This window comes from Methylobacterium sp. E-041 (assembly GCF_022829665.1).
In the GTDB taxonomy this organism is placed as follows: Bacteria; Pseudomonadota; Alphaproteobacteria; order Rhizobiales; family Beijerinckiaceae; genus Methylobacterium.
Genome location: NZ_JAKSYQ010000299.1, coordinates 115,344 through 169,608 on the forward strand (window position 1 = coordinate 115,344; position 54,265 = coordinate 169,608).

56 protein-coding genes (2 of these 56 only partly in view) are annotated in these 54,265 nt (G+C 72.2%); 23 read left to right on the forward strand and 33 right to left on the reverse strand.

The window, feature by feature from the left end:
- The 6 genes from pstS to phoB form a co-directional block, all read left to right on the forward strand.
- Positions 1-43, forward strand: partial view of a phosphate ABC transporter substrate-binding protein PstS gene (gene pstS / locus MKK70_RS28590; protein ID WP_147728115.1) — the 3' end only. 998 nt of this gene lie to the left of the window's left edge; only the last 43 of its 1,041 coding nucleotides appear in the window; its start codon lies off the left edge, out of view; the stop codon is at positions 41-43.
- A gap of 191 nt (positions 44-234) precedes the next feature.
- Complete coding sequence (gene pstC, locus MKK70_RS28595) at positions 235-1,215, forward strand: phosphate ABC transporter permease subunit PstC (RefSeq protein WP_243933175.1); 981 nt, start codon at positions 235-237, stop codon at positions 1,213-1,215.
- Between the two features lie 10 nt (positions 1,216-1,225).
- Positions 1,226-2,116 (forward strand): phosphate ABC transporter permease PstA, encoded by an 891-nt coding sequence (pstA, locus tag MKK70_RS28600; protein WP_147843377.1) that lies wholly within the window; start codon positions 1,226-1,228, stop codon positions 2,114-2,116.
- A 31-nt stretch (positions 2,117-2,147) separates the two neighbouring features.
- Entirely contained in the window at positions 2,148-2,966 is an 819-nt protein-coding gene (pstB, locus tag MKK70_RS28605; RefSeq protein WP_243951374.1) for a phosphate ABC transporter ATP-binding protein PstB, read from the forward strand.
- A 32-nt stretch (positions 2,967-2,998) separates the two neighbouring features.
- The gene (gene phoU / locus MKK70_RS28610; protein WP_243951375.1) at positions 2,999-3,712 is read left to right on the forward strand and encodes a phosphate signaling complex protein PhoU; all 714 of its coding nucleotides are present in this window, start codon (positions 2,999-3,001) and stop codon (positions 3,710-3,712) included.
- Between the two features lie 181 nt (positions 3,713-3,893).
- The gene (phoB, locus tag MKK70_RS28615; protein WP_147728560.1) at positions 3,894-4,595 is read left to right on the forward strand and encodes a phosphate regulon transcriptional regulator PhoB; all 702 of its coding nucleotides are present in this window, start codon (positions 3,894-3,896) and stop codon (positions 4,593-4,595) included.
- Positions 4,596-4,803: 208 nt separating this feature from the next.
- Here phoB and MKK70_RS28620 read toward each other — a convergent pair whose 3' ends face one another.
- From MKK70_RS28620 to MKK70_RS28635, 4 genes are all read right to left on the reverse strand, one after another.
- Positions 4,804-6,963, reverse strand: a complete 2,160-nt coding sequence (locus MKK70_RS28620) for a protein-disulfide reductase DsbD family protein (protein ID WP_243951378.1) — start codon at positions 6,961-6,963, stop codon at positions 4,804-4,806.
- Between the two features lie 215 nt (positions 6,964-7,178).
- The gene (locus MKK70_RS28625; protein WP_243951380.1) at positions 7,179-8,996 is read right to left on the reverse strand and encodes an aminopeptidase P family protein; all 1,818 of its coding nucleotides are present in this window, start codon (positions 8,994-8,996) and stop codon (positions 7,179-7,181) included.
- Between the two features lie 63 nt (positions 8,997-9,059).
- A complete protein-coding gene (locus MKK70_RS28630) occupies positions 9,060-9,245 on the reverse strand; it encodes an Rmf/CrpP family protein (RefSeq protein ID WP_147729957.1) in 186 nt (61 codons plus the stop codon).
- Positions 9,246-9,275: 30 nt separating this feature from the next.
- A complete protein-coding gene (locus tag MKK70_RS28635; protein ID WP_243933187.1) occupies positions 9,276-10,226 on the reverse strand; it encodes a 50S ribosomal protein L11 methyltransferase in 951 nt (316 codons plus the stop codon).
- 239 nt (positions 10,227-10,465) lie between these two features.
- Here MKK70_RS28635 and MKK70_RS28640 point away from each other — a divergent pair, with 239 nt between their 5' ends.
- Both MKK70_RS28640 and modB read left to right on the forward strand, forming a co-directional pair.
- A complete protein-coding gene (locus MKK70_RS28640) occupies positions 10,466-10,669 on the forward strand; it encodes a hypothetical protein (protein ID WP_147729157.1) in 204 nt (67 codons plus the stop codon).
- 87 nt (positions 10,670-10,756) lie between these two features.
- Positions 10,757-11,449, forward strand: coding sequence for a molybdate ABC transporter permease subunit (gene modB, locus MKK70_RS28645; RefSeq protein ID WP_243951382.1), 693 nt, complete (start codon positions 10,757-10,759; stop codon positions 11,447-11,449).
- A gap of 71 nt (positions 11,450-11,520) precedes the next feature.
- On the opposite strand, the gene MKK70_RS28650 is transcribed toward modB, so the two are convergent.
- Positions 11,521-12,177: a glutathione S-transferase gene (locus tag MKK70_RS28650; RefSeq protein ID WP_243951384.1), complete on the reverse strand. Its 657-nt coding sequence runs from the start codon at positions 12,175-12,177 to the stop codon at positions 11,521-11,523.
- A gap of 62 nt (positions 12,178-12,239) precedes the next feature.
- On the opposite strand from MKK70_RS28650, the gene modC reads away from it, so the two are divergent.
- The gene (gene modC, locus MKK70_RS28655; protein WP_243951386.1) at positions 12,240-13,340 is read left to right on the forward strand and encodes a molybdenum ABC transporter ATP-binding protein; all 1,101 of its coding nucleotides are present in this window, start codon (positions 12,240-12,242) and stop codon (positions 13,338-13,340) included.
- A gap of 251 nt (positions 13,341-13,591) precedes the next feature.
- Positions 13,592-15,334, forward strand: coding sequence for a putative bifunctional diguanylate cyclase/phosphodiesterase (locus MKK70_RS28660; RefSeq protein WP_243951388.1), 1,743 nt, complete (start codon positions 13,592-13,594; stop codon positions 15,332-15,334).
- A gap of 185 nt (positions 15,335-15,519) precedes the next feature.
- Here the strand turns inward: MKK70_RS28660 and nudC are convergent, their stop codons facing one another.
- From nudC to MKK70_RS28685, 5 genes are all read right to left on the reverse strand, one after another.
- Positions 15,520-16,431, reverse strand: a complete 912-nt coding sequence (gene nudC, locus MKK70_RS28665) for an NAD(+) diphosphatase (protein ID WP_147728438.1) — start codon at positions 16,429-16,431, stop codon at positions 15,520-15,522.
- Between the two features lie 7 nt (positions 16,432-16,438).
- Positions 16,439-16,852 carry an HIT domain-containing protein gene (locus MKK70_RS28670; RefSeq protein WP_147728437.1) on the reverse strand — a complete coding sequence of 138 codons (414 nt, stop codon included), beginning with the start codon at positions 16,850-16,852 and terminating at the stop codon, positions 16,439-16,441.
- 96 nt (positions 16,853-16,948) lie between these two features.
- Complete coding sequence (locus MKK70_RS28675) at positions 16,949-17,515, reverse strand: hypothetical protein (protein ID WP_147844110.1); 567 nt, start codon at positions 17,513-17,515, stop codon at positions 16,949-16,951.
- Between the two features lie 122 nt (positions 17,516-17,637).
- Positions 17,638-18,501 (reverse strand): universal stress protein, encoded by an 864-nt coding sequence (locus MKK70_RS28680; RefSeq protein WP_147728435.1) that lies wholly within the window; start codon positions 18,499-18,501, stop codon positions 17,638-17,640.
- 83 nt (positions 18,502-18,584) lie between these two features.
- On the reverse strand, positions 18,585-19,715 hold the full coding sequence (locus MKK70_RS28685; RefSeq protein WP_279603839.1) for an acyltransferase family protein: 1,131 nt from the start codon (positions 19,713-19,715) through the stop codon (positions 18,585-18,587).
- A gap of 233 nt (positions 19,716-19,948) precedes the next feature.
- Here MKK70_RS28685 and MKK70_RS28690 point away from each other — a divergent pair, with 233 nt between their 5' ends.
- Positions 19,949-20,674 carry a DUF4142 domain-containing protein gene (locus MKK70_RS28690; protein ID WP_243951390.1) on the forward strand — a complete coding sequence of 242 codons (726 nt, stop codon included), beginning with the start codon at positions 19,949-19,951 and terminating at the stop codon, positions 20,672-20,674.
- A gap of 183 nt (positions 20,675-20,857) precedes the next feature.
- On the opposite strand, the gene MKK70_RS28695 is transcribed toward MKK70_RS28690, so the two are convergent.
- From MKK70_RS28695 to MKK70_RS28705, 3 genes are all read right to left on the reverse strand, one after another.
- Positions 20,858-21,523, reverse strand: coding sequence for a carbonic anhydrase (locus MKK70_RS28695; protein WP_243951392.1), 666 nt, complete (start codon positions 21,521-21,523; stop codon positions 20,858-20,860).
- A gap of 64 nt (positions 21,524-21,587) precedes the next feature.
- A complete protein-coding gene (locus MKK70_RS28700) occupies positions 21,588-22,112 on the reverse strand; it encodes an NUDIX hydrolase (protein WP_243933203.1) in 525 nt (174 codons plus the stop codon).
- Positions 22,113-22,123: 11 nt separating this feature from the next.
- Positions 22,124-22,906 (reverse strand): DUF429 domain-containing protein, encoded by a 783-nt coding sequence (locus tag MKK70_RS28705; RefSeq protein WP_243951393.1) that lies wholly within the window; start codon positions 22,904-22,906, stop codon positions 22,124-22,126.
- 84 nt (positions 22,907-22,990) lie between these two features.
- Between MKK70_RS28705 and MKK70_RS28710 the strand changes: the two genes are divergently transcribed.
- Both MKK70_RS28710 and dut read left to right on the forward strand, forming a co-directional pair.
- Positions 22,991-23,878, forward strand: coding sequence for an HpcH/HpaI aldolase/citrate lyase family protein (locus tag MKK70_RS28710; protein WP_243951395.1), 888 nt, complete (start codon positions 22,991-22,993; stop codon positions 23,876-23,878).
- Positions 23,875-24,348, forward strand: a complete 474-nt coding sequence (gene dut, locus MKK70_RS28715; protein WP_243951397.1) for a dUTP diphosphatase — start codon at positions 23,875-23,877, stop codon at positions 24,346-24,348. Before MKK70_RS28710 ends, dut begins: the two co-directional genes overlap by 4 nt.
- An 86-nt stretch (positions 24,349-24,434) precedes the next feature.
- Here dut and MKK70_RS28720 read toward each other — a convergent pair whose 3' ends face one another.
- From MKK70_RS28720 to MKK70_RS28745, 6 genes are all read right to left on the reverse strand, one after another.
- Positions 24,435-26,300 (reverse strand): glycoside hydrolase family 15 protein, encoded by a 1,866-nt coding sequence (locus tag MKK70_RS28720; RefSeq protein WP_243951399.1) that lies wholly within the window; start codon positions 26,298-26,300, stop codon positions 24,435-24,437.
- Between the two features lie 83 nt (positions 26,301-26,383).
- Positions 26,384-27,364, reverse strand: a complete 981-nt coding sequence (denD, locus tag MKK70_RS28725) for a D-erythronate dehydrogenase (RefSeq protein ID WP_243951401.1) — start codon at positions 27,362-27,364, stop codon at positions 26,384-26,386.
- A 212-nt stretch (positions 27,365-27,576) separates the two neighbouring features.
- On the reverse strand, positions 27,577-28,845 hold the full coding sequence (gene otnK / locus MKK70_RS28730) for a 3-oxo-tetronate kinase (protein ID WP_243951501.1): 1,269 nt from the start codon (positions 28,843-28,845) through the stop codon (positions 27,577-27,579).
- A gap of 2 nt (positions 28,846-28,847) precedes the next feature.
- Complete coding sequence (gene otnI, locus MKK70_RS28735) at positions 28,848-29,642, reverse strand: 2-oxo-tetronate isomerase (RefSeq protein WP_243933220.1); 795 nt, start codon at positions 29,640-29,642, stop codon at positions 28,848-28,850.
- 12 nt (positions 29,643-29,654) lie between these two features.
- Complete coding sequence (ltnD, locus tag MKK70_RS28740) at positions 29,655-30,572, reverse strand: L-threonate dehydrogenase (protein ID WP_243951403.1); 918 nt, start codon at positions 30,570-30,572, stop codon at positions 29,655-29,657.
- A gap of 40 nt (positions 30,573-30,612) precedes the next feature.
- On the reverse strand, positions 30,613-31,929 hold the full coding sequence (locus MKK70_RS28745; RefSeq protein WP_243951405.1) for an MFS transporter: 1,317 nt from the start codon (positions 31,927-31,929) through the stop codon (positions 30,613-30,615).
- A gap of 168 nt (positions 31,930-32,097) precedes the next feature.
- Here MKK70_RS28745 and MKK70_RS28750 point away from each other — a divergent pair, with 168 nt between their 5' ends.
- Both MKK70_RS28750 and MKK70_RS28755 read left to right on the forward strand, forming a co-directional pair.
- The gene (locus tag MKK70_RS28750) at positions 32,098-33,105 is read left to right on the forward strand and encodes a LacI family DNA-binding transcriptional regulator (protein WP_243951407.1); all 1,008 of its coding nucleotides are present in this window, start codon (positions 32,098-32,100) and stop codon (positions 33,103-33,105) included.
- 24 nt (positions 33,106-33,129) lie between these two features.
- Positions 33,130-33,804, forward strand: a complete 675-nt coding sequence (locus tag MKK70_RS28755; protein WP_147728300.1) for an aldolase — start codon at positions 33,130-33,132, stop codon at positions 33,802-33,804.
- A 35-nt stretch (positions 33,805-33,839) separates the two neighbouring features.
- Here MKK70_RS28755 and MKK70_RS28760 read toward each other — a convergent pair whose 3' ends face one another.
- The 5 genes from MKK70_RS28760 to MKK70_RS28780 all read right to left on the reverse strand — a co-directional run bounded on the left by MKK70_RS28760 (position 33,840) and on the right by MKK70_RS28780 (position 38,860).
- Complete coding sequence (locus MKK70_RS28760; RefSeq protein WP_243951409.1) at positions 33,840-34,190, reverse strand: DUF6883 domain-containing protein; 351 nt, start codon at positions 34,188-34,190, stop codon at positions 33,840-33,842.
- Entirely contained in the window at positions 34,187-34,435 is a 249-nt protein-coding gene (locus MKK70_RS28765) for a DUF4926 domain-containing protein (RefSeq protein WP_147728298.1), read from the reverse strand. Before MKK70_RS28765 ends, MKK70_RS28760 begins: the two co-directional genes overlap by 4 nt.
- A 74-nt stretch (positions 34,436-34,509) precedes the next feature.
- Positions 34,510-35,223, reverse strand: a complete 714-nt coding sequence (gene pdeM, locus MKK70_RS28770) for a ligase-associated DNA damage response endonuclease PdeM (protein WP_147859558.1) — start codon at positions 35,221-35,223, stop codon at positions 34,510-34,512.
- 32 nt (positions 35,224-35,255) lie between these two features.
- Complete coding sequence (locus tag MKK70_RS28775; RefSeq protein WP_243951503.1) at positions 35,256-37,907, reverse strand: ligase-associated DNA damage response DEXH box helicase; 2,652 nt, start codon at positions 37,905-37,907, stop codon at positions 35,256-35,258.
- Positions 37,904-38,860 carry an alpha/beta hydrolase gene (locus tag MKK70_RS28780; RefSeq protein ID WP_147859546.1) on the reverse strand — a complete coding sequence of 319 codons (957 nt, stop codon included), beginning with the start codon at positions 38,858-38,860 and terminating at the stop codon, positions 37,904-37,906. Before MKK70_RS28780 ends, MKK70_RS28775 begins: the two co-directional genes overlap by 4 nt.
- Positions 38,861-39,086: 226 nt before the next feature.
- On the opposite strand from MKK70_RS28780, the gene MKK70_RS28785 reads away from it, so the two are divergent.
- Complete coding sequence (locus MKK70_RS28785; RefSeq protein WP_147844799.1) at positions 39,087-39,431, forward strand: DUF6460 domain-containing protein; 345 nt, start codon at positions 39,087-39,089, stop codon at positions 39,429-39,431.
- A gap of 83 nt (positions 39,432-39,514) precedes the next feature.
- Positions 39,515-40,792, forward strand: a complete 1,278-nt coding sequence (locus tag MKK70_RS28790) for an MATE family efflux transporter (protein WP_243951504.1) — start codon at positions 39,515-39,517, stop codon at positions 40,790-40,792.
- Between the two features lie 10 nt (positions 40,793-40,802).
- On the opposite strand, the gene MKK70_RS28795 is transcribed toward MKK70_RS28790, so the two are convergent.
- Positions 40,803-41,132 (reverse strand): hypothetical protein, encoded by a 330-nt coding sequence (locus tag MKK70_RS28795; protein WP_243933247.1) that lies wholly within the window; start codon positions 41,130-41,132, stop codon positions 40,803-40,805.
- A 198-nt stretch (positions 41,133-41,330) separates the two neighbouring features.
- Here MKK70_RS28795 and MKK70_RS28800 point away from each other — a divergent pair, with 198 nt between their 5' ends.
- Both MKK70_RS28800 and MKK70_RS28805 read left to right on the forward strand, forming a co-directional pair.
- Complete coding sequence (locus tag MKK70_RS28800; RefSeq protein ID WP_147729473.1) at positions 41,331-42,215, forward strand: HpcH/HpaI aldolase/citrate lyase family protein; 885 nt, start codon at positions 41,331-41,333, stop codon at positions 42,213-42,215.
- 118 nt (positions 42,216-42,333) lie between these two features.
- Entirely contained in the window at positions 42,334-42,729 is a 396-nt protein-coding gene (locus tag MKK70_RS28805; protein ID WP_243951411.1) for a hypothetical protein, read from the forward strand.
- Positions 42,730-42,961: 232 nt separating this feature from the next.
- On the opposite strand, the gene MKK70_RS28810 is transcribed toward MKK70_RS28805, so the two are convergent.
- The 3 genes from MKK70_RS28810 to MKK70_RS28820 are packed head-to-tail and all read right to left on the reverse strand — an operon-like array spanning position 42,962 to position 46,403.
- Positions 42,962-43,732, reverse strand: a complete 771-nt coding sequence (locus MKK70_RS28810; RefSeq protein WP_243951413.1) for a class I SAM-dependent methyltransferase — start codon at positions 43,730-43,732, stop codon at positions 42,962-42,964.
- Between the two features lie 59 nt (positions 43,733-43,791).
- On the reverse strand, positions 43,792-44,097 hold the full coding sequence (locus MKK70_RS28815) for a hypothetical protein (RefSeq protein ID WP_147860222.1): 306 nt from the start codon (positions 44,095-44,097) through the stop codon (positions 43,792-43,794).
- Positions 44,094-46,403, reverse strand: coding sequence for an FdhF/YdeP family oxidoreductase (locus MKK70_RS28820; RefSeq protein WP_243951415.1), 2,310 nt, complete (start codon positions 46,401-46,403; stop codon positions 44,094-44,096). Before MKK70_RS28820 ends, MKK70_RS28815 begins: the two co-directional genes overlap by 4 nt.
- A gap of 161 nt (positions 46,404-46,564) precedes the next feature.
- Here MKK70_RS28820 and MKK70_RS28825 point away from each other — a divergent pair, with 161 nt between their 5' ends.
- Complete coding sequence (locus tag MKK70_RS28825; RefSeq protein WP_147843450.1) at positions 46,565-46,846, forward strand: hypothetical protein; 282 nt, start codon at positions 46,565-46,567, stop codon at positions 46,844-46,846.
- An 81-nt stretch (positions 46,847-46,927) separates the two neighbouring features.
- On the opposite strand, the gene MKK70_RS28830 is transcribed toward MKK70_RS28825, so the two are convergent.
- Positions 46,928-48,016 carry a quinone-dependent dihydroorotate dehydrogenase gene (locus tag MKK70_RS28830; RefSeq protein ID WP_243951417.1) on the reverse strand — a complete coding sequence of 363 codons (1,089 nt, stop codon included), beginning with the start codon at positions 48,014-48,016 and terminating at the stop codon, positions 46,928-46,930.
- Complete coding sequence (locus tag MKK70_RS28835) at positions 48,013-48,360, reverse strand: DUF952 domain-containing protein (RefSeq protein WP_243951419.1); 348 nt, start codon at positions 48,358-48,360, stop codon at positions 48,013-48,015. The genes MKK70_RS28830 and MKK70_RS28835 overlap by 4 nt, the downstream gene beginning before the upstream one ends.
- A 189-nt stretch (positions 48,361-48,549) precedes the next feature.
- On the opposite strand from MKK70_RS28835, the gene MKK70_RS28840 reads away from it, so the two are divergent.
- The 3 genes from MKK70_RS28840 to MKK70_RS28850 all read left to right on the forward strand — a co-directional run bounded on the left by MKK70_RS28840 (position 48,550) and on the right by MKK70_RS28850 (position 51,721).
- Positions 48,550-49,182, forward strand: a complete 633-nt coding sequence (locus tag MKK70_RS28840) for a helix-turn-helix transcriptional regulator (protein ID WP_147727904.1) — start codon at positions 48,550-48,552, stop codon at positions 49,180-49,182.
- 336 nt (positions 49,183-49,518) lie between these two features.
- Complete coding sequence (locus tag MKK70_RS28845; RefSeq protein WP_243933930.1) at positions 49,519-50,610, forward strand: ATP-binding protein; 1,092 nt, start codon at positions 49,519-49,521, stop codon at positions 50,608-50,610.
- Positions 50,611-50,752: 142 nt separating this feature from the next.
- Positions 50,753-51,721, forward strand: a complete 969-nt coding sequence (locus MKK70_RS28850) for a TIM44-like domain-containing protein (RefSeq protein WP_147860223.1) — start codon at positions 50,753-50,755, stop codon at positions 51,719-51,721.
- 34 nt (positions 51,722-51,755) lie between these two features.
- On the opposite strand, the gene rsmA is transcribed toward MKK70_RS28850, so the two are convergent.
- From rsmA to MKK70_RS28865, 3 genes are all read right to left on the reverse strand, one after another.
- Positions 51,756-52,619 carry a 16S rRNA (adenine(1518)-N(6)/adenine(1519)-N(6))-dimethyltransferase RsmA gene (gene rsmA, locus MKK70_RS28855; protein ID WP_243951421.1) on the reverse strand — a complete coding sequence of 288 codons (864 nt, stop codon included), beginning with the start codon at positions 52,617-52,619 and terminating at the stop codon, positions 51,756-51,758.
- A gap of 106 nt (positions 52,620-52,725) precedes the next feature.
- Entirely contained in the window at positions 52,726-53,844 is a 1,119-nt protein-coding gene (pdxA, locus tag MKK70_RS28860) for a 4-hydroxythreonine-4-phosphate dehydrogenase PdxA (RefSeq protein WP_243951423.1), read from the reverse strand.
- Positions 53,845-53,919: 75 nt separating this feature from the next.
- On the reverse strand, positions 53,920-54,265 hold the final stretch of the coding sequence (locus tag MKK70_RS28865; protein ID WP_243951425.1) for an LPS-assembly protein LptD. The gene runs 2,255 nt beyond the window's last position; the window shows 346 of its 2,601 coding nt (coding positions 2,256-2,601); its start codon lies off the right edge, out of view; the stop codon is at positions 53,920-53,922.

The following is a 54,265-nucleotide window of genomic DNA, read 5'->3' on the forward strand; positions in this document are numbered from 1 at the left end:
GCAGGTGAAGGGCAAGGACGGAAAGCCCGTCCTCGGCATGTGAGGCCGAACCCGCGGGGCCGCACGCGGCCCCGCGGCCGATCGCGACGAGCGGGCGGCCCGCGCGAAGCGCGAGGGCTGCCCGTTCCCCGAGCGGGCGCAGCGTCCTCGCCGGATCTCGCCCGCGCGTCCGGCCCCGCCCTCGCGCCCGGCCGTTCGGCGCGCTACCACGCCAGCCGGTGAAAAGAACCGCGGATGACCGCCTTGACTGAACAGATCGCCGTGACGCGCGCCGCCTCGGGCGCGCGCCTGCGCAAGGGGCCGAGCAAGGGCCTCGACGCCCTGTTCCGCGCCGCCGCCTACGGTTCGGCCCTGCTGGTGCTGCTGGTGCTCGCCGGCATCCTCGGCTCGATCCTCTACGGCGGCTGGCCCGCCTTCCGCGAGTTCGGCTTCGGCTTCCTCACCTCGAGCGCCTGGAACATCGGCACCGAGCAGTACGGCGCCCTGGTCGCCGTCACCGGAACGCTCGCCTCCGCGGTGCTCGCCCTGGTGATCGGCGTGCCGATCTCGCTCGGCATCGCGATCTACCTGACGCAGCTCTGCCCCGGCTGGGCGCGCAAGCCCGTCGGCATGACGATCGAACTGCTCGCCGCCGTGCCCAGCATCATCTACGGCATGTGGGGCCTGTTCATCTTCGCGCCGCTCTTCGCCCGATTCGTGCAGATGCCGGTGTCGAACCTGGTCGAGGGCATGCCGATCGTCGGCACGCTGCTCTACGCCCGCGTGCCCTCAGGCGTCGGCGTGCTCACCGCCGGCATCATCCTGGCGATCATGATCGTGCCGTTCGTGGCCTCAATCGCCCGCGACATGCTCGACCAGATCCCGACGATCCTGCGCGAGAGTGCCTACGGCATCGGCTGCACCACCTGGGAGGTGGTCCGCCACGTGCTGCTGCCGCAGGCCTCGGTCTCGATCATCGGCGCGATCATGCTCGGCCTCGGGCGCGCCCTCGGCGAGACCATGGCGGTGACCTTCGTGGTCGGCAACGCCAACCGCCTCTCGGCCTCGGTGTTCGATCCCGGCTCGACCATCGCCTCGCGCATCGCCAACGAGTTCAACGAGGCCGACGGCCTGCAGCTGAACTCCCTGATGGCGCTCGGCTGCATCCTGTTCGCGATCACCTTTGTCGTCCTGATCATCGCCCGCTTCCTGACGCGCCGCGTCAAGGTCGCCTGAGGGACCCGCCATGGACGCTCCCAACACGATCCGTCCGGCGCCGGCCCTGAAGCCGGCCCGCATCCGCGGCAGCCGCCGGGTCGCCGACCGCACGCTGCGGATCGCCTGCCTGGCGGCCACCGTGCTCGGCGCCTTCGTCCTCGGCTCGATCCTGCTGATGCTCATCGTCGAGGGGGCGCGCGGGTTCTCGCCGCTGCTGTTCACCCAGCCGACCCCCGGCCCCGGCTCGGAAGGCGGCGGCATCGCCAACGCCATCCTCGGCAGCCTCGTGCTCACCGGCATCGGCATCCTCATCGCCACGCCGATCGGGCTGATGGCCGGCACCTACCTCGCCGAGTACGGCCGCGGCTCGAAGCTCGCCGAGGTGATCCGCTTCCTCAACGACATCCTGCTCTCGGCTCCCTCGATCCTGATCGGCCTGTTCGTCTACACCCTGATGGTGCGGCCGATGGGGACCTATTCCGGCTGGGCCGGCGGCGTCGCGCTGGCGATCATCGCGACCCCTGTGATCGTGCGCACCACCGAGGACATGCTGCGCCTCGTCCCCGGCACGCTGCGCGAGGCCGGCGTCGCGCTCGGCGCCCCGATGTCGACGGTGATCCGCAGCGTGACCTGGCGGGCGGCCTCGGCCGGCATCGTCACCGGCATCATCCTCGCGCTGGCCCGCATCGCCGGCGAGACCGCGCCGCTCCTGTTCACGGCGCTCAACAACAACTCGTGGTTCAGCCCGGACCTGATGGGCGGCGTCGCGAACCTGCCGGTGATGATCTACCAGTTCGCCCTCTCGCCCTACCCGAACTGGCAGCAGCTCGCCTGGGCCGGCGCGCTCCTGATCACCATGACGATCCTGCTGCTCTCGGTCGTCGCCCGCTTCGTCATCAAGCCGCAGCGCGCCCGCTGATCCGCCGCCGGCATCCACGAGGAACACGACGATGAACGCCGCTCCCGCGATCAACGCCACCCGGTTCGACGGCCGCAACCCGGCCGACGAGCACGCGCCGATCCGCATCAGCGCCCAGGCCCTGAACTTCTACTACGGCCAGTTCCACAGCCTGAAGAACATCAACCTCGACTTCCATGACCGGCAGGTGACCGCGCTGATCGGCCCCTCGGGCTGCGGGAAGTCGACCCTGCTGCGCACCTTCAACCGGATCTACAGCCTGTACCCGGAGCAGCGCGCCGAGGGGCAGGTGCTGCTCGACGGCCAGAACATCCTCGATTCCGGCGTGGACCTGAACGAGCTGCGCTCGCGCATCGGCATGGTGTTCCAGAAGCCGACGCCGTTCCCGATGTCGATCTACGACAACGTCGCCTTCGGCCTGCGGCTCTACGAGAAGCTGCCGAAGTCCGAGCTCGACGACCGCGTCGAATCGGCCCTGCGCAAGTCCGCGCTGTGGGACGAGGTGAAGGACAAGCTCAAGCAGTCCGGCATGGGCCTCTCCGGCGGCCAGCAGCAGCGCCTGTGCATCGCCCGCACGGTGGCCCAGAGCCCGGAGGTGATCCTGTTCGACGAGCCGACCTCGGCCCTCGACCCGATCTCGACCGGCCGCATCGAGGAGCTGATCGAGCAGCTGCGCAGCGAGTTCACGATCGTCATCGTGACGCACAACATGCAGCAGGCGGCCCGCATCTCGCAGTTCACCGCCTTCATGTATCTCGGCGAGGTCATCGAGGTCGGCCCGACCAACCGCATCTTCATGAACCCGACGGTGCGCCAGACCCAGGACTACATCACCGGCCGCTTCGGCTGAGCCGCACCCGGATCGTTCGAGGACCCACGCCCATGCCCGGCCACATCGTCACGTCCTACGACACCGACCTCGAAGACCTGCGCCGCTCGATCTCCGAGATGGGCGGCGTCGCCGAGAAGATGATGACCGAGGCGACCGACGCGCTCGTCCGCCGCGACACCCAGCTCGCCCAGGCGGTGATCGTCGCCGACAAGCGCCTCGACACGCTGCAGCGCGAGATCGAGGAGCGCGCGGTGCTGCTCATCGCCCGGCGCCAGCCGATGGCGATCGACCTGCGCGAGACGATCTCGGCGATCCGCGTCTCGGGCGACCTCGAGCGCATCGGCGACCTCGCCAAGAACATCGCCAAGCGCGTCGTCGCGATCAGCGACCAGGCCCAGGCCCAGAAGATCGTGCTCGGCGTGCAGCACATGAGCGACCTCGTCCAGGAGCAGCTCAAGGACGTGCTCGACGCCTATGCCAGCCGCGACGTCAACGCGGCCCACAACGTGTGGGAGCGGGACGGCGAGATCGACGCGCTCTACAACTCGCTGTTCCGCGAGCTGCTGACCTACATGATGGAAGACCCGCGCAACATCTCGTTCTGCACGCATCTTCTGTTCTGCGCCAAGAACGTCGAGCGCATCGGCGACCACACCACCAACATCGCCGAGACGATCCACTACCTGTCCACCGGCGAGAACCTCGCTGGCGACCGCCCGAAGAACGACGCCTCGAACTACGCGACGGTGGCACCGAGCGCCTGAGGGCTGCCGTCTCTTCCCTCCTCCTGTGCGGGGGGAGGGTGGGCCTCGCGTGAGCGGGGGTCGGGAGAGGGGAGCGACCGCTCCGGATACGGCGCTCCCCTCTCCCGACCCGCTTCAGGGGGGGAGGGAGGACCGTGGCGATGGATGAGAAAGTCGGGCGGTCCGCCCGGGAGTGCCCTGCATGCGTACGCGGATCCTGATCGTCGAGGACGAGGAGGCGCTGACCACCCTCCTGCGCTACAACCTCGAAGCCGAGGGCTTCGAGGTCGATTCCGCCGCCCGCGGCGACGAGGCCGAGCTGCGCCTGCAAGAGCAGGTGCCCGACCTGATCCTGCTGGACTGGATGCTGCCGGGGCTCTCCGGAATCGAGCTGTGCCGCCGGGTGCGGGCGCGGCGCGAGACGGTGTCCCTGCCGGTCATCATGCTCACCGCCCGCGGCGAGGAGGGCGACCGCATCCGCGGCCTCGGGACGGGGGCCGACGACTACATCGTCAAGCCGTTCTCCGTGCCGGAACTGCTGGCGCGCGTCCGCGCGCTGCTGCGGCGCGCCAAGCCCAGCCACGTCGCGAACCTGCTGGAAGCCGGCGACATCGAGCTCGACCGCGACAGCCATCGCCTGCGCCGGGCCGGCGGGGAGATCCACCTCGGGCCGACCGAGTTCAAGCTGCTCGAGTTCCTGATGCAGAGCCCCGGCCGGGTCTATTCCCGCGAGCAGCTCCTCGACGGCGTATGGGGCCACGACGTCTACATCGACGAGCGCACCGTCGACGTGCATGTCGGCCGCCTGCGCAAGGCCCTGAACCGCGCCGGCGAGACCGACCCGATCCGCACCGTCCGCGGCTCGGGGTACGCCTTCGACGAGACGTTCTCGGGCGAGGATTGAGTTCGGCTTTCGGTGGACGGCTCAAGCGATCGCAACGATCCGCGACCTGCCGTGGGTCCCTTCTCCCATGGGGAGAAGGACAGGATGAGGGGCGTGAGTCATCCGGGTCGGTCACGCCCCTCACCCCAACCCTTTCCCCATGGGAGAGGGAGCCGTCGCGCACACTGAAGTGATTTCAGTCCTACGAAAATTATATTTTTACCAAGCTTCAGGGGACCTTCGTCCCCCCGCCGTCGAGCCCCGCGCTGCGGCCCGTCGCCTTCACGGCGTCCAGCGCGCTCAGCATCGTCCCCTCGGTGAGGATCTGCGGCAGAACCGTCGGCTCTCCGGCACCCGCGTAGAGCAGGTAGAGCGGCACGCCGCTCCGGCCGTGGCGCTCGAGCAGGCGGGTGATCTCCGGGTTCTGGTTGGTCCAGTCGCCCCTGAGATACGTGACGTCGCGCGCGCGCATCGCCGCGCCGACCGCCGCCGTCCCGAGCGAGGTGCGCTCGTTGACCTGGCAGGTGATGCACCACGCCGCCGTCATGTCGACGAAGACCGGCCGGCCGCTCGCCAGCAGCGCGTCGAGGCGGGCCTGCGTGAACGGCTCGATCCCCTCGGCCCGGGCCTGAGCCCCCGGTGCGACGCGGTCGTGATCGAGGGTGAGGGCGAGCCCCGCCACGCCGGCGACGGCGAGCACCGCGAGGCCGCGGGCGAGCTGCGCCCGGACCGGCCGCGCGTCGCGGCCGAGCTCCCACGTCCAGGCGGCGAAGCCCATCAGCACCAGCCCGATCAGCGCCGCGAGCAGGCCCTGCGGCCCGACCTGCTGCGCCAGCACCCAGACCAGCCATGCGACCGTGGCGTAGATCGGGAAGGCGAGGGCCTGCTTCAGCACGTCCATCCAGGCGCCGGGCCGGGGCAGGGCGCGCAGCGCCGGCGGCCACAGGGTGAGCGCCAGGAAGGGCAGGGCGAGGCCAAGGCCGAGGCTCGCGAACACGACGAGGCCGGCAGCGGTCGACTGCGTCAGCGCGAAGCCCACGGCCGAGCCCATGAACGGGGCGGTGCACGGCGTCGCCACGACCGTCGCGAGCACGCCGGTGAAGAACGAGCCCTGGAGCCCGGCCCGCCGGGTCAGCCCGTCGCCGAGCCCGGACAGCCGCCCGCCGAGGTGAAGCATGCCCGACAGGCTCAGGCCCATGGCGAAGAGCAGGTAGGCCAGCGCCGCCACCACGGTCGGCGATTGCAGCTGGAAGCCCCAGCCGATCCCGGCGCCGCCCGCCTTCAGGGCGATCAGCAGCGCGGCCAGCGCCAGGAAGGCCGCCAGCACCCCCGCGGTGTAGGCGAGCCCGTGCAGCCGGACCCGCGCCGGCGCCTCGCCGGAATGCCTCACCAGGCTCAGCACCTTGATCGACAGCACCGGGAAGACGCAGGGCATCAGGTTGAGGATCAGGCCGCCGAGCAGCGCGAGGCCGGCCGCGGTCCACAGGGTCAGCGCCTCGGCCGGGTCGGTGCGCGCCGCCGCCGGCGCCGCGCTCGGCATCGCGCTGCCGCCGGCGAGCGGCGCCTCGTCGCCGAGCGCGAAGGCCTGCCGAACGAGGCCCCCGCCGGTGTCCTCGTCGATCGCCAGCACGCCGGGCAGCGATTCGGGCGCGGGGTCGGCGGGCGTCGCGCGGGTCAGCGTCAGGTGGAGGCCCGAAGCGTCGACGGTGAAGGGCTGCGGCGCGGCGTTGTCGATCGCCGTCTCGGAATAGGGGAAGAACGCCACCGCGCGGACCGTGTCCGCGGCGAGGCCCGGAGCCTCGAGGTCGAGGGCGAGCCGGTCGCCCTGGCTCGACAGCCGCACCGGCCACGGCGCGCGCTTGGGCAGGGCGGCGCGGGCGCGGGCGAACAAGTCGACGTTGCCGGGATCGGCCGTGGCCTCGCGCGCGACCGGCAGCGTCAGGGCGAGATCGGCCGAGCCGGGAATGCACTCCGTCTCGCACACGAGATAGGTGAGCTTGCCCGCCAGCGTCACCGGCGCGGCCGGGTCGAGGCTCGGCGGCGGGGTGACCCGCACGAGCAGGATCGCCTCCCCCTCGTAGCCGAAGTTCATCAGCGTCGCGATCGGGATGCGGTGCGGCGCCGGCCACTGGATCGCCGAGGCCGAGAAGCCCGCCGGCAGGGTCCAGGTCACCTCCGGCGGTAGGCCGGAATCGCCGGGATTGCGCCAGTAGACGTGCCAGCCCGGCTTCATCGCCATGCGGATGGCGACGGTGAACGGCGTGGCCCCCGCCACCGCCGCGGGCTCCGCCGCGAGGCTCGCCCGCACGAGGTCGGCCGGCGGCTTGAAGCCCTGGGCCGCAACCGGCCACGCGAGCAGGGACAGGAGGAGGGCGGCTGCGCGGATCATGCGGTCCTTATCGCGCGACCGACGACGACGGTTTCACGCCGCCATCCTCATAGGCCTGAACCGGCGGAGGGTAAAATCGCGGGCGTGCGACAGGTTGGAACGGAGGCGCCGCCGGATCGCGCATTCGAAGCGCGACGCGGCTCCCCCACGCGGGAGAGGGGACCCGCGTCAGGCTGGATGTTCTCGCGGATGCGCGGTTCGATCGTTCGAACTCTTTAGGACCCGCTGCTCAACGCCGCCGTCGCCCGCTCCAGCCAGGCCCGCGTCTCCGGGTCGAGGTCCGCGGACAACACGTCGCGGACGCGGGCGTGATAGGCGTCGACCCAGGCGCGCGCGTCCGGGCTCAGCATCTCCGGCACGATCAGGCGGCGGTCGTAGGGGACGAGCGTCAGGGTCTCGAAGCCGAGCACCGGGCGCTCGCCGCCGGGCACCGCGCGGGGCTCGACGAGGACAAGGTTCTCGATGCGGATGCCGTAGGCGCCCGCCCGGTAATAGCCCGGCTCGTTGGACAGGATCATGCCCGGCTCGAGCGCCACCGTCCCGGTCTTGGCGATGCGCTGCGGGCCTTCGTGCACCGACAGGAAGGCGCCGACGCCGTGGCCGGTGCCGTGGTCGAAGTCGAGGCCGGCCTCCCAGAGCGGCAGGCGCGCCAGGGTGTCGATCTGCGCGCCGGTGGTGCCCTTGGGGAAGACTGCGCGGCCGATGGCGACGTGGCCGCGCAGCACGCGGGTGTAACGATCGCGCATCTCCGCGCTCGGCGCGCCCACCGCCACCGTGCGGGTGATGTCGGTGGTGCCGTCGGGGTATTGCGCGCCGGAATCGATCAGGAACAGCTCGCCCGGCGCCGCCCTCCGGTCCGTGGCGCGCGTCACCCGATAATGCACGATCGCCCCGTTCGGCCCGGAGCCGGAGATCGTGGGGAACGAGACGTCGCGCAGATCCCCGCCGGCCGCGCGAAAATCCTCCAGCGCCTCCACCGCGGCGATCTCGCTCGGCGCGTCCTGCCCGTCGAGCCAGGCGAGGAAGCGCACCACGCTCGCCCCGTCGCGCCGGTGCGCGGCGCGGGCGCCGGCGATCTCGGCCTGGTTCTTCACCGCCTTCATCGCGGTGATCGGGTCCGGGCCGACATCGGCGGTGCCGCCCACCGCCGCGACGCGTTCCTTCAGCGCGACCGCGCCCGTCGCCGCATCGAGGCGCACGCGCTTGCCCGCGAGCTCGCCGAGCGCCGGCTCGAACGCGTCGCGCCCGTCGATGTCGGCGATCGGTCCGAGCGCGTCGCGCGCCTCCGCCGTCACGTCGCCGGAGGCGAGGAAGAGCCGCGGCCGGCCCTCGCGCGGCAGGACGGCGTAGCCGAGCGCGAGCGGCGTGTGGCCGACGTCGGCCCCGCGCAGGTTGAACGCCCAGGCGAGGTTGTGCGGATCGGAGATCACCAGCGCATCGCACTGGCCGGTCTCGAGCTCGGCGCGGATGCGCGCGATCTTCTCGCTCGCGGCCTCTCCGGCGAAATCCAGCGGATGGGCGGCGACGCGTCCGGCCGGAGGCTTCGGTCGCCCGGCCCAGACCGCGTCCACCGGGTTCTCGAAGAGCGCCTTCACCTCCACGCCGGCCTTGGCGGCCGCGCGTTCCAGGCGGGCGACGCCATCGGGCGTGTGCATCCAGGGATCGTAGCCGAGCACCGCGCCGCGCCGCAGCGTCCGGGCGATCCAGGCCTCGGCGGTGCTCTCGGCGAGCGGCACGATCGCGACCACGCCGGGATCGACCTGTTCCGGCGCCTGCAGGGTGTAGCGTCCGTCGACGAACAGCGCCGCGGCATCCGCCAGGATCACGGCGGTGCCGGCCGAGCCGGTGAACCCGGTCAGCCAGGCGAGACGCTCGGCATTGGCCGGGACGTATTCGGACTGGTGCTCGTCGGCCCGCGGCACGACGAAGCCGTCGACGCCGGCTTCCCGGAGGGCGGCACGAAGGGCGGCGACGCGCTCCGCCGCCTTGCGGTGGCTCGAATCGTCGAAGGTCTGGAAGCGGGTGCGGCTCATCCGGCCAAGGTATCGCCGGCGCGGGTCGGCGGGCAACCGACCTCAGCGGGTATCGATGCGATCTCAGCCGCCATCCATCGGCGGGTCGGGGGCGCGATCGCCGGGTGTGCCGTCGTAGCCTTCGAGCCAGGCTCTGCGCGCATCGGACCCGACCGGGTAGGGGCATGCATCCTTCGGGCGGCCGTGGCTGCGGGCGCGGGCGCCTTCGGTGATCGGATCGGCGGGCGGTTTCGCGGGCGTGTCGGTCATGCCGGGAAAATGCGGGCGCCCGCGTTCGGTTCAGCGATGCGGGAAACCGCCGCGCGCGCCACGGGCGAGCGGCCGCGGCGCCGCCCCGCCGCGGCGGAGCACCAGGGCGACCCAGCCCTCGATCGTGCCCTTCGAAGCGAGATGGAAGCCGCGGTGGCGGTAGGCCGAGAGCACGCCGGCGACGTCGCGCTCGATCAGGCCCGAGAGCACCAGCACGCCGCCCTCGGCCACCACGGCCGACAGCGTCGGCGCGAGCCGCCGCAGCGGGCGCGCGAGGATGTTGGCGAAGACCACGTCGAAGTGGCGCGGCCGCGCGGCGAGGGCGTTGCGCACGCCGGGCGCCTCGTAGAGCTTGAGGTACGGCCCGAGGCCGTTGGCATGCGCGTTGGCGCGGGCGGTCCTGACCGCCTCGCCGTCGAGGTCGCCGGCGATCACCGGCCGGCGCAGAGCCTTGGCGGCGGCGAAGGCGAGGATGCCGGTGCCGGTGCCGACGTCGAGCACCCGGCCGGGGCGCCCGCGCTTCAGCACGTCGACCAGCGCCTTGAGGCAGCCGAGCGTGGTGCCGTGATGGCCGGTGCCGAAGGCGAGCGCCGCCTCGATCTCGATGGCGAGCTCGTTCGGCCGCACGGTGGCGCGGTCGTGCGAGCCGTGGATGCGGAAGCGGCCGGCCCGCACGGGCACGAGGCCTTCGAGCGAGGCGCGGACCCAGTCCTTCTGGTCGATGGTGCGGAACTCCGCCGCGTCCGCCTGCGCGCCGACCACGGGGCGGATCAGGTCGCGGATGAAATCCTCGTCCGGCGCGTCGGCGAAGTAGGCTTCCAGCCGCCACGTCACCCCGTCCTCCGCCTCGAAGGCGGCGACCGCCGTCTCGGTCGGGTCGAACATCTCGCCGAGCAGGTCGGTCATCGTGCGCGCCGACCGCTCGTCGGTCATCAGCTGCAGGACGTGGGTCGGGCGGTTCGGGTGCAGGCCTTCGAGCATGGCCGGCCTTACCACCCTCGGCCGCGTTCCGCGACGTGTGGCGCGGTCCGCGGCGGAAATGTTGTGGCCCGTCCGGTCCCGCGATGGCCGATGTCGGCAACCGCGGCAAAATCGCCTGGCAATGCGGCAGATTGTTTACCCGTTCATCATATGGACCCCCGGAACCGGGGTTACCGTGCAGCGTTTTCGGTCACTTCTCCGCGTCGTCCGAGTCGTTCGACCATCGAGGGTGCGTCCGCGTGACCAATTCGAGACCATCCGTTCGTCGGCCGGTCGTCCTCAACGGCGTCTCGCGCCGCCGTCGCCAACCGGTCCGCGCCCGCGACACGTTGCTCGGGGCCGAAGCCCTCGACACGCCCCTGCCGGGCCAGCTCCTCGTGCTGCTGAGCCGGCTGCACCGCGCCGAGGACGCGAAGCCCCGCGGAGACGAGTTCGACGCCTGAGCGGCTTGCGCGCGGCATCGTCCGCGTCCAAGCCTGCGGCGTGAGGGGCCGCGACGATCCGCGGCGCCCGGACGGGACGCGCCATCCTTGCTCGACCTGACGCCCGACGAGTGGACCGCGGTGGCACTGAGCCTGAAGGTGGCCGCCGTCGCGACGCTTGCGAGCCTCGGGCCCGGCATGCTGGTGGCTTGGCTGCTCGCCAAGCGCACGTTTCCGGGTCGCGCCGTCCTCGACGGCCTCGTGCACCTGCCGCTGATCCTGCCGCCGGTCGTGACCGGCTACCTGCTGCTCCTGACCCTCGGGCGACGCGGCCTAGTCGGCGCGTGGCTCGCGGAGGCGGGCATCGTGTTCGCCTTCCGCTGGACCGGGGCAGCGCTCGCCTGCGCGGTGATGGGCTTCCCGCTGATGGTGCGGGCGATGCGCCTGTCGATCGAGGCGGTGGACGCCCGGCTCGAGCAGGCGGCCGCGACGCTGGGCGCCCGGCCGATCGCGGTGTTCCTCACGGTGACGCTGCCGTTGAGCCTGCCCGGCATCCTCGCCGGCGCAGTGCTCGCCTTCGCCAAGGCGATGGGCGAGTTCGGCGCCACCATCACCTTCGTCTCGAACATTCCCGGCGAGACCCAGACGCTGCCCTCGGCGATCTACACCTTGACGCAGGTGCCCGGCGGCGAGGCCGGCGCCTTGCGCCTGACGCTGATCTCGGTCGCCCTGTCGATGACCGCGCTGCTGCTCTCGGAGGTGCTGGCCCGCCGCATCGGCCGGAAGCTGGGAGCGGGGTGATGGAATCCCCGTCGCATCCCAGGAGCATCCTCCCCCTCAAAGGGGGGAGGGGAAAACCCCACAGCCGCGCCTCACGCATAGGCGTACGGCCCACCGCGCTCCAGCGCCCGCTTGTAGGCCGGGCGGGCATGGATGCGGGCGAGCCAGCCGGTCAGCTCGGCGCCGGCTCCGGTGCCGCGTGCGGCGAAGGCTTCGAGGGGAAAGCTCATCTGGATGTCGGCGGCGGTGAAGTCCGCGCCGCAGAACCACGGCCGGGCGGACAGCTCCTCCTCCCAATAGGCAGCGTGGCGGCGCAGCTCCGGGTCGACGAACTTGGCCGTCACCGCCTTGGCGATCCCCCTCGCGAGGGGGCGCACCAGGGTGGGGCTGCCCGGCGCCAGCCGGGAGAATACCAGCTTCAGCAGCAGCGGCGGCATCGCCGAGCCTTCGGCGTAATGGAGCCAATAGATGTAGCGGCGATGCGCTTCCGTGCCCGGCGCAGGCACCAGCGCGCCGCCGCAGCGGGCGGTGAGGTATTCGACGATGGCACCGGACTCGGCCACCACGATGTCGCCGTCGGTGATCACCGGCGACTTGCCGAGCGGGTGGATCGCCCGCAACGCCGGCGGCGCCAGCATCGTCTCGCGGTCCCGGGCGTAGCGCTTCACCGTGTAGTCCAGGCCGAGCTCCTCGAGCAGCCAGAGCACCCGCTGCGAGCGGCTGTTCTCCAGGTGGTGGACGGTGATCATGCGCGGCCTTCCGTGAGAGTATCGCTGCACAACGCCGGTCCGCGCCGATCGAGCCGCCCGGCATGACGCTCGACGTCGCCGTCGCCCTGCGCCGGGGCGCCTTCACGCTCGACGCCGCCTTCGCCGCCGGGGCCGGGCTCACCGCCCTGTTCGGGCGCTCGGGCTCGGGCAAGACCACGCTGATCGACCTGATCGCCGGGTTGAGCCGGCCCGATCGCGGCCGCATCGTCGTCGCCGGCGAGACGCTGGTCGACACCGACCGGCGCATCGCCCTGCCGGTGCACCGGCGCCGGATCGGGCTGGTGTTCCAGGATGCCCGCCTGTTTCCCCACCTCAGCGTGCGGAGCAACCTCGGCTACGGCCGCTTCTTCGCGGGCCGCCGGGCGGAACGGGCCGAGCACGACGCCGTCGTCGACATGCTCGGCATCGGCCACCTGCTCGACCGGCAGCCCGCGGGTCTCTCCGGCGGCGAGCGCCAGCGCGTCGCCATCGGCCGGGCGCTGCTGGCGAGACCCCGCCTGCTGCTGATGGACGAGCCGCTGGCGGCGCTGGACGAGGCGCGCAAGGGCGAGATCCTTCCCTATATCGAGCGCCTGCGCGACGAGGCCGGGATCCCGATCGTCTACGTCAGCCACGCGGTCGGCGAGGTCGCGCGGCTCGCCAACACCGTGGTGGTGCTGGAGGCCGGCCGCGTCGCCGCCGCGGGCCCGGCGGAGGCGATCCTGCGCCGGGCCGACCTCGTCCCGGTCCACGAGGCCGAGGCCGGCGCGCTGCTCGACATGACGGTCGCCGGGCACGACCCGGCGGCCGGCCTGACCCGGCTCGAAGGTGTGGCCGGGCGGCTGCTCGTCCCGCTCCTGCCGCGCGCGATCGGCAGCGTCGTGCGGGTGCGCGTGCCGGCCCGCGACGTGCTGATCGCGACCGCGGTGCCGTCGGGCCTCAGCGCGCGCAACATCCTCTCCGGCCGGGTCGCGGCGCTGATCCCGGCGGGCAACGCGGTGATGGTCGAGGTGGCGTGCGGCGGGGCGGTGCTCGCGGCCCGCCTGACCGGGGCCGCCGTGCGCGACCTCGACCTCGCGGTCGGCCGCCCCGTCCACGCGGTGATCAAGAGCGTCGCCCTCGATCCCGCCGGGATGGGCGGGCGCCGGGCGATCGAGATTTGAGGCATGGTCTGACTCGGCCCGCTGCAGCCGCAGCAGCCGATTGCTGCGCTCGGAAACGGGCGTTCATGGGCCGTGCGCTCCGAGTGTGTTCGACGCGGTTTGCGCACCCAAAACCACAGTTCTTCTAGGAGTAAAATTAGAATCCAGTAGTTTTTTAATCGATTGGATTTACTGTAACACAAGTTTAATTCGATCCGATTAACGTGACATATTGCTTCTTCGCAATGCGTGGATTCCATTGAGCTGAAGTGATGACCGACATCGACGCGACCGAGCAAGCATTCGGTTCTCACGACCCCGTCTCGTCGGAGACCGCGTTGGCCGGCGCCGTGGGACTCGCGCGGGCCGCCACGTATGCGTTCATCGCCAACGACGGCACCGGTCGGATCACCTTCGTGAACGAGGCGGCCGAGGCGCTCTTCGGATACGGACCCGGCGCGATGCTGGGCCAAAACGTCGATCTCGTCGTTCCCGAACGGTTTCGCGCCAGCCACGCGGCGGGTTTGGCGCGCATCGCCCGCAACGAGCCCTCCCGGATGGCCGGTCGAACGATCGAGGTCACCGCCAGACGTCGCGACGGCAGCGAGTTTCCGGCCGAATTCACGTTGTCGATCTGGAGAGACCGCTTCGGCCTCGGCTTCGGGGCGATCATGCGCGACATCGCGGAATGGCGCGCCCGCGACGAGCATCTGGTCAGGCTCGCGCATCACGACACGCTCACCGGATTGCCCAACCGCGCTTCCTTCGAAGAGACGCTCGACGCGAGGCTCGCCGCCGGTCAGGCCACGTGCGTCCTCATGCTCGACCTCGATGGATTAAAGGAGGTGAACGACAGCTGGGGGCACGGCACCGGTGATGCCGTGCTCCAAACCCTCGCCATCCGTCTGCCGGCCTGGCTCGATCAGGATGCGATCGTCGCCAGGTTCGGCGGCGATGAGTTCGCGGTGATGCTGCCGGGCGCCACCGATCCCCTGCAAGTCGCAGCCAGTGCCGCCGCGCTTCTCGACGCCTTCGCGGCACCGTTCTGCGTCCTGGGTCATACCTTCCACCTGGGCGCCAGCATCGGAGGCGCCATCAGCCCGACGCAGGGCCTGTCGGCAGGCGAGCTCGTCGGCAATGCGGACTTAGCGCTCTTTCGCGCGAAACAGGACGGCAAGCGTCGTTTCCGCTTGTTTCAGCCCGACATGCGGAGCGCGCTGCTTTCGCGACTGGCGCTGCAGTCGGAGTTGCGCAGGGCGGTCGCGGCCGGTGAGTTCGTGCTCCACTACCAACCGCAGGTGGCTCTGGATACCAGGCGCATCAACGGTGCGGAGGCCCTCCTGCGATGGCAGCACCCCGAACGCGGTCTCCTGTTTCCGGGCGCCTTCCTGTCCCAGCTCGAGGAGCACCCCCTGGCACTCGAGGTCGGACGCTGGATCCTCGACGAAGCCTGCCTGCAGATGGCGGCTTGGCGCGACGCAGGGCTCCCGATCCGGAAAATGGGCGTCAACCTGTTTACCGCCCAGGTCCGGTCGGGGACGCTGACGTCGGATGTCGCCGACGCTCTCCAGCGGCACCGGCTGAGCCCGGAGATGCTGGAGCTGGAAATCACGGAAACGATCTTCCTGAAGGTCGACGAGCCTGTCCTCCGCCCGTTTCGCGACCTGCATCGTCGCGGAGTCGGCATTTCCTTCGACGATTTCGGCACCGGCTACGCCTCCTTGAGCTCGCTCAAGCGTTTCCCTCTGACCCGCCTTAAGATCGATCGCGGATTCGTCCGGGACCTGATGACCGATCAGCACGATGCGGCGATCGTGCGCTCCATCATCCAGATCGGGAACGACATCGGATTGGACATCATCGCAGAAGGAATCGAGACGTCGGACCAGGAGGCGCGGCTGCTCGAGATGGGCTGCAAGCAGGGTCAGGGATTCCTGTACGCCAAGGCGCTGCCGGCGGCCCGGTTTGAGGATCTTTTCCAAGGTCTCGGGCGCCTTGAGAAGATCGCGAGCTGATCGACGAGCAGGAAACCTGCAAGCGCGTTCGCGGAGCCCGTTCCGATCCGCGTGTCAGGTGGTCTGCCCGGCGCGGCGAGACGGGGGAGATGTCGGGCCGTTTCACTGTTCGCCCGGAAGCGGCCCGGCCAGGAATGACCGATTCCGGGCGGCTGCAATCTGTGGCAAACGACGGGTTTCGGCCCTCAGGCCCGCCCCTCGACGAAGGCGCGCATCAGCACGTGCGCGATCGCCATCGCCGGTGGGGCGAAGAGGTTGTCCGGGTGGCGCCGCTCCAGCATTGCCAGCACCTCGGCGCGGTCGAACCAGCGGGCGTCGGCGAGCTCGGTCGGGTCGGTGACGATGGTCTCGTCCAGCGCTTCCGCCGTGCAGCCGATCATCAGCGAGGACGGGAACGGCCAGGGCTGCGAGGTGTGATAGCCGACCGCGCCGACCCTCACCCGCGTCTCCTCATAGGATTCGCGTGCGACCGCGGCCTCGATCGTCTCGCCGGGCTCGAGGAAGCCGGCGAGGCACGAGTACATCCCCTCCTTGAAGTGCGGGCCGCGCCCGAGCAGGCAGCGTTCGCCGCGGCGGATCAGCATGATCACCACCGGGTCGGTGCGCGGGAAGTGATGGGCGGCGCAGGTCGGGCATTCCCGCCGGAAGCCGCCGGCGCGGACCAGGGTCTGCGTGCCGCAATTGGCGCAGAAGCGGTTGCGCGCGTGCCAGCCGAGCATCGACTTCGCGGTGGCGAGCAGACCGAGCTCGTCCTGCGGCACGGCGCCCTCGGTGGCGATGGTGCGCAGGTCGAGCGTCCGAAAGCCGTCGCCGGCATAGGCCTCGGCCGCCTCCGGCGCCGCCACCGCCGCGAAGATCGGCCGCCCGTCGAGATGCCCGAGGAAGATCCGCTCCTGGGTGATCAGGGGGTTCGCGCGGACGCCGTCCTCGGCCTCCAGGATCGCGCTCCCGCCCCGAAGCACGAGCGCGTCGCCGGCCAGGAGCACCAGCCGGGTGCCCGGCGCGTCGGGGGGCGGCACCGCGTCCTCCGCCTGCTCCGAGGAATGGCGGACGAGCCGGCTCTGCGTGAAGCCCAGGGTGGCGAAGGGGTCGGTCATCGCCACCTCAGGCTGCTGCGAACAGGGCGCCGGCCCGCTCGGCGAGCTGCGCGCGGGCATGGTGCGGATACGGCTTTCGCGCCTCGAAGCCCCAGACCGGGCCGGGCCAGGCCGGATCCGACAGGAAGCGCCCGACCACGTGGACGTGGAGCTGCGCCACCACGTTGCCGAGCGTCGCGACGTTGACCTTGTCGGGCTTGGCCAGCGCCAGCATCACCCCGGTGGCGAGGTGGACCTCCCGCCACAGGGCGGCGGCATCCTCGGCGGCGAGATCGGTGAGCTCGCTCAAATTAGCCCGGCGCGGCACCAGGATCAGCCACGGGAAGCGGGAATCGTCCATCAGCAGGACGGAGCAGAGGCCGAGGTCGCCGACCGGCACGGTGTCGGCGGCGAGCCGGGAATCGAGAAGAAAATCGGTCATGCCGGGCGATGTAGCGCGGGCGCGCGTCCCGGCGCCATGCCCGCGCTCACGGGCCGCCGGCCCGAACCGGCCGGCGGCGTCGCGCTGTGCGCGATGTCACAGCGTCGGCTCGGTTCCCGCGCGGCCGACCGCGACGAGGTCGGCGTTGACGAGACCGTCGGCGTCGGTGCGCGCGAGCACCACGACGTCGGCGCCGGGCACGAGCAGAGCCCTCTCGCCCGGGGCGATCTGCGCCGTCGGCGTCCCGGGCGGGATGGTGAAGGACTTGCTGCCGCCGTCGTAGACCAGCTCGACCTGCCGCGGCGGATCGAGCGACAGGCCGCCGATCCAGCCCGCGGTGAGCCGCGCGTCGGGCGCCGCGTCCCAGGGCTTGGTGCCGGCCTCGAAGCCGCGCTCGGACGGCGAGTAGATCGCGACCTTGATCGGCTTCGGCTTGCCGTCGGCGCCGGGCACCGAGACGATGCTGACGTAGCTCTCCGGCTTGATGTCGCGGAGGCGGCCTGCGGTCGCGATGAACAGGCGCGTCTTCACGTTCATCAGGACGGTGACGGACCCGCCGGCCGCGCGCCGGATCGTCAGCGTGTCGGCGTCGCGGGCCTCGACGGTGCCCTGGTAGCGCGCGAAGGATTCCGCGGCCTGCGCCGCAACGGAGGTCGCACCCATCGCGAGCGCGATCAGACAAGCTCGGATCACTGTCGTCAGCCCCTCACTCGACCGGGATGGCCGGCGAGGCGCGAACGTCGGGCGAACGGTCGAGGTTCCCGCTTCGCGCGCGGCACACGCCGTCAGTGCGCCATCAGCATCGGCAGGTCGGCGTGGGCGAGCAGGTGGCTCGTCGGGCCGCCGAAGATCATCTGCCGCAGCCGGCTCTGGGTGTAGGCGCCCTTGATCAGCAGGTCGGAGCCGAACTCCTTCGCCTCGGCGAGGAAGGTCTCGCCCGGCGTCCGGCGCCCGGCGGGAAGCGCCTTGTGGTCGGCGGCCACGCCCTCGCAGGCGAGCGAGCGGGCGAGGTCCTCGGCGCTCGGGCCCGGCACCGTGCCGCCCTCGACGCTGAGCACCAGCACGCGGGAGGCGGCCCGCAGCAGCGGCATCGCGAAGGCGACGGCGCGCGCGGTCTCGGTCGAGCCGTTCCAGGCGACCAGGATCGCGTCGCCGAACCGGGTCGGCGGGGTCGGCGGCGCCACCAGGATCGGGCGGCCGCCCTCGAACAGCGCCGTCTCCAAGGTGGTCATGCGCGGCGTACCGTCGGCGGCGCCGGGGCGGCCGACGACGGTGGCCGAGAACAGGCGCGCGTACTGCCCGAGGAAGGCGTCGCCCGCCGGCACGTCCTGCCGCCAGCGATAGCGCGCGCCGGCGCCGGCGACGTTCTCGGGAACGCACAGGCCGTCGCGGGCGTGGCGCGGGATGCCGGCCCCGTCCATGAAGGCGACGAAGCGCCCGCCCGCCTCCTCGGCCTCGGCCCGGTCGGCCTCCTCGTCGCGCAGCCAGGTCATGCCGCCGACCATGTCGACGGGCACGTACTCGGCGAGCGCCGGCCGCAGCGACACGCCCTCGATCAGGCTGCCGAAGCGCTGTGCCACCAGGCGGGTCGTCTCCAGCACCGAGGGCAGGGCGTCGTGGAGCGCGATCGGCACCAGCAGGGTCTTCATCGCGTCGCCTCGCTCGGGTTCGCCATCACCGTCGCGACGCTAATGCGGATCGCCGCGGCGGGAAACTCGCAGCCGCCCGGCGCTCACACGGTTTTCGGCCTCGGAAGGGAATGGCGATCGGGATCGAGGCGGGCGCGGGCGAGACGCGTCATCGGGCGCTCGACATGGCGGTGGACGAGCAGGGCCGCCACGACGCTCAGGGCGACCATCACGCCGAGCGCGACCCAGGGGCCGAGCCACAATGCGAGGTCGATGCGCGCGAGCGCCTCGCGCAGGCCGCGCAGGACGAAGGGATGGACGAGGTAGAGCGCGTAGGAGGCGTCGCCGAGCGCGGCCAGGGCGGACACGACGGGCGAGGGCGGTCGCGCCTGCGTCCGCGAGCGGCCGAGCGCCGCCGCCGCCACCAGGAAGGCCGCCGGGATGCCGAGGGCGAGCGGGCGCAGGAACCCGTCCGGGAATGGGCCGGTGCGCGCGACGAGCAAGAGTAGGCCGAACCCGGCGAGCGCCAGGCCGGCGCGCGCCGGCCCGCCCAGCCGCACGCCCTCGCCGCGTGCGAGCGCGATCAGGGCGCCGAGCCCGAATTCCAGCATCACCGGGTTCGACCAGAACGCCAGCGGCACGGCCTCCGGCTTCAGCCAGGCGCCCGCCAGCACGATCCCGACGAGGGCCGCCACGAGCCAGGCGACGCCGGCCCGGCGACCCCAGCCGAGACCGAGCGCGAACAGCGCGTAGAACGCCATCTCGCAATTGAGCGTCCAGCCGAGGCCGTAGAGCGGCAGCACCGCGCCGTCCGGCCGCGCCGCGGGCCAGAACAGGAAGGAGGCGACGACCTGGCCGGCGTCCGGCGGTCCGCCGCTGCCGTTGAGGGCCGACGGCGCCGCCAGCCCGACCGCGAGGTAGAGCGCGGTGACCAGCCAGTACAGCGGCACCACCCGCGCGATCCGATGCGCCAGGAAGCGGCGCCGACCTCCGCTCTCCGCCGCATGGCGCCCGACCGCGTGCGGCGCCGCGGCGTGGACGATGATGAAGCCCGAGATCACGAAGAACACGTCGACGCCGCCCGCCCAGGGCAGCAGCCCGCTCGGGGCGAAGGCCGCGCCCGTCCGCTGCGCCAGCGCGGCCGCCTCGGCCTGCGCATGGTGCATCACGACGAGCAGCGCCGCGACCGCGCGCAGGATCTGAACTGACAAGATCTGGGTGAAGCGGGGCGTCAAGGCGGGGCCTCGGGACGGAAGGACGGCGAAAGGCATGGCGGCTGCCGCGGGGTGGATCAAGCGTCGCAGCCCGCGCGGCGGACGGCGCAAGGTCAGGCAAGACCAGAGGAACCATGCGCGATCGTCATCGTTGGTTCGATGAAGTGCTGTCGCCGTCCGTTTCGGTTGAAACCGGTATGGGCGATACAACTACGCCGGCTTGCACGCTCACCATTCATCGATCGAGGTTTTCAATGCTGAAGAAATACGCCGTCCTGTCCGCGCTCGCCTTCGCCGTCTCGACCCCGGCCATGGCCCAGGGCCTGAGCGATTTCCGTCTGCAGTCGCTGCAGGCGAACGCCTTCGAGATCCAGTCGAGCCAGATCGCGCTGTCGAAGTCCCGCAACCCGCAGATCCGGACCTACGCCCAGGAAGCGATCCGCGACCACCGTTCGGCCAACGTCGCCCTCGTCGGCGGTGACCGCAACTACGTCGCCGCGCAGGGCGGCGTGGTCGGCGGTCCGGTGGACGGCTTGATCGGCGCGCCGCTGGCGGTGGCCGGTGGCGCCGTCGGCGCGGCGACCGGCGCGGCCGCGGGCGTGGTCGGCGGGACGCTGAACGGCGGCCCGGTCGGCGGCCTCGAAGGCCTCGGCTCGGGCGCGCAGCGCGGCGCCGCAGCGGGCAGCCGCCTCGGCAATGCCGACGTCGATCAGACGGCCGGCACCACGGTGGTTCAGCCCAGCCCCGAGCAGCAGGCGATGCTGGCGGAGCTCTCCGCCACCCCGTCGGGCCCGCGCTTCGACCGCCTCTACGTGAGCCAGCAGGTCCAGGCGCACCGCATGACGATCGGCATGACCGAGGCCTACGCCTCGTCCGGCCCGAACCCGGCGCTTCGCACCTACGCGCAGCAGGCCCTGCCGGTGCTGCAGCACCATTACGGCATGGCCCAGCGCCTGCCGGGCGCCCGCGACGCGATGTAATCGTCCGATCCCGCTCGGCGCCGACGCCGAGCGCGGCTCATGAGACAGGGCGGCAGGCGCGAGCCTGCCGCCCTTTTCGTTGGTCCGGTCTTTCGTCGGCCCTGGCCTTCCCGTTCCGATCGATCTCGGATTGAAAGGCGAGGCGGGTGCTTTCGAACCAAAGCACCCGCCTCGCCGGACGCGTCAGCTGCAGCTCATCATTGTGGAGGGGCGCAGCGGCTCGCCGCTTCGATCGACCGCCTGCGCGAAGTCGCCGGTCTCGGGATTGCGGACCAGAAGGTCGCCCGTGGCCACGCCGAAATGCGCACCGTGCAGCTTCAGGGTGCCGGCCTCGACCCGTTCCTTGATGAACGGGAAGGTCATCAGGTTCTCGAGGCTCTGGCTGACCATCGCGTGCTCGAGGCGGGTGAGGTATTCGGGCGCGCTCGAATCGCCGGCCTTCGCCTCGGCGGGCTCGACGAGGGAGACCCACTTGCCGATGAAGTTGCCCTTCGAGAGCGGCTTGGCCTTGTTGGCGTAGGCCTTGATGCCGCCGCAGCTGGCGTGGCCGAGCACGACGATGTTCTTGACCTCGAGGCCCTGCACCGCGAACTCGATCGCCGCCGAGGTGCCGTGATAGTCGCCCCCGGTCTCGTAGATCGGCACGATGGCGGCCACGTTGCGGATCACGAACAGCTCGCCCGGGCCGACGTCGAAGATCGCTTCCGGCGCGACCCGGCTGTCGCAGCAGCTGATCACCAGCGTCTCGGGCTCCTGGGCGGTCGCCAGCTCGGCGAAGCGCTTCCGCTCCGTCGGAAAGCGGCCGGAAAGGAAGGAACGGTAGCCGTCGGTGAGCGCGGTCGGAAACATGGGTCCTCCTGACAATCGAGAAATTCCGTCACGGAACGAGTGGCCTGAGCCCCCTGTTCCACGCTCAAGTTTGCTGCCAGGTCAGGATGATCGGGGCGTCTGGAACGTGTCCGGCGACGAGGCGCTCGGCGAGCTGACCGAGGCCGGCGGGCTCGATCCGCGCCTCGGTGGCGAGCAGCTCGGCCACCGTCCACCAGCGCGTGCCGTGCAGCGGGTTGTCCTCGGTCTCCATCAGGCGGCTGGTGTCGATCCGGTCGTCGGGCAGACGCACCAGGAAATAGCGCTCGCGTGCATCGCGCGACTGCCGGAACAGGTGGAACGGGCCGTCGCAGGCCGCGACCTGCGGGCCGATCGCGCAGTCGGCCCGGCCGATCTCCTCCGACAATTCCCGGCGGCAGGCCGTAACGTGGTCCTCGCCGGGCTCCAGCCCGCCGCCCGGCATGAACCAGAACCGCAGCGGCGTGCCGTCCGGCGCATGCGCGTGCACCGATTCGTACTCGATCAGCAGCAGTCGGTCGGCGGGATCGAACACCAGCGCGCGGGCGACGTGGCGGATCGCGGGGTTCGGGTCTCGGGTCTGTTCGCTCATGGCCCAGGTCGTTAGCAGACTTTGCGTGGCTCGCGGGATTCGGCCCGGTCGCCCCCCTGAAGCGGCGCCGGCATCCAGATCACCGCCGGCAGGCCGTGGGCGTCGCGCTCGGGCAGGTCCGGCAGCGGGCTCGCGCGGCCGAGGAGGATGTCGCGGGCGACGACGAGGCCGGCCATCGCGTCGAGGTGGTCGTCGGCACCGACGCCGCGCGGCCGTGCGCCGTGAACCAGCGTCTCCGGCAGCCCGGCGGCGACGAGGAGCGCCCGGCGCAGGTCCAGCCCGGCCTGCCGCTGCGGCCCCTTCTTGCCCGCCGCCAGCGCCCGGTCGCCGTTGAGGCGGCGGAAGGCGATCTCGGGATGGACCTCGTGCAGGCGCGCCGTCAGCGCCGGCCACTCGCGCAGCAGGGCGTCCACCGCGCGGATGTAGCGGAAGATGTTGAAGCACTGGATCGAGGGCGCGAAGGGCGGCGCGCTGCCCGCGCGCGACAGCGCCTTGGCGGTCTCGTAGTCGTCGGCGAAGATCGCCGCGCGCGGCGGCACCGGGAACACGCTCGACCGGCCGGCGCCGAGATAGGCGCGTGCGGCCCGGTCGGCCGCCCGGCCTCCGCCCGTCGCGCGGTCCGGCAGTCCGATCGGCACGTCGATGCCGACCGAGACCGGCGCTTCCGGTCCGTCGAGGCACTCGGCGACGGTGGAAAACAGGGCCGCGCGGTGGCGGCCGGGATCGTCGAGGTCGAGCAGCACGCCGGCCCAGGCGCCGCGGCAGCCGTCGAGTCCCGCGATCCAGCGCGCCATTCCCGCTCCTTGTCTCGCCGTCCGGAGAACGCTATCGGCGCTTCTGTCTTACGGACGTCGCCCCGCCGACGGAAAGATGCCGCCATGACCGAGATCCGTCCGCGTCGCAGCGTGCTGTCCCTGCCGGGCTCGAACCCGCAGGCCCTGGAAGCGGCTCGCACCCTGCCGGTCGACGCGGTGCTGCTCGATCTGGAGGAGACCGTCCCGCCCGAGGCCAAGGACGCCGCCCGCAAGACGGTGGCCGCCGCGGTGACGGGCCGTGCCTACGGTCATCGCGAGGTGGTGGTCCGCATCAACGCGCTCGATTCGGCCCACGGCGAGGCCGACCTCGCGGCGATCGCCGCGGCCGGCCCCGACGCGATCCTGGTGCCGAAGGTGAGCGGCCCCGACGCCCTGGTGGCCGTCGGCGCCCGCTTGAGGCGCCTCGGCGCGGCGCCGGCGCTGCGGATCTGGGCGATGATCGAGAGCCCCCTCGCGGTGCTGCAGGTCGGCGCGATCGCCAGCGCCGCGCGCGACGTGGACATCCGCCTGTCCTGCCTCGTGGTCGGCACCGGCGACCTCGCCGCGGCGACCCGGATCCGCCGCGGCGTCCCCGGCCGCCCGGCGCTGATGCCGCTGCTGATGAGCGTCGTCGCCGCGGCCCGCGCCTACGAGATCGACGTCATCGACGGCGTGTTCGAGGCGACCGCCGACGAGGCCGGCTTCCGCGCCGAGGCCGAGCAGGCCCGCGACGGCGGCTTCGACGGCAAGGTGCTGATCGATCCCGCGCAGATCGCCGCCGCCAACGCGGTGTTCGGCCCGAGCCCGGATGCGGTCGCGCAGGCGCGTGCGGCGATCGCCGCCTTCGCCGGCCCGGCCGCCCGCGAGCGCGGCACGGCCGCGTTCCGGGGCCGCACGATCGACCGATCCCATGCCGATGAGGCCCATCGCATCGTCGCCCTGGCCGACGCCATCGCGGCGCGCCGGCCGTGAGCGACGCGCTGCCCGAGGTCGGCATCCGCGGGCTCGATCCGCGGCTGGCGGGGTGGGGGTTTCCGCGATGGGGCTCGACCCAGGCCGCCGGCCTCGACCTCCATGCCTGCCTCGACGCGGCACTCGACCTCGCGCCGCAGGGGCCGCCGGCGCTGATCCCCGCCGGCTTCACGGTGCTGATCCGGGAGGCCGGCTGGTGCGGGCTGATCTTCCCCCGGTCCGGCCTCGGCCATCGCGCCGGGCTGGTGCTCGGCAACGGCACCGGGGTGATCGATGCCGACTACGAGGGCCCGCTGATGATCTCGGCCTGGAACCGCAACCCGGCCGGCGACCCGATCCGGATCGCGCCGGGCGAGCGCATCGCGCAACTGGTGTTCACGCGGGTCGCGCGGCCGCGGCTGGTCGTGACCGACGCGGATGAGCCGGCATCGGCGCGGGGCGTCGGCGGGTTCGGGTCGAGCGGCCGGTGACGAGGCCGAAGGATCGCGCCTCTTCTCCCTCCCCCGCAGAGGGGGGAGGGAAGAGGGCGCGGTCAGCCGAAAGCCCCACGCTGCGTCTACTCCGCCGCCGCCTTCGCCGGAACACATCCCTCCTCGGGCAGGCCGAAGCGGCCGATCGTGTCCTGCAGGCGCAGGGCCGCGTTGATCAGCGCCATGTGCGAGAAGCCCTGCGGGGTGTTGCCGCGCTGCTCGCCGGACTCCGGGTCGATCATCTCGGCGAACAGCCCGACGTCGTTGCCGCGCGCCAGCAGGCGCTCGAACGCCGCCTTGGCCTCGCCGGTGCGGCCGTCGAGCGCCAGGCAGCCGACGCGCCAGAAGGCGCAGGCGGTAAACGTGCCCTCATCGCCCGCGAGACCGTCGTCCATGCGGTAGCGGTAGATCAGGTCGCCGACGCCGAGCTCAGCCTCGATCGCGGCCAGCGTCTTGCGCAGGCGCGGGTCGCTCGGGTCGATCGCGCCGAACAACGCCACGCGCAGCACCGCCGCGTCGAGGTGGTGCGAGCCGTAGGCGCCGGTGAAGGCCTGCCGCTCCTCGTTCCAGGCCTTCTCCAGGTAGTCGGCGCGGATCTCGGCGGCGATCCGCTCCCAAGTCTCGATCTTCTCCGGCGGCACGCCCTCGATGTTGCGGCCGATCCGGGCGGCGTCGTTCAGCGCCACCCAGAGCATCGCCTTGGTGTGGAGCTGGTGGCGCGGGCCGGTGCGCAGCTCCCAGATGCCGTCGTCGGCCTCGTCGCGGCAGGCGATGGCGCGGCGGGTGAGGTTGTCGAGCACCTCGGGCAGGCGGTCGTGGACCTTTTCCGGCGGGTCGTACTCGACCGCTTCGAGGAAGACGCAGAGCGCGCGCACCAGCTCGCCGTAGATGTCGTGCTGGTCCTGGCCCTCGGCGGCGTTGCCGATCAGCGGCGGCCCGACGTCGCGCCAGCCGGAGAGGTGGTCGAGCTCCTCCTCCGGCGGCATCGCCTCGGCGATGCCGTAGAGCAGCTTGGTGTCGCGGCCGAAGCTGCCGTCCGCTTCGCGCAGGAAGCGCAGGAACTCCGAGGCTTCGCGGACGTAGCCGAGCATCACGAAGGCGGTGACGGTGAAGGTCGCGTCCCGCATCCAGGTGAAGCGGTAATCGTAGTTGCGGTTGCCCGGAACCGCCTCGGGCAGGCCGGCGGTGGCCGCCGCGACGATGGCGCCCGACGGCGAGTAGGTCAGCAGCTTCAAGCACAGGGCCGAGCGCAGCACCGCGTCGCGATAGGGGCCGTGATAAGTGCAGCGCTCGCTCCAGCGCCGCCAGTAGTCGATGGTCGCCGCGACCCGGCGCTCGGCGCCGGCGAAATCGTCGATCGCGGCCCGCTCCCCGTCCTCGCCGTGGGTGAGGACGAGGTAGGCGGTCTCGCCCGCCGCGATCGCGAACCGGCTCACGGCGACCGCGCCGTCGAGCCTCGGCTCGGGCGCGGCGTTGACGCGGAGCCGCTGCTTGCCGGCCTCGAACAGCACCGTCGCGCCGTCGGCGATCGGGATGCCGTCGCAGCGGGCGTAGTCGAAGGTCGGGTGCACCAGGAAGCGCCCGGCGACGTGGCCGTCGATGCAGGTGAGCAGGCGGATCAGGCGGCTCTCGCCCTCGCCGTCGGGCCCTTCCTCGGGCTCGGGGGTCGGCGGGTTGACCGGCATCACGTCGACCAGCCGGGCGCTGCCGGTCTCGGTGACGAAGGTCGTCTCCAGCACGTTGGTCTCGGGCAGGTAGCGCCGCGAGGTCGAGCGCAGGCCCTCGAACGCGATCCGGCAGGAGCCGCCCTTGTCGTCGTCGAGCAGCGCGAGGAACAGGGCCGGCGAATCGTGACGCGGCCAGCACAGCCAGTCGACCGAGCCGTCGCGGGCGATCAGCGCGGTCGAGTGGGTGTCGCCGATGACGGCGTAGTCTTCGATGGGCTTGTACAAGGCGATGTGTTTCCCGGAGGCTCGACCCGTTCTAACGCGTCGCATCCCCGGTTCGACCGTGCCTGACGAAATGTCACATAGGTTTATGTCCCGGCGTGGAATTCGGCGACGTGCTCGGCGACGATCGCGTCGAACGAGGCGTCGGCGGTGAAGCCGAGGTCGAGCGCGCGTTCGGTGGCGAAGGCCTCGGGCCAGGTCTCGATGATGCGGGCGACGGCCGGATCGGGCTCGCGGCGGATCAGGGCGACCGCCTTGTCGCCACCGACCTTGCGCAGGGCCTCGATCTCCTCGGCCACGGTGGCCGACACCCCAGGCAGCGTCAGCGCACGCCGCAGCCCGAGGCGGGCGAGGTCGAGCCCGGCCGCGTGCAGCAGGAAGCCGATCGCGGCCGAGGGGCTCGCGAACCAGTGGCGCACGGTCTCGGGCACCGGCAGGATCGCCGGCTGGCCGGCCAGCGGCTCGCGGATGATGCCGGAGAAGAACCCCGACGCCGCCTTGTTCGGCTTGCCCGGGCGCACGCAGATCGTCGGCAGGCGCAAGGCGATGCCGTCGAGGAAGCCGCGGCGGGAATAGTCGGCGAGCAGCAACTCGCCCATCGCCTTCTGGGTGCCGTAGGAGGAGGCCGGCGTGACGATCCAGTCGTCGCCGATCACCGGCGGCAGCGGCGGCCCGAACACCGCGAGCGAGGCGGTGAACACCACCTTCGGCCGGTAGCCGTCGGCCAAGTGCGCGCGGCGGATCGCGTCGAGCAGCAGGCGGGTGCCGTCGAGGTTGACCCGGTAGCCGAGCTCGAGGTTCGCCTCCGCCTCGCCCGAGACCACCGCGGCAAGGTGGAAGACGAGGCCGGGCCGCCCGGCGATGGCGGCGTCGGCCGCGCCCGGCGCGGTGAGGTCGGCGGCCTCGGTTCGGACGTTGCCGGCGAAGCCCGCGGGCGCGTCGGGCTGGACCACGTCGATCAGGGTCAGCGCGTCGAGCGGCGCGCCGCCGACGGCGCCGGACGCGACCAGGGCCTTGGTGAGCCGGCGGCCGATCATGCCGGCGGCGCCGAGGATCAGGGCGTGCATGGGAAGCTCCTTGGTCGGCATGTTCGGCCGCGATCGATCTGCGTTGCCCTACCGGATCCCTCCCCCGCACCCGAGTCGGGCCTGCCCGACTTGGGCACACGGCTTGGGCACACAAGGTGCGGATCTCTGGCAAGCCCGAGATCCGTCGGGGGGAGGGAAGGCGCGACGAGACTTTCGAAGGGGGTCAGGGAAGCGAGAAGCACCCGTATCGCTCACTGCATCAGGGCGAGCGCGCGCAGGAAGAAGTCGCGGCCGCCGAAGTTGCCGGATTTCAGCGCGAGCAGCATCGGATCGCCGCCGGCCGTGCGCAGGACGGGGACGCCGGCGGCGATCTCGGGGCCGAGCTGGAAGGCTTTCAGCCCGAGATGGTCGACCACCGCGCCGGAGGTCTCGCCGCCGGCGACCACGAGCCGGCGGACGCCGCGGGCGACGAGGTCCGCGGCGAGCCGCGCCAGCGCCGCCTCGATCGCCTGGCCGACCGCGGCGCCGCCGTGCCTGGCCTGGAGCGCGCGCACCGCGTCGGGCGCGGCGCTGCTGGCGACGAGGACCGGGCCGGCGGCAAGGCGCTCGGCGGCCCAGGCGATGGCCGTCTCGACCTCGCCGGGGCCGGACAGCAGCCGCTCGGTGTCGAGGCGGAGCACCGGCATGTGATCGGCCGCGGCCTCGATCTGCGCCAGCGTCGCCTGCGAGCAGCTGCCCGCGAGGCACGCGGCGTGGCCGCCGACCGCTTCGCCCGCCACCGCACCGGCGCCGGATGCGCCGTGCCCGTCCGCGACCAGCGCGCGGGCGAGCCCGAGGCCGAGGCCCGAGGCGCCGCAGGAGACGCGGTGCCGCAAGGCGGCGCGGCCGAGGATCTCGAGGTCGGCATCGAAGATCGCGTCGGCGATGGCCGCGCCGTGGCCCTCCTTCGCCAGGGCGTCGAGGCGCGCGGCGACCGCGTCCGGACCGCGCGTCACGGTGGCGATGTCGATCAGCCCGACCGTGCCGGCGCTCTGGCGGGCCAGCACCCGCACGAGGCTCGAATCGCGCATCGGGTTGAGGGGGTGGTCCTTCAGCGGGCTCTCGGCGAGCAGCGTCGCGCCGACGAAGAGGTGACCCTGGTAGACGCTGCGCCCGGTCTCGGGAAAGGCGGGGGTGACGAGCGCGATCGGCTCGGCCGCATCCGCCCTCAGCGCGTCGAGCACCGGGCCGATGTTACCGGCCTCGGTCGAATCGAAGGTCGAGCAGACCTTGAACAGCACGTGGCCGGCACCGCGCCGGCGCAGCCAGGCGTCGGCCTCGCGGGAGCGCGCCACCGCCTCGCGCGGGTCGATCGACCGGCTCTTCAGCGCCACCACCACCGCGTCGACCTCCGGCAGGGCGAGGTCGTCGGCCGGCACGCCGATCGTCTGCACCGTGCGCAGGCCGGCCCTGGTTAGGGTGTTGGCGAGGTCCGAGGCGCCGGTATAGTCGTCGGCGACGCAGCCGAGCGCGAGCGGCAGGCTCATCGCGCATCTCCCCGCCGGCCTTCGCGATAGGGCGCGAACCAGCCGAGGCCCGCGACGGTGCCGGCGGCCGGATTGTACTCGCAGCCGACGAACCCGTCGTAGCCGAGCCGGTCGAGCTCCGCGAAGAGGAAGGCGTCGTCGATCTCGCCGGTGCCGGGCTCGTGTCGCCCCGGCACCGAGGCGGTCTGCACGTGGCCGACGATCGGCATCAGCGCGCGCAGCCGCATCGTCACGTCGCCGTGCAGGATCTGGCAGTGGTAGAGGTCGAACTGCAGCTTCAGGTTCGGCCGCGCGAGGTCGCGGATCAGCGCCGCCGCCGCCCCGAAATCGTTCAGGAAGTAGCCCGGCATGTTGCGGCCGTTGATCGGCTCCAGCACGAGGTCGAGCCCCGCCGCGCCGAGAGCGTCGGCGGTCCAGGCGACGGCGCGGCGGTAGGCGTCGCGCGCGGCCGGATCGTTCGGGTCGGCCAGCCCCGCCATCAGGTGGAGGCGCCCGACGCCGGTGGCCTCGGCGTAGCGCAGAGCGGTCGCGACGCCCTGCTTCAGCTCGTCGAAGCGCTCGGGCAGGGCCGCGAGCCCGCGCTCGCCGGCCTCGAAGTCGCCCGGCGGCAGGTTGAACAGCGCCTGGGTCAGGCCGTGGCGCGCCAGGCGGTCGGCGATGGCGTCGGCCGGATGCGCGTAGGGGAACAGGAACTCGACGGCGCCGAAGCCCTGGTCCGCGGCTGCTGCGAAGCGGTCGAGGAAGGGGAGCTCGGTGAACATCAGGGTGAGGTTGGCGGCAAAGCGCGGCATGGATGGACTTCCTCAGCGCTTCGCGGCCGGCAGGGTCGCGCCCGAGACCTGGGCGTAGAGCCGCGCGACGGAGGCATCGTCGTCGCGGCCCATCCCCGAGCCCGACGCCATCAGGAACATCTGCAGGGCGGCGGCCGCCACCGGCACCGGGTACTTCTCGGCGCGCGCCATGTCCTGCACGATGCCGAGGTCCTTGACGAAGATGTCGACCGCGCTTCTGGGGCTGTAATCGCCGTCGAGGACGTGCGGCATCCGGTTCTCGAACATCCAGGAATTGCCGGCCGACTTCGTGATCACCTCGTAGACGCGGGCGAGGTCGAGGCCCTGCTTGGCGGCGAAGCTCATGGCTTCCGACGCGGCGGCGATGTGCACGCCCGCGAGCAGCTGGTTGATCATCTTGAAGGCCGCGCCCTGGCCGGCTTCATCGCCGAGCTCGTAGAGCGTGCCGGCCATCGCACCGAGCGCCGGGCGCGCCGCGTCGAAGGCGGCGGCCGAGCCGGAGGCGAGGAAGGTCAGAGCCCCGTCGGCGGCGCGCGCCGCGCCCCCGCTCATCGGCGCGTCAAGGTAGTGCCGGCCGGTGGCCTCGAGCCGCGCCGCCAGCCGCCGGGCGACGGCCGGGTCCATGGTCGCCGAGGAGACGAACACCGCGCCCTCCGGCATCGCCGCTGCGGCGCCGGCCTCGCCGAACAGCACGGCCTCGGTCTGGGCGGCGTTGACGACGACGCAGATCACGACGCTCGCGCCCTCCGCCGCTTCGGCCGGGCTCGCCGTGCCGCGCCCGCCGGCCGCCGAGAAGCGGGCGACCGCCTCGGGGTTCACGTCGCAGGCCGCGACCGTGAAGCCGGCCCGCTGCAGCGAGGCCGCCATGCCGAAGCCCATCGAGCCGAGGCCGATCACCGCGGCGTGCCGGGCGGAGGAGGGTGCTGTCATCGGGGATGTCCGGTCGGGGGTCTGCGGAAGGTGCGCCGGTTCAGCGGTTCACGAGGCGCTTGGGCGTCACGAAGGTCGCGACCGAGCCGAGCACCAGCATGGCGGCGAGCGCGTACATGCCGGTGGCGGTGTTGCCGCTGTAGTCCTTCAGGGCGCCGATCACGTAGGGGCTGGCGAAGCCCGCGAGGTTGCCCACCGAGTTGATCAGCGCGATGCCGGCGGCGGCGCCCGCCCCCGACAGGAACGCGGTCGGCATCGACCAGAACAGCGGCGCGCAGGTGAGCACCCCGCCCGCGGCGATCGAGAGCGCCATGATCGCGATCACCGTGCTGCCGGCGGTGGCGGCGACGACGAAGCCGACCGCGCCGCAGAGCGCAGGCACGATCAGGTGCCAGCGGCGCTCGCGCATCCGGTCGGCGCTTCGCCCGAGCAGGATCATCACGAACACCGCGAACAGGAACGGGATCGCGCTGATCAGGCCGATGTTGAGGTTGCCCTGTACGCCGGTGGCTTTCACCAGCGTCGGCATCCAGAAGGTCAGGCCGTACTGGCCCGTGACGAAGCAGAAGTAGATGAAGCTCATGAACCAGACGCGGCCGTTGCGGAACACGGTCGCGATCGAGTGCGGGCTCGTCTCCTTGCCGACGTTGTCGGCGGCGATGTCGCGCTCGATCACCGCCTTCTCGGGGTCGGTCAACCACTTGGCCTCCGAGGCCCGGTTGTCGAGGTAGAAGAACACCGCGATGCCGACCAGCACCGCCGGCACCGCCTCGATCACGAACATCCACTGCCAGCCGGCGAGCCCGTGGGCGCCGTTGAAGGCATCCATGATCCAGCCCGAGAGCGGGTTGCCGAAGATGCCCGAGACGGGGATCGCGGCCATGAACACGGCGATGACCTTGGCCCGGCGATGCGCCGGGAACCAGGCCGTCGTGTAGAGGATCACGCCCGGGTAGAAGCCCGCCTCGGCCAGCCCGAGCAGGAAGCGCATGACGTAGAAGGTCGTGGCGGAGTTCACGAACAGGAACGCACCCGAGATGATCCCCCAGGTCACCATGATCCGGGCGATCCAGATCCGCGCGCCGACCCGGTGGAGGATCACGTTCGAGGGCACCTCGAACAGGAAGTAGCCGACGAAGAACACGCCCGCGCCGAAGCCGTAGACCGTCTCGCTGAAGCCGAGGTCCTGGGACATCTGCAGCTTGGCGAAGCCGACGTTGACCCGGTCGAGGTAGGCGACGACGTAGCAGAGCATCAGGAACGGCACGAGGCGCCAGAACACCTTGGTATAGGTCTGCTCGACGAAGGCCTTCGATGGCACGGCGCTGCCCGGCAGCACGGCGGCTGGTGAACTCATGGCGTCCTCCGTCGCCGACGTCTTGGCGTGCCGGCGTTCTGCTTGGTTCCGCACCGTTTCCCGGCGCTTGAAACCTGCCTATCTCAGTTTGGCAGCGCTGCCAATCAGCTTGCGGGTGACAGCGATGCTCGATATGTCGCTGAGCGCATCGCCACGCGAAGGGCCTCCATGAACCTGCATCGGCGCCTCGTGACGCTGGCGGACGTCGCCCGGGAATCGGGTTTCGGCGAGAGCACGGTCTCGCGGGTGCTGCGCAACCAGGGCTCGTTCTCGAAGCGCACCGCAGACCGGGTGGCCGCGGCCGTGGCCGAGCTCGGCTACGTGCCGAACCGGCTGGCCGGGTCGCTCGCGGGCAACGCGGCGTCGGCCGGCTCGCAGCTCGTCGGCATCGTGATCCCGTCGCTCGCCAACATCGTCTTCCCCGACCTGCTGCGCGGGCTGACGGGGGCGCTCGACCGCACCGGCTTCCAGAGCGTGATCGGCGTCTCCGACTACGATCCCGACCGCGAGGAGGCGCTGGTCGGCGCGCTGCTGTCGTGGCGCCCGGCCGGCCTCGTCGTCACCGGGGTGGAGCACAATCCCGGCACCGTGGCGCTCCTGCGCGCCGCCGGAATCCGCGTGGTCGAGATGATCGACACCGACGGGCCGGGCCTCGACCTCGTCGTCGGCTTCTCCAACCGGGCGGTCGGCGAGGCGAGCGCCGCGCACCTGCTCGGGCGCGGCTACCGCCGCATCGGCTATGTCGGCCACGACATTCTTCGCGACCTTCGGGCGGGGAAGCGGCTCGCGGGATTCGAGGCGGCCCTGCAAGGCGCGGGGCACGGGCTGATCGACCGTGAGGTGGTCGCCGAGCCGTCCTCCGCGGCGGCCGGGCGGGCGGCGCTGGACCGGCTGCTCGACCGCACGCCGGACCTCGACGCCGTGTACTTCTCCAACGACGACATGGCGCTCGGCGGCTACTTCTGCTGCCTGGCGCGCGGCTGGTCGATCCCGCACCGGCTCGCGCTGTTCGGCTACAACGGCCTCGACATCACCGCGGCGATGCCGCAGCCGCTCTCGACCATCCGCACGCCGCGACTGCGGATCGGCGCGGTCGCCGCCGAGCGCCTGGCGGCCGGCGGCCCGGCCGAGACGATCGACCTCGGCTTCGAGCTGGTGGCGGGCGCGACCGCATAGGAGATCGGGCTTGAGGAACCGAACATGAGCGAATCCACCCTGCGCGAAAGCATCTGCCGCTACGGGCGCTCGCTGTTCGAGCGCGGGCTGACGCCAGGCTCCTCGGGCAACATCTCCCTTCGGCTCGATGACGGCGGCTGGCTGGTGACCCCGACCAACGCCTCGCTCGGCTTCCTCGACCCGGCCCGGATCTCGCGTCTCGACGCGACGGGACGGGTGGTCTCTGGCGACACGCCGACGAAGGAGATCCCGCTCCACACCGCGCTCTACGAGAGCCGCGCCGAGGCGCGCGCCATCGTCCACCTGCACTCGACGCACGCGGTCGCGGTGTCGATGCTGCCGGAGATCGACCCGAAGGCGGTGCTGCCGCCGCTGACGCCGTACTACCTAATGCGCACCGGCGGCACGGCGCTGGTCCCGTACTACCGCCCCGGCGACCCGGGCGTCGCCGACGCGATCCGGGGCCTGGCGGGGAAGTACAGTTCGGTGCTGCTCGCCAACCACGGCCCGGTCGTCGCCGGCGCGAGCCTGGAGGCCGCGGTCTTCGCCACCGAGGAGCTCGAGGAGACGGCCAAGCTCTACCTGCTCCTGCGCAACCTCAACCCGCGCCATCTCAGCCCCGCCCAGGTCGCCGACCTCGTCCAGCATTTCGGGCTGACGTTGCCGGAGCACGAGGGGGAGGGACACGGATGCTCCTGACGCGGCGCGGCGCCGGTCCTGACGCGACCATACCTTCAGGCGCTGCGAGCCCGATCGGGATGGGCCGTGACGAGGCGTCCGACCTCGTCGCGCTCGACCAGCCACACGGTGCGGATCCAGGGTTCGCGTCCCGACGGCGTCGCGATCGGACCGATGCAGGCGATCACCCGCCGATCCGGCGATGTCGGCGTGACCATGCGAACGGATGCTTGCAGGGCCTGCAGAAACAGCGCATCCGCGAATTCGGTCGTCCGCTCGCGGTTGAGTCCGAAGCCGAGGAAGAAGCGTGCCTTCGATCCGCCTTGCGGATGATCGGGATTGAGAAGGTATCTGGCGATCTTGTCGCCCGGAATGGCAAGGTTCTGCGGGAGCGACGATCCGCTCATCGCAGAGCGGTCGGCGTCGCATGCGTCAGGATCGTTGCCGGCACGGTGGCCAGCGCGCCGTCCGGCTCCGAGAACTCGACGATGCAATCCGGGCTGTCGGTCCAGACGCCGACGACGGTTCCTGCACGCCCCGCCGGGATCGTCTCGCCGTCATGCGAGCGGGCCGGCTCGAGCAGCACCACGGTATCGAGGTCCCGGAAGCCGGGCTCGTCCTTGCGCAGCAGATAAACGACCTCGACGGACATGACGGAAGCATATGGTGGGGCGCACCGTTCGTCCACGCCCGACGGTGCTGCCCGCTAGCACGCGGGCGAAAACCTCAATCCTTCGCCAGCATCGACCGCCCGATCGAGAACACCCGGCCGTCGCCGAGGAGATGCGCCGTGAACCCCGCCGAGAACAGCGGCTCGAACGCCGCGTCGCGGACGTTGAGGCCGCCGGCATAGGCCCCGAAGGCCGGCATCACCAGGCGGGTGCCGTCGGTGACGAAGCAGCGGCGGCGCACCGCGCGTCCGCGCATCGCGACCTTGCCGCACGGGTGGAGGTGGCCGGCGATCTCGCCCGGCGCCGCGCCCGGGGTCGGCTCGTGGCGGAGGGTGAGGCCGCCGAGCGTCATCACCTCGGCGTAGCGACCGCCGACGCCCTCGCTCACGGCGGCGTCGTGGTTGCCGGCGATCCAGACCCAGTCGCGGCCCTGCTGCAGGGCGGCGACCATCGCCCGGTCGCCGGGCTCCATCCGCTCGGGGCCGCGGGAATCGTGGAAGCTGTCGCCGAGCGCCACGATGCAGGCCGGGTCGAAGCGCGCCACCGCCTCGTGCAGGCAGGCCAGCGTCTCGCGGGTGTCGTAGGGCGGCAGGAACTGGCCGGTGCGGGCGGCGTAGGCCGAGCCCTTCTCGAGGTGGAGGTCGGAGACGATCAGCGTGCGGTGATCGGCCAGCCACAGGCCGCCGCACCGGTCGAGGGTGAGGGTCTCGCCGGACAGCTGCAGGCCGGGGGATTTTTGAGTCTTCTCGAGTCTCAGGCCGAGCGCCAAGATGGTGTCCTCGTCGGTAGGGGAGGGCGGCGTCACCCCAGCGCCTCCTCGAGAAGCTGGGCCTCGGCCTCGGCCAGGATCTCGTCGGCGCCCTCGCCGTAGACCCGTTCGCGCCCGATCTCCAGCATCACGGAGACCGAGAGCGGCGAGACCCGGTCGAGGGCCTTGTGGGTGATTCGCCCCTGGATGCGCTCCAACATCATGCCGAGCCGCCTCACGTCGAGGAGTCCGGTTGCCGCATCCTGGCGCGCGGCGCGCATCAGCAGGTGGTCGGGCTGGTGCTTGCGCAGCACGTCGTAGATCAGGTCGGTGGAGATCGTGACCTGCCGGCCGGTCTTCTTCATGCCGGGATGGCGGCGCTCGATCAGCCCGGCGATGACCGCGCATTGGCGGAAGGTGCGCTTCATCATCGAGGATTCGTCGAGCCAGGCGTCGAGGTCGTCGCCGAGCATGTCCTGGGCGAACAGGTCTTCGAGGAAGGCGGGATCCCGGGCGATCCGCTCGGACAGGTCGCGGGTCATGAAGATCGCGATGCCGTAATCGTTGGCGGCGAAGCCCAGCGGGCGCAGGCCGGCCCGCTCCAGCCGCCGGGTCAGCAGCATGCCGAGCGTCTGGTGCGCGAGCCGGCCCTCGAACGGGAACGCCGTGAGGTAGTAGCGCCCGGCCCGCGGGAAGGTCTCGACCAGGAGGTCGCGCTCGCCCGGCAGCAGCGAGCGGCTGCGCTGGAGGAGCAGGTAGTCGGCGACCTGGCGCGGCAGCCGGTCCCACTCGAACGGGTCGGCGATGATCGCGCGGACGCGGGCGGCGAGGTAGGTCGAGAGCGGGAACTTCGAGCCGGCATAGGACGGGATCGCCGGGTCGGTCCCTGGCCCGGCGCGCGTGGCCATCGCCTCGTCCTCGGCCAGGCCCTCGAAGCGCAGCACCTCGCCGGCGAACAGGAAGGTGTCGCCCGGCGTCAGCGTGTCGGCGAAGTCCTCCTCGATCTCGCCGAGCACCCGGCCGGTCTTCGGCAGCACGGTGTTGGGCTTGCCCCGCATCGCGCGCGCGAGGCGGACCTTCACCTTCGCCGCCTCGACGATGGTGCCGATGTTCATCCGGTACTGCTGGGCGACGCGCGCGTCGCGCACCCGCCACAGCCCGTCCGGCCCGCGCAGGATCTTGGCGAAGCGCTCGTAGGCGCGCAGCGCGTAGCCGCCGGTGGCGACGTAGTCGACGACCGCCTCGAAATCCTCCCAGGACAAGGTGGCGTAGGGGGCGGCCGAGATCACCTCGTCGTAGAGCGCCACCGGGTCGAACGCGTCGGCGCAGGCCATGCCGAGCACGTGCTGGGCGAGCACGTCCGGCGCGCCGAGGCGGGCGTCGGGCGTGTCCTGCGCCGCCTCCTCGACCGCGTCGAGCGCCGCTTGGCATTCCAGAATCTCGAAGCGGTTGCCGGGGACGAGGTAGGCCTTCGACGGCTCGTCCATGCGGTGGTTGGCGCGCCCGATCCGCTGCATGATCCGGCTCGCCCCCTTCGGCGCGCCGACGTTGACCACGAGGTCGACGTCGCCCCAATCGATGCCGAGGTCCAGCGTCGCGGTGCAGACGATCGCCCGGAGCGAGCCCGCCGCCATCGCCGCCTCGACCCGGCGGCGCTGGGTGGCGTCGAGGGAGCCGTGGTGGAGCGCGATCGGGAGCACGTCGTCGTTGAGCCGCCACAGCTCCTGGAAGGTGTACTCCGCCTGGAGCCGGGTGTTGACGAAGACCAGCACCGTGCGGTGCGCCCGGATCAGGTCGTAGATCGCCGGCATGGAATGCCACGCGGTGTGCCCGGCGAGCGGCAAGGTCTTGCCGGTGTCGAGCAGGTGCAGGTCGGGTGCCGCGCCGCCGGCGACGACGACGAGGTCGGCCATGCGTGGACCTTCCCCTCCCCCCCCTGCGGGGGCGGGTGGGACTCGCGTGAGCGAGGGTCGGGAGAGGGGAGCGACATTTCCGGAAGCGGCGCTCCCCTCTCCCGACCCGCTTCGCGGGCCACCCTCCCCCGCAGGGGGGGGAGGGAAGGCGGCGTTCTGCGGCACGAGGTACTTCCGCAGCTCGTCCGGCTCGCGCACCGTCGCCGACAGCCCGATCGCGGTGAGGCCGGGGCTGAGGCGGTGCAGGCGGGCGAGCGCCAGGGACAGCAGGTCGCCGCGCTTCGAGGTGACGAGGGCGTGGAGCTCGTCGAGGACGACGCAGCGCAGCCCGGAGAAGAACTCGGTCGCCTCGCGGTGGGCGATGAGCAGGGCGAGCTGCTCGGGCGTGGTCAGCAGGATGTCCGGCGGCCGCTCGATCTGGCGGGTGCGCTTGTGCGACGGGGTGTCGCCGGTGCGGGTCTCGATCCGCAGCGACAGGCCGATGCCCTCCACCGGCGCGTCGAGGTTGCGGGCGATGTCGACGGCGAGCGCCTTCAGCGGCGAGATGTAGAGCGTGTGGAGCCGGCGCTCGGAGGGCTTCGCCCGGCTCTGCGACAGCGCGACCAGGCTCGGCAGGAAGCCGGCGAGCGTCTTGCCGGCGCCGGTCGGGGCGACGAGCAGCGCCGAGCGGCCGGCGCCCGCGATGCGCAGCAGGTCGAGCTGGTGCGGCCGCGGGGCCCAGCCGCGCGCGGCGAACCAGGCGGCGAAGGCCGGCGGCAGGGCGCTCGGGTCGGCCGCCGCGCGCCGGCTCAGGCGAGCGCCATCAGGAAGCGGTCGATCAGCTCCAGCGCCCGCTCCGTCATCGCGCCGGGATAGCGGATGAAGACGTGGCAGCCGCCGGGATAGACCGCCGTGTGGCCGCCGTTGCCCGCCGCCGCCCAGCGGGCGGACATGTAGAGCGTGTCGTCGAGCAGCGGGTCGCAGGTCCCGACGGTAAACAGGGCCGGCGGCAGGCCCTTGAGGTCGGCGTAGATCGGCGACACGTCCGGCCGGCGCCGGTCGATGCCGTTGCGGACGTAGCCGTCGGCGAAGGCGGTGAGGTCGGTGGTGTTGCACACGAGGCGCTCGTCGCCCCAGTTGCGCACCGACGGGGTCAGCCCGAGGTCGAAGAAGCCGGCGTTGAGGTTCGCGCCGCGGAAGGCGCGCGGAAGCCGGTGCTTGTCGCGCAGGCGCAGCAGCACCATCACCGCGAGGTGCGCCCCGACCGATTCGCCACCGATGGTCAGCGCCGAGATGCCGAACTCGGCCTTGCCCGGGCCGGCGAGCCAGAGCGCCGCCGCCTCGCAATCGAGGAGCGCCGCCGGGTAGGGATGCTCGGGGGCGAGGCGGTACTCGACCGAGAGGCAGACGAAGCCGCAGGTGTCGGCGATCCGCTCGAGCCACGGGTCCTGCTCGTCGGCCGAGCCCCAGACCCAGCCGCCGCGGTGGATGTGCAGGTAGGCGCCGCGCAGCTTCACGCCGGCCCGGGGGCGGATCACCCGCAGGTTCAGCGGGCCGCCGGGGCCGTCGATCGTCATGGTCTCGGCGCGGGCGCTGCGCGGCATCGCGGGCGAGGCGGGCGTGCCGGCGCGGCGCCGCGCGCGCACCTCGGCGATGGGCAGCGACCACGGGTCGGCCTGCGCCGCGTGCGCCGCGACGATCTCGGCGTTAAGGCGCTTGGTGTCCGGATCGATCGTCGCCGGGTCGAACAGGGCGTGGTCGATCATGGGGCGTTTCGTCTCGTCTCTTGGGGCTGCGCGGGGCGAGGCGTCACGGCATCCGCGAATTCCGAACCCATCTTGGCGCGCGAGCGCCGCATTGCCATCTCGGTTCGGCCGGCGAAACCGCCTAACGCCCGAACCACGATCCGGTTTCGCGCCCGGTGTGGTGCATCCGTCACGGTTCCGCCGGCTTCGGACGGTTGGAAGACCTTCATCCCGCTAAGGAATGTCGATGATCGTCGAGCACGACCCGCGCCGCCCAGGCCAGAACTATTCGGGAGACCCCTACCAGGGACCGCCGCCGGGCTATCGCGCTTCGGCCCTGCGCCGCTTCCTCGGCGGCTCGCCGGCCGGCGTGTTCCTACGGCTGCTGTTCCTCTCGGTCCTGGTCGGCGCCTTCATGGCGATGCTCGGGCTGACCCCGGCGCGGCTGTTCTGGCAGATCTACGACGCGGCCCGCGCGCTGATCGATCTCGGCCTCGCCACCTTCCACGATTTCGGCGGCTGGATCCTGGCCGGCGCGGTGGTGGTGGTGCCGCTGTGGCTCATCTCGCGGCTGTTCGCGGTCTCGCGGTAGGCTAGTCTCCACCGCGACCCGGAGGCCGCGTGATCCCAATCGAGCCCATCACCGGCCGGCGCGTGCTCGCGCTCGCCCTGCCGATGACGATCGCCAACGTCACCACGCCGATGCTCGGCTTCGTCGGCGCCACGGTGATCGGGCGGCTCGGCGACGCCGCGCTGCTCGGGGCGATCGCCCTCGGCGCCGTGATCTTCGACGCGCTGTTCTGGTCGTTCGGCGCGCTGCGCATGGCGACCGCCGGCCTCACCGCGCAGGCGGTCGGCGCCCGAGACGGCGCCGAGGTCGACCGGACCTTGGCGCGCGCCCTCGCGGCGGCCCTCGTCGCCGGCCTCGCCCTGGTCGTCCTGCAAGGACCGATCGCGGCCGCCGCCTTCCGGATCACCGGCGCGAGCCCCGCGGTGATCGCGGGGCTCGCGACCTACATCCACATCCGCATCCTCTCGGCGCCGTTCGCGCTGGCGAACTACGCCGTGCTCGGCTCGGTGCTCGGGCGCGGCCGCACCGATCTCGGCTTGCTGCTGCAGGTGGCGATCAACCTGGTGAACATCGGCCTGACGCTCGCGCTGGTCCTCGGCCTCGACCTCGGCCTGTCCGGCGCCGCCCTCGCCACCGTGATCGCGGAGGCGGCCGGCCTCGCCCTCGGCCTCGCGATCCTGGTCCGCCTCGGCTCGAAGCCCTGGCGGGTGCCGTGGTCCGAGGTCCGCGATCCCGTCGCGCTGCGGCGCACGCTCGCGGTCAACGGCGACGTGATCGTGCGGACGCTGGCGCTCGTGTCGGGCATCGTCCTGTTCTCGGCGCTCGGCGCACGCCAGGGCGACGCGGTGCTGGCGGCCAACGCGGTGCTGTGGAATCTGTTTCTGATCGGCGGGTTCTTCCTCGACGGCTTCGCCACCGCCGCCGAGGCCCTGTGCGGGCAGGCGGTCGGCGGGCGCGACGCCGGCGGGTTCCGCAAGGCGTCGGCGCTGTCGCTCGGCTGGTGCCTCGGCTTCGGCCTCGGCGTCAGCCTGCTGGCGCTCGTCGGCGGCCACGCCTTCATCGACTTCGTCACCACGAGCGAGCCGGTGCGCGCGGTCGCGCGGCGCTACCTGCCGCTGGCCGCCGCCGCCCCCTTCGTCGCGGCGCTGCCCTTCGCCTACGACGGCATCTACATCGGCGCGACCTGGACGCGGGCGATGCGCAACCTGATGCTGGCCGCGCTCGCCGCCTATTGCGCCGCCCTCGTGCTCGTGCAGGGCCTGAATCTCGGCAATGCCGGCCTGTGGCTGGCCTTCCTCGCCTTCCTCGGGGCGCGCGGCATCGGGCAGGCGCTGGCCTATCCTGGGCTCGCCCGGCGGACGTTCCTCCCGGGCCGCGCCTGAGCGGCCCGCCTCAGCGCGGGTCCTTCCAGGTGGTCGGCGCGGACCCGGCCGGCGGCACCGCCTCGACCCGGCGCTGCACGCTGCGCCGGGCCGGCGCCTCCGCGCGCCGCTGCCGGACGAGGCGGGCGCGCCGCATCCGCGGGCGCCGCGCCCGCTCGCTCGAGGAGCCGACGACGCCCCCGATCACCGCCCCCGCCACCGCCCCGATCGGGCCGGCGACGAGCGCGCCGGCGACCGCGCCGGAACCGACGCCGACCACCGTGTTGCTGGCGGCCGAGGCCGGCCCCGGCAGGGCGAGGCCCGCCGTCAGCATCAGCCCGAAAAGTGCGTGTCGCAGCATGGTCTTGACCTTCGATCGGTGGCGTTTCCCCAGCCCTTGGCCGCGGAACGTGACCAAAGCGGGGCCCGGCCGTTGCACGAACGACACGGCGTCGGCGGTTTCGATTGCGCCGGAATCTCCGGGTTTCGGCGCCGCGGCCCCTGGTCAGGCGAGTGCGTTGCGGTAGGGTCGCGCGATTTTATCCGGGGTCCCAGCCGAATGTCCGATCTCCGCCTCCGCCGCAGCGTCCTCTACATGCCGGGCTCGAACCAGCGTGCGCTCGACAAGGCGAAGACCCTGCCGGCCGACTGCCTGATCCTCGACCTCGAGGACGCGGTCTCGATGGAGGAGAAGGATCTCGCCCGCGATCAGGTCTGCGCCGCGGTCAAGAGCCGTGCGTACGGCGACCGCGAGCTGATCATCCGCGTCAACGCCCCCCAGACGCCGTGGGGCGAGAAGGACCTGCGCGCGGCGATCGAGGCGCGGCCGGACGCGATCCTGATGCCGAAGGTGTCCTCGCCGGCCGTGCTCGAGAGCATCGCCGACCACCTCGAGGCCCTCGACGCGCCGGACGACATCGCGGTCTGGGCGATGATCGAGACGCCGGCCGCGATCCTGAACATCCAGGACATCGCCCGGGCCAGCCGCGACCGGCGCACCCGGCTCACCTGCTTCGTGCTCGGCACCAACGACCTGGCCAAGGACACCTGGGCCCAGCTCGTGCCCGGCCGCGTGCCGATGCTGCCGTGGATGATGTTCACCCTCGCCGCGGCCCGCGCGTCCGGTCTGACGATCCTCGACGGCGTGTGGAACGACATCGGCGACGTCGAGGGCTGCCGCGCCGAGTGCCGTCAGGCGCGCGACCTCGGCTTCGACGGCAAGACGCTGATCCACCCCAACCAGCTGGAGCCGGCCAACACCTCCTTCGCCCCGACCGAGGAGGAGGTCCGCCGTGCCCGCCTCGTGCTCGAGGCCTTCGACCGGCCCGAGAACGCCAAGCGCGCGGCGATCAAGGTCGAGAACCGCATGTACGAGCGCCAGCACGTCGGCATGGCCAAGCGCGCGGTGACGTGGTCGGAGGCGATCAAGGCCAAGGGGCAGTGAGGGGACGGGCGGCCGACGAATGGCCGCTTTCGGGAAGCGCCGATCCGCGTGAAACGCGCAACGCGCACCACACGCCGTAGCCATCTCCGACGCTGCGGCAACGCGAAGGGTCAAGCTCATGCTGAGCGCGATCTCTCGACCACTGGCGGCCGCTCTCGCGGGAAGCGCCCTGCATGGAACCGTAGCGCTCGCGCAGCCAGCCGAGTGCGGCAAACTTCAAGAGATGCTCGAGGAACGCAGGGCGTTCGTGGCGGCGGTAAATGCCGGTTCGAAGTCGGCGATCACGAAGACGCCTGAGGCGACCTGCGCACTGTTCGGTGATCTGCAGCGGAATGGCGCCATTGCGATCGCCTGGATCGAAACGCATCGGGCGTGGTGCGCGATTCCCGACGCGTTTGCCGAACGCTTCAAGGCCGATCAGATGAAGACCCTCGCGATCGGCGATCGGGCGTGCGGCCTCGTTCGCCCCGCGCCTCTGCAGATCGATCCGCTGCCGGCTCATCCGAGAGGATGACGGCGCCGATCGTGGCAATCGTCGTGTTCGCTTCGGGGAAAGAGCTAGAGCATTCCAGGGCGAGGTTGCTTCCGGTTCGCGTGCAGAAAACGCGACCGCCCAAATGGAGCCATTCCCGTGATCCAGGGATCACGGACATCGCTCGGGAGTTCGATATTCCTCCCGCGATGAGGTCTCCCCTTCCTGGCTCGTGACAACGTCCTGGGCTGTTCCGGCATCAAATCGCGACCGGTCAGCCCGATGCCGTGCAGTGGAACGCCACCGTCTCGTAGGGGTAGGCCACGCTGTCGTGCCCGGCGAGGTCCGGCGTGGCGGCGATCAGCCCCCGTATCTCGGCGGCGACGGCCGCCTGCTCGCCCGGGGGCAGGGCGGCGATGAAGCTGACCGAGAGCGCACGGCCGACGATCACGTCCTCCGGCGGTCCGACGTGCCGGTGCGGCAGGCGCCGCTCGTGCAGGGGGCCGAAGCCCGGGCCGGGGAACACCGCGCGCCAGTTTTGCGTGCGGTAGCGCGGGGTGTCGTCCTCGTAGGCGTCGACGATCCGCGTCAGCGCCGCGACCCAGGGCACGGATTCGTCGCGCACGTTCCAGACCAGCCCGAGCGTGCCGCCGGGGCGGAGCACGCGGCGGATCTCGGCGAGCGCCGCCGGGGTGGAAAACCAGTGGAAGGACTGCGCGCAGACGACCGCGTCGACCGAACCGTCCGCGAGGGGGATGGCCTCCGCATGCCCTGGATGGGCCGCGACATCGGGATTTCGCGCGGCGAGCCGTGCCAGCATCTCCGGCACCGGCTCGACGGCGACGACGCGCGCCCCGGTGGCGGAGAGGCGCGGGGTGAACTTTCCGGTGCCCGCGCCGAGGTCGAGCACGGTGCGGCCGGGGCCGAGCCGCAGGTCGTCGCGCAGCCAGCCGTCGAGGGCGGGCGGATAGTCCGGGCGGCCGCTGACGTAGGTGTCGGCCTGGGCGGCATAGCCGGCCGCGGCCGACCGGTGGATCGTGTCCATCCCGAGCCCTCGCTTCCCTCGAACGCTGCCCCACGGGTTCGCCGCCCCGCAGGCAGGCGTCAAGCCGGGTCGGCCGCCGCGGCGGCGACCAGGGCCGTGCCGTCCCCGGTCAACGCGTAGTGCGCCCGGCCCGACCGGGCGTCGCGCCGGCCCACCGCGAGGAGCCCGGCTTCCTCCAGGGCGGTGACGGCGCGCAGCGCGTGGGCGTGGGCGACGTCGAGGGCTTTGGCGAGGCCGCGGCTGTCGGCGGCCAGGCCGCCCTGTGCCGCCGCCAGCAGCACGGCCTCGATCGATCCGAGATCCGGCCGCCGGCGGGCGATCGCGTCGACCAGCGCGAGGAACGCGGCGTCGTCGGCCTCGCTCAAGCCGCCGCGGCCGCTTCCGCGCGCCCGCGCACCGTGACCAGCACCGACTTCGAGGTCGGCGTGTCGCTCTCGGCGCCGAAGGTCGAGAGCGGCACCAGCACGTTGAGTTCGGGATAGTAGCCGGCCAGGCTCCCGCGCGGCATGTCGAACGGCACCAGCCGGAAATCCTCGGCGATGCGCGACGTGCCGTCCGCATGCAGGCCGACCACGTCGACCCGCTCGCCGAAGCTTTCACGCAGGGTCGCGAGGTCGTCCGGGTGGCAGAAGATCACCCGGCGCTCGCCGTAGACGCCGCGGTAGCGGTCGTCGAGGCCGTAGATCGTGGTGTTGTACTGGTCGTGGCTGCGGAAGGTCTGCAGCACGAAGGTGTTCTCGGCCGCCGAGGCCACCTGGTGCTCGGTCGCCTCGGGGAGCGCGTCGGCGGAGAAGTTGGCGTGGCCGGTGGCGGTCTCGAACACCCGCTCGGCGGCGAGATTGCGCAGCATGAAGCCGCGCGGGCGCCGCACCCGGACATTGTAGCCGGTAAATCCCGGGATCGTGCGCTCGATCCGGTCGCGGATGCGGTCGTAATCCTCGGCCATTTCCGCCCAGTCGATCCGGCCCGAGCCGACGGTGGCCGCGGCCATGCCGGCGATGATCGCGATCTCCGAGCGCAGCTCCTTCGAGGCCGGCTTGTTGATGCCGCCCGAGCCGTGGACCATGCTCATCGAATCCTCGACGGTCACGATCTGAGTCTTGCCGGCGGCGTTCCGGTCGATCTCGGTGCGCCCGAGGCAGGGCAGCACGTAGGCGACCCGGCCCGGCACCAGGTGCGAGTGGTTCAGCTTCGTCGCGATGTGGACGGTCAGCTCGCACGAGGCCAGCGCCTTGGCCACCAGAGCCGTGTCCGGCGTGGCGCGGGCGAAGTTGCCGCCGAGGCCGATGAAGGCCTTGGCGCTGCCGTCGAGCATCGCGCCGATGGCGGCCAGCACGTTGTGCCCGTGCCGGCGCGGGGCTGCGAAGCCGAACTCGCGCTCGAGCGCGTCGAGCAGGGCGGCCGGGGGCTTCTCGTTGATGCCGACCGTGCGGTCGCCCTGCACGTTCGAGTGGCCGCGCACCGGGCACAGGCCCGCGCCGGGCCGCCCGATGTTGCCGCGCAGGAACATCAGGTTGGCGATCTCGCGCACCGTCGCCACCGAGTGGCGATGCTGGGTCACGCCCATCGCCCAGGTGGCGATCGACTTCGACGAGGCGACGTAGATCGCCGCCACCTCCTCGAGCACGGCGCGGGCGAGGCCCGACTGGTCCTCGATCGCGTCCCAAGTGGTCGCGTCGACCGCGGCGCGGTAGGCGGCGAGGCCTTCGGTGTGGCTGTTGAGGAAGGCGCGGTCGAGCACCGAGGGGCGGCCGGCGGCGAGCGCCGCGTCGTCGGCGGAAAACACCGCCTTGGCGATGCCGCGGAAGGCGGCCATGTCGCCGCCGAGCCGCGGCTGCAGGTAGTGGCTGGCGATCGGCCGGCTCGCGCCGCGCAGCATCTCGACGGTGTTCTGCGGGTCGGCGAAGCGCTCCAGGCCGCGCTCGCGCACGGGGTTGAACACGACGACCTTGGTGCCGCGCTCGGCGGCCTTGCGCAGGTCGGCCAGCATGCGCGGGTGGTTGGTGCCGGGGTTCTGCCCGACGACGAAGATCGCGTCGGCCTTCTCGAAATCCTCCAGGAGCACCGTGCCCTTGCCGATGCCGATGGCCTGGCCGAGCCCGATGCCGCTGGCCTCGTGGCACATGTTCGAGCAGTCGGGGAAGTTGTTGGTGCCGTAGGCGCGGGCGAACAGCTGGTACAGGTAGGCGGCCTCGTTCGAGGCGCGGCCGGAGGTGTAGAACTCGGCCTGGTCCGGGTGGTCGAGGCCGCGCAGCGTCGCGCCGATCTCGGCGAAGGCCGCGTCCCACGTCACCGCGACGTAGCGGTCGCTCGCGGAATCGTAGCGCATCGGATGGGTGAGGCGGCCCTCGCCTTCGAGGGCGTAGTCGCTCCAGCCGCGCAGCTCGGTCACGGTGTGGCGCGCGAAGAACTTCGGCGGCGTGCGCTTGTCGGTGGCCTCCCACGACACCGCCTTCACGCCGTTCTCGCAGAACTCGAACGACGAGCCGTGCTCCGGGTCGCCCCAGGCGCAGCCGGGGCAGTCGAACCCGTCGGGCTGGTTCGCCTTGAGCAAGGCGCGGGCGCCCGAGAGCGGGGAGCGGCTGCCGAGGAGATGCTTGCCGCAGCTCTTCAGCGCGCCCCAGCCGCCTGCGGCCGAGGAGCGCTTGGGCGTGGCGACGGGGTCGGTCATGACGGGGCCTGAATCGGGTTTCGCGCGTGGCGATCACGCACTTGCGAGATAAGAGACCGCGTGGGTGCTTCTCAATCGTGCCCCGGCGCACCCCCCTCATGCGTCCGGCACGCGCGCATTTTTAACGGTTCTCGTTTCCGGACACGGCGAAGGGTCGGTCGATGCAGGCACGGGTTCGGATCGTCGCGGCGCTGGCGGCCGGCTGCGCGGTCGCGATCGCGATGATGGCGCACGACCGGGCCCGGGATGCCGCCTGGGCCGTCACGGCGAGCCAGATCGCCGACGCGCGGGCGCACGGCAAGCCGGGGGTGGAGATCGCACCCGGCCGCTTCGTCGCGGAACCGCTCCCGAGCGAGGGGGCCGCGCTGCTGCCGGTGAAGTGGGGTCTGATCGGCGCCGTCGTCGCCGGCGCGGTGCTGGTCGGGACGCGGCGGCGTGCGTGAGCGGGCGGCAAGCGCTTCCGTGACTGCAAACGAAGCCGCGCCCTCCCTCCCCCCCTCTGCGGGGGAGGGAAGGGCGCCGGTCTAAGCCGCCTTGGACAACGCCGTCGCGTCGCGCCCGACGATCTCGGCCAGGCTTGCCAGCCCCTCAGCCCGCATCCGCTCGAGCAGGCCGCGCTTGATCGTGGAGACGAGGCCGGGGCCTTCGTAGACCAGCGCCGAGTAGAGCTGCAGCAGGCTCGCGCCGGCGCGGATCTTGGTCCAGGCGGCCTCGGCCGAGTCGATGCCGCCGACGCCGACCAGGGGCAGCCTGTCGCCGACGCGCCGGTAGGTCTCGGCCAGCATCCGCGTCGAGGGCGCGAAGAGCGGACGGCCGGACAGGCCGCCGGCCTCCCCCGAGAGCTTCGTCTCGGTGAGCGAGGCCGGCCGCGCGATCGTGGTGTTCGAGACCACGAGCGCCTGAACCCCGCGGCGGATCGCGGTCGCGCAGATCGCATCGAGCGCGTCCAGCGTGATGTCTGGGGCGATCTTCAGGAGGATCGCGGCCTTCGTGCCGTTCCGGGCTGCGGCCGCGTCGCGGGTCGCGACCACGCGGGCGAGCAGGTCGTCGAGGAAGGCCTCGCCCTGGAGGTCGCGCAGGCCCGGGGTGTTGGGCGACGACACGTTGACGGTGACGAAGTCGACCAGCGGCGCCAGCCGCCCGGTGCAGGCGACGTAGTCGGCGAGCCGGTCGGTCGCGTCCTTGTTGGCGCCGATGTTGACGCCGACGATCCCCGGCCGCCCGGCCCGCGCCCGCAGGCGCTCGGCGACGACGTCGAGGCCGGCGCTGTTGAGCCCGAAACGGTTGATCACCGCCCGGTCGCCGGGAAGCCGGAACACCCGCGGGCGCGGGTTGCCGGGCTGGGGCTTCGGCACCACGCCGCCGACCTCGACGAAGCCGAAACCCAGGCCGAGCAGGGCGTCGGCCGCCTGCGCGCCCTTGTCGAAACCCGCCGCGAGCCCGACCGGATTCGGAAACCTTCGGCCGAACACCTCGACCGCGAGCCGTGCATCGTCGGCCGGCGGCGTGCGGGCCGGCAGCAGGGTCAGCGCGCGAACGGTGAGGTTGTGTGCGTGCTCCGCGTCGAGGCCGTGGAGGGCCGGGCGAAGCAGCGGGAACAGGGCGCCGATCATGCCGGCATCTCCGCGGGCAGCGCGGGCACGCCGTCGGGGCCGAGCGGCAGCGCGCTCACGCTGCGTACCGCGTCGAGGGGCAGGTCGCCGTAGAGGTGCGGGAACAGATCGCCGCCGCGGGAGGGCTCGAACCGCAGCGCGGGGCCGAGCGCCTCCGCCTCGACGGCGACGAGCACGAGGTCGTTCTGTCCGGAAAAGTGCCGCCGCGCGGTCTCCGCGAGCTGCGCGGCTGTGGAAAAGTGGATGAAACCGTCGGCCCGGTCGATCCCGGCGCCGGTGAACCGGCCGAGGCCCTCCGCGTCCCGCCAAAGCGTCTCGGGACAGATCTTGTAGATCAGCGTCATCGCGGCACCCGGTCTCCGATGCGCCGTCGATAGGGTGCCGGGCCGCCTCCTGGCAACCGTTTCGGGGTGCGACCGGGCCAGCGGAACGGCGTGGATCACCCATTCGGCCGATTGCCTTTTTCAATCCGTAGTTCTACTTTCCTACAACTAGGCCGTGCGTCTCAGCGGTCGTTTTCGCCTTGGTCACGCATGCTGTCCCACGAGCAGATTTGGAATGCCATCGACCGTCTGGCCGAGCGCCACGGCTTTTCGCCATCCGGCCTCGCCCGACGTTCCGGCCTCGACGCCACCAGTTTCAACCGATCCAAGCGCGTCGGCGTCGACGGCCGCAAGCGCTGGCCCTCCACCGAGTCGGTGTCGAAGGTGCTGGCCGCGACCGGCGCCAGCCTCGACGACTTCCTGCGGCTGATCGAGGCGCGCGAAGGGCCGCCGCGCGCGACCGTTCCGCTGATCGGCCTGACTCAGGCCGGCGCCGGCCGCCAGTTCACCGACGAGGGCATGCCGACCGGCGGCCCCGGCTGGGAGGAGATCGAGTTTCCCGATCTCGGCGAGGAGCGCGCCTTCGCCCTGGAGGTGCAGGGCGATTCGATGCTGCCGCTGTTCCGCGACGGCGACGTGTTGATCGTCTCGCCGTCGGCGGGCGTGCGCAAGGGCGACCGCGTGGTGGTGCGGCTGCATTCCGGCGAGGTGCTGGCCAAGGAACTCCGCCGGCGCACCGCGCGCACGGTCGAGCTCGCCTCGCTCAACCCCGAGCACGAAGACCGCAACCTCAACGTCGGCGAGATCGCCTGGATCGCCCGGGTGATGTGGATCCGGCAGTAGAGGCTGTCGGGGGGCGGTCGGTCCTCCGCTCCGTCGTCCCGGGGCCGCGCAGCGGAGCCGGGGATCCAGACCCGTCGGCGGCGCTTTCCCGAGCACGGCCTGTGGTTCTGGATACCGCGTTCGCCTTCGGCGCCGCGGAATGACGCGATTGTGTTGAAGGGCCTGAGGCCCGACGCAGCCCCGGATGGGGCCTGCGAGAGACGGTGGACCCGCTTCGGCAGTTGGGCGCCCGACCGCCGCCGCGTCCCGCGGCCGCGCTTCAGGCTTGGCCGTCCGGCGCGATGCGGCTATCGCTGAGCGCGTCGGGGCCGTCGCTCCGCGAGGCCGGACGAGAGCATGGCAGAGCCCGACGCGGACGCCTTCGACGAACCGGCGCTCGAGGCCGGCTGGACCGCGCTGCTCGATGCCGCGGCGCCCGCCTTCCTGTTCGACCCGCGCCGGCCCGACGCGCCGATCGTGCACGCCAACCCGGCCCTGCTGCACCTCGCCGGGCTGGAAGCCGCGGCCCTGGTCGGGCGGAACGTCCGGCTTCTGGCGGCCGACCGCCGCACCCTCGACGACGGCGCCGAGTTCCTGGCGGCGCGCGGCGACGGCTCCACCTTTTGGGCGCGCCTGACCCTCGGTCCCATCGCCGGGAGCCCGTACCGCCTCGGGCAGGTCTTCGACGTGACGCGCCGGCGCGACGCCGAGAGCGCCCTGGTGCTGTCGCGACAGCGCGAGGCGCTGGGGCTGCTCACCAACAGCGTCGCGCACGAGTTCAACAACTTCCTCCAGATCCTGATCGGCTACATCGACGGGCTGAAGCGCCGGCTCGGCGACAGCCAGGAGCCGTTCATCCAGCGGGCGATGAGCCGCTCGACCGATGCCACCGAGCGTGCCGCGATCCTCACGCGCCAGCTGCTGGCCTACTCGCGCAAGATCGCCCCCGACGTGCGCCCGATCGACCTCGACGCGCTCGTCGCCGCGACCGCGGAGCGCCTGCGCCCCGGCCTGCCCGCCGGCGTGCGCCTGGAGGTCGCCGGCACGCCCGGCCTGCCGCGGGCGATCAGCAACCCGCTCCAGGTCGAGCTGGCGCTCGGCCACGTCGTCACCAACGCCTGCGAGGCGATGCCGGACGGCGGCACGATCCGGATCGAGAGCTTCCACATCGCACCCGGCGACCGGTCGGTCCAGCGTCCGGAGGACGGCGCGGTCGGCATCCGCATCGCCGACACCGGCGCCGGCATGTCGCCGGAGATGCTGGCCCGGGCGCTCGCACCCTTCGCCACCAGCCGCGAGGCCGGCCGCGGGGCGGGGCTCGCCATCGTCCACGGGCTGATGAAGCGGCAGAACGGCACCATCGCCCTGGACAGCCGGGCGGGGGAGGGCACGCAGGTGCGGCTGGTGTTTCCGGCCGCGCCCGAGCGGGCCGCATCCGGCCCGCACTAACGATTCGTTCGCGATGCTGCGGAAAACATCGCGGACCGACGGACTAAAACCCCGCGCCCCGCGTCACCATCTTAATCGTCGGCGCTCGCGCCAGGACGTTTGACGACGTCCACGACGTTTCGAGATGATTAGAGGCGTATCGATGCTCACCTCCACCACGCGCCGCAAGCGTGCGGCGACCATCCTGGCGCTGGCGGCCGCGCTGACGGTCGCGGCGCCCGCCGTCGAGGCCCGGCCGGGCGGCGGCGCCAGCATGGGCTCGCGCGGCTCGCGCACGTTCAACGCGCCGTCGGCCACCACGACCGCCCCGAGCGCGGCGCCGATGCAGCGCACCCAGACGCAGCCCTCGCCGGGCATGACCAACCCCGGCATGCAGGCCCCTGCCGCGCGCCCCCGCTTCGGCGGCGGCTTCATGGCCGGCCTGCTCGGCGCCGGCCTCCTCGGCGCGCTGCTCGGCGGCGGCTTCTTCGGCGGGCTCGGCGGCATCGCCTCCATGCTCGGCCTGCTGCTGCAGGTCGGCCTCGTGGTGCTGCTCGTCTCCTTCGCGGTGCGCTGGTTCCGCCGCCGCAACGGAGAGCCGGCCGCCGCGGGCGCGCCCTACGCCCGTTCGGGCATGGATCCGAACGCGGCCGGGGGCGGCAATCCCGGCCTCGGCGGTTCGGCCGGCGCCGGCGGCATGATGGGCGGCGCCCAGCGTCCGCCGCAGCAGCGCCCGGTGCAGATCGGCCCGAACGACTTCCAGTCGTTCGAGCGCCTGCTCAACGAGGTCCAGGATGCCTATTCGCACGAGGACATGGTCGGCCTGCGCAACCTCGCGACGCCGGAGATGGCCGGCTACTTCGAGGAGGAGCTGCGCGGCAATGCCGCCCGCGGCGTCGTCAACCGCATCTCGGACGTGAAGCTGCAGCAGGGCGACCTGTCGGAATCGTGGGGCGAGGGCGCGCAGGACTTCGCCACGGTGGCGATGCGCTACACCCTGAAGGACGTGACGATCGACCGGAACAGCAACCGCGTCGTCTCCACCGAGCCGGGCGAGGCGACCGAGTTCTGGACCTTCGTGCGCACGCCCGGGCGCCCGTGGATCCTCTCGGCGATCCAGCAGACCCGCTGAGACGCCACGCTTCGACGAAACCGGCCGGCGTCCCTCACGGGGCGCCGGCCTTTCTATGCGCGTCCCAGAGGTTGGCGAGCCAGACGAAGCCGGCCACCGGCACCTCCTCGGCCCGCGCGGTCTCGGCGATGCCGGCCTCCGCGAGCAGGGCGATGGGCTCCGGCGTCAGCCCCTTCAGGCTCTGGCGCAGCATCTTGCGGCGCTGCCCGAAGGCGGCGCGCGTCACCGCCTCGAGCGCGCCCGCCCGGCAGGGCAGGGGGGCGGCGCGCGGGACGATGCGCACGACGCTCGAGGTCACCTTCGGCGGCGGCACGAAGGCGGAGGGCGCCACGTCGAACAGGATGTCGCTCTGCGTGCGCCAGCCGCACAGCACGCCGAGGCGGCCGTAATCGGCCCGCTCCGACTCGTCGGCGACGATGCGCTCGGCGACCTCGCGCTGGAACATCAGCGTGGCGGAATCCCACCACGGCGGCCAGGCCTCGCCTTCGAGCCAGCCGGTGAGCAGGGCGGTGCCGACGTTGTAGGGCAGGTTCGCCACGATCCGCGCCGGCCCGTCGCCGATCAGCGGCCGCGGGTCGAAGGCCAGGGCGTCGGCGTCGACGACCGTCAGCCGCCCGGGATGGTGCGCCGCGATCTCGGCCAGGGCCGGCAGGGCGCGGGGATCGCGCTCGACCGCGATCACCCGCGCGGCGCCCTCGGCGAGCAGCGCCCGCGTCAGCCCGCCGGGCCCCGGCCCGACCTCCAGCACGGTGACGCCCGCGAGCGGGCCGGCCGCGCGGGCGATCCGCCCGGTGAGGTTGAGGTCGTACAGGAAGTTCTGGCCGAGCGCCTTCTTCGGCTCCAGCCCATGCCGCGCCACCACCTCGCGCAAGGGGGGCAGGCCGTCGGGGGCGGTCATGAGGAGCGTGAGTTCAGGTGCGCGCCGACACGGCTCAGGCGCCCGCGTCTCCCTCCCCCCTCTGCGGGGGGAGGGAAGGGGCGTTCGGCGTTTCGAAAAACGATGCTCACAGCTCGTCCTCCGCATCGAAATGCGCGGCCGGGGCAGAGCGGGGGCGGCCGGCATAGGCGTTGAGCGGGATCACGTCGGCGGTGCGGCCCGCGCCGCCGGCCCGCGCCGCGGCGGTGCGGGCGAGGCGGTCGGCCAGACGGATCGCGGCGATCAGGCTGTCGGGGCGGGCGAGGCCCTTGCCGGCGATGTCGAAGGCGGTGCCGTGGTCCGGCGAGGTGCGCACGAAGGGCAGCCCGAGGGTGACGTTGACGCCGTCGTCGAAGGCGATGGTCTTCACCGGGATCAGCGCCTGGTCGTGGGTCGGGCAGAGCGCCACGTCGTAGGTCTGCCGCGCCCGCGCGTGGAACAGGGTGTCGGCCGGCAGCGGCCCGCGGATGTCGATGCCCTCGGTACGCAACCGCGCCACCGCCGGTGCCAGCACCTCGCGGTCCTCGTGGCCGATCGTGCCGGATTCGCCCGCATGCGGGTTGAGGCCGGCCAGCACCAGACGCGGCGCTTCGAGCCCGAAGCGCTCGGACAGATCCCGGGCGACGATGCGGGCGGTCTCAACCACGAGATCCTGCGTCAGCAGGCCCGGCACGTCGCGCAACGGCACGTGGATCGTCACCGGCACGACCGCCAGCGTCTCGCTCCAGATCATCATCACCGGGCGCGGCGGGGTGCGGCCGGGCGCGACCGCGAGCACCGCCAGGAACTCGGTGTGGCCGGGATGGGCGAAGCCCGCCCGCGTCAGCACGAACTTGGCGATCGGGTTGGTCACCACCGCGCTGGCCCGGCACGCGCGGACGAATCCGACGGCGGCGGTGATCGACTCGATCGTCGCCCCGGCCGTGACCGAATCCGGGACGCCCGGCTCGGCTTCGGTCTCGCTGCCGCTCGGCAGCGCCACCACGGGGAGCGCGCGGGGAAACACCTCGGCCGCCGTCTCGGGGTCGATCTCGGCCACCGGCACGGGCAGGCCGAGCCGGTTGGCGGTCCGCTCGACGAAGGCCGGGTCGGCGACGAGGAAGAAGGCGGGGAGCGGATCGCGCGGCGTGCTGGCGAGCCAGGCCGCCAGCGCCAGTTCCGGTCCGATCCCGGCGGGGTCTCCGAGCGTCAGGGCGAGGGGGAGCATCGGGGTCGGCGGGGTTACGCGGCGGGGAGGCCTGCCTTAGCAGGCCGCCCGCGCCGCCGCGACCCGCTCCCGCGCTCAGTGCGCCGAGGCGATGCCGTCCGCGGTGGTGGCGGTGCCGACGTTCTGGCGCAGGTCGGCCTCGCCGAGGGTCTTGAGCTCGACGCGCAGCAGCACGGTCTGGTTGCGCTCGGCGACGCCGGTCACGGTGGCGATCGGCGAGACGATGTAGTTCAGCGACACCGTGGTGCACTCGTCCTGGTAGCCGGCGCCGACGCTCATGCCCGACAGGTAGAACCGGCCCGGGTTCTGGTAGGTCGGCAGGGTGCCGACCGGGTTGGCGATGTAGCTCGCCAGCGCCTCGGAATAGAGCGTCCGCGTGTCGAGGTAGTGCGTCAGGTCGACGAGCGCCGAGCCGGTGACG

What these genes read in the sequence shown, in the direction of transcription:
- pstC (WP_243933175.1), top strand. Translation starts at nt 235, where the DNA reads ATGACCGCCTTGACTGAACAGATCGCCGTGACGCGCGCCGCCTCGGGC.
- pstA (WP_147843377.1), top strand. Translation starts at nt 1,226, where the DNA reads ATGGACGCTCCCAACACGATCCGTCCGGCGCCGGCCCTGAAGCCGGCC.
- pstB (WP_243951374.1), top strand. Translation starts at nt 2,148, where the DNA reads ATGAACGCCGCTCCCGCGATCAACGCCACCCGGTTCGACGGCCGCAAC.
- phoU (WP_243951375.1), top strand. Translation starts at nt 2,999, where the DNA reads ATGCCCGGCCACATCGTCACGTCCTACGACACCGACCTCGAAGACCTG.
- phoB (WP_147728560.1), top strand. Translation starts at nt 3,894, where the DNA reads ATGCGTACGCGGATCCTGATCGTCGAGGACGAGGAGGCGCTGACCACC.
- MKK70_RS28620 (WP_243951378.1), bottom strand. Translation starts at nt 6,963, where the DNA reads ATGATCCGCGCAGCCGCCCTCCTCCTGTCCCTGCTCGCGTGGCCGGTT.
- MKK70_RS28625 (WP_243951380.1), bottom strand. Translation starts at nt 8,996, where the DNA reads ATGAGCCGCACCCGCTTCCAGACCTTCGACGATTCGAGCCACCGCAAG.
- MKK70_RS28630 (WP_147729957.1), bottom strand. Translation starts at nt 9,245, where the DNA reads ATGACCGACACGCCCGCGAAACCGCCCGCCGATCCGATCACCGAAGGC.
- MKK70_RS28635 (WP_243933187.1), bottom strand. Translation starts at nt 10,226, where the DNA reads ATGCTCGAAGGCCTGCACCCGAACCGCCCGACCCACGTCCTGCAGCTG.
- MKK70_RS28650 (WP_243951384.1), bottom strand. Translation starts at nt 12,177, where the DNA reads ATGATCACCGTCCACCACCTGGAGAACAGCCGCTCGCAGCGGGTGCTC.
- modC (WP_243951386.1), top strand. Translation starts at nt 12,240, where the DNA reads ATGACGCTCGACGTCGCCGTCGCCCTGCGCCGGGGCGCCTTCACGCTC.
- MKK70_RS28660 (WP_243951388.1), top strand. Translation starts at nt 13,592, where the DNA reads ATGACCGACATCGACGCGACCGAGCAAGCATTCGGTTCTCACGACCCC.
- nudC (WP_147728438.1), bottom strand. Translation starts at nt 16,431, where the DNA reads ATGACCGACCCCTTCGCCACCCTGGGCTTCACGCAGAGCCGGCTCGTC.
- MKK70_RS28670 (WP_147728437.1), bottom strand. Translation starts at nt 16,852, where the DNA reads ATGACCGATTTTCTTCTCGATTCCCGGCTCGCCGCCGACACCGTGCCG.
- MKK70_RS28675 (WP_147844110.1), bottom strand. Translation starts at nt 17,515, where the DNA reads ATGGGTGCGACCTCCGTTGCGGCGCAGGCCGCGGAATCCTTCGCGCGC.
- MKK70_RS28680 (WP_147728435.1), bottom strand. Translation starts at nt 18,501, where the DNA reads ATGAAGACCCTGCTGGTGCCGATCGCGCTCCACGACGCCCTGCCCTCG.
- MKK70_RS28690 (WP_243951390.1), top strand. Translation starts at nt 19,949, where the DNA reads ATGCTGAAGAAATACGCCGTCCTGTCCGCGCTCGCCTTCGCCGTCTCG.
- MKK70_RS28695 (WP_243951392.1), bottom strand. Translation starts at nt 21,523, where the DNA reads ATGTTTCCGACCGCGCTCACCGACGGCTACCGTTCCTTCCTTTCCGGC.
- MKK70_RS28700 (WP_243933203.1), bottom strand. Translation starts at nt 22,112, where the DNA reads ATGAGCGAACAGACCCGAGACCCGAACCCCGCGATCCGCCACGTCGCC.
- MKK70_RS28705 (WP_243951393.1), bottom strand. Translation starts at nt 22,906, where the DNA reads ATGGCGCGCTGGATCGCGGGACTCGACGGCTGCCGCGGCGCCTGGGCC.
- MKK70_RS28710 (WP_243951395.1), top strand. Translation starts at nt 22,991, where the DNA reads ATGACCGAGATCCGTCCGCGTCGCAGCGTGCTGTCCCTGCCGGGCTCG.
- denD (WP_243951401.1), bottom strand. Translation starts at nt 27,364, where the DNA reads ATGCACGCCCTGATCCTCGGCGCCGCCGGCATGATCGGCCGCCGGCTC.
- otnI (WP_243933220.1), bottom strand. Translation starts at nt 29,642, where the DNA reads ATGCCGCGCTTTGCCGCCAACCTCACCCTGATGTTCACCGAGCTCCCC.
- ltnD (WP_243951403.1), bottom strand. Translation starts at nt 30,572, where the DNA reads ATGACAGCACCCTCCTCCGCCCGGCACGCCGCGGTGATCGGCCTCGGC.
- MKK70_RS28745 (WP_243951405.1), bottom strand. Translation starts at nt 31,929, where the DNA reads ATGAGTTCACCAGCCGCCGTGCTGCCGGGCAGCGCCGTGCCATCGAAG.
- MKK70_RS28750 (WP_243951407.1), top strand. Translation starts at nt 32,098, where the DNA reads ATGAACCTGCATCGGCGCCTCGTGACGCTGGCGGACGTCGCCCGGGAA.
- MKK70_RS28755 (WP_147728300.1), top strand. Translation starts at nt 33,130, where the DNA reads ATGAGCGAATCCACCCTGCGCGAAAGCATCTGCCGCTACGGGCGCTCG.
- MKK70_RS28760 (WP_243951409.1), bottom strand. Translation starts at nt 34,190, where the DNA reads ATGAGCGGATCGTCGCTCCCGCAGAACCTTGCCATTCCGGGCGACAAG.
- MKK70_RS28765 (WP_147728298.1), bottom strand. Translation starts at nt 34,435, where the DNA reads ATGTCCGTCGAGGTCGTTTATCTGCTGCGCAAGGACGAGCCCGGCTTC.
- MKK70_RS28780 (WP_147859546.1), bottom strand. Translation starts at nt 38,860, where the DNA reads ATGATCGACCACGCCCTGTTCGACCCGGCGACGATCGATCCGGACACC.
- MKK70_RS28785 (WP_147844799.1), top strand. Translation starts at nt 39,087, where the DNA reads ATGATCGTCGAGCACGACCCGCGCCGCCCAGGCCAGAACTATTCGGGA.
- MKK70_RS28790 (WP_243951504.1), top strand. Translation starts at nt 39,515, where the DNA reads ATGACGATCGCCAACGTCACCACGCCGATGCTCGGCTTCGTCGGCGCC.
- MKK70_RS28795 (WP_243933247.1), bottom strand. Translation starts at nt 41,132, where the DNA reads ATGCTGCGACACGCACTTTTCGGGCTGATGCTGACGGCGGGCCTCGCC.
- MKK70_RS28800 (WP_147729473.1), top strand. Translation starts at nt 41,331, where the DNA reads ATGTCCGATCTCCGCCTCCGCCGCAGCGTCCTCTACATGCCGGGCTCG.
- MKK70_RS28805 (WP_243951411.1), top strand. Translation starts at nt 42,334, where the DNA reads ATGCTGAGCGCGATCTCTCGACCACTGGCGGCCGCTCTCGCGGGAAGC.
- MKK70_RS28810 (WP_243951413.1), bottom strand. Translation starts at nt 43,732, where the DNA reads ATGGACACGATCCACCGGTCGGCCGCGGCCGGCTATGCCGCCCAGGCC.
- MKK70_RS28820 (WP_243951415.1), bottom strand. Translation starts at nt 46,403, where the DNA reads ATGACCGACCCCGTCGCCACGCCCAAGCGCTCCTCGGCCGCAGGCGGC.
- MKK70_RS28825 (WP_147843450.1), top strand. Translation starts at nt 46,565, where the DNA reads ATGCAGGCACGGGTTCGGATCGTCGCGGCGCTGGCGGCCGGCTGCGCG.
- MKK70_RS28830 (WP_243951417.1), bottom strand. Translation starts at nt 48,016, where the DNA reads ATGATCGGCGCCCTGTTCCCGCTGCTTCGCCCGGCCCTCCACGGCCTC.
- MKK70_RS28835 (WP_243951419.1), bottom strand. Translation starts at nt 48,360, where the DNA reads ATGACGCTGATCTACAAGATCTGTCCCGAGACGCTTTGGCGGGACGCG.
- MKK70_RS28840 (WP_147727904.1), top strand. Translation starts at nt 48,550, where the DNA reads ATGCTGTCCCACGAGCAGATTTGGAATGCCATCGACCGTCTGGCCGAG.
- MKK70_RS28845 (WP_243933930.1), top strand. Translation starts at nt 49,519, where the DNA reads ATGGCAGAGCCCGACGCGGACGCCTTCGACGAACCGGCGCTCGAGGCC.
- MKK70_RS28850 (WP_147860223.1), top strand. Translation starts at nt 50,753, where the DNA reads ATGCTCACCTCCACCACGCGCCGCAAGCGTGCGGCGACCATCCTGGCG.
- rsmA (WP_243951421.1), bottom strand. Translation starts at nt 52,619, where the DNA reads ATGACCGCCCCCGACGGCCTGCCCCCCTTGCGCGAGGTGGTGGCGCGG.
- pdxA (WP_243951423.1), bottom strand. Translation starts at nt 53,844, where the DNA reads ATGCTCCCCCTCGCCCTGACGCTCGGAGACCCCGCCGGGATCGGACCG.